The sequence below is a fragment of the Selenomonas sp. FC4001 genome, from assembly GCF_000701565.1.
Lineage (GTDB): Bacteria > Bacillota > Negativicutes > Selenomonadales > Selenomonadaceae > Selenomonas_A > Selenomonas_A ruminantium_B.
In genome coordinates this window covers 586,018-642,431 of the sequence record NZ_KL370793.1, presented here as the reverse complement: position 1 = coordinate 642,431, position 56,414 = coordinate 586,018, and the positions used below count along the sequence as shown (strand labels likewise).

The 56,414-nt window shown below is 50.0% G+C and carries 65 protein-coding genes (2 of these 65 only partly in view); 56 read left to right on the top strand and 9 right to left on the bottom strand.

Features of this window, described 5'->3' with window-relative positions:
* The 10 genes from T320_RS12705 to T320_RS12660 form a co-directional block, all read left to right on the top strand.
* Positions 1–1,089, top strand: the 3' portion of a protein-coding gene (locus T320_RS12705; RefSeq protein WP_037356416.1) for a protein-glutamate methylesterase/protein-glutamine glutaminase. The gene continues 144 nt to the left of window position 1, outside the view; the window shows 1,089 of its 1,233 coding nt (coding positions 145–1,233); the start codon falls outside the window, past its left edge; the stop codon is at positions 1,087–1,089.
* Between the two features lie 21 nt (positions 1,090–1,110).
* Positions 1,111–3,198: a chemotaxis protein CheA gene (locus T320_RS12700; RefSeq protein ID WP_037356413.1), complete on the top strand. Its 2,088-nt coding sequence runs from the start codon at positions 1,111–1,113 to the stop codon at positions 3,196–3,198.
* A gap of 13 nt (positions 3,199–3,211) precedes the next feature.
* The gene (locus tag T320_RS12695; RefSeq protein ID WP_026761332.1) at positions 3,212–3,673 is read left to right on the top strand and encodes a chemotaxis protein CheW; all 462 of its coding nucleotides are present in this window, start codon (positions 3,212–3,214) and stop codon (positions 3,671–3,673) included.
* A 21-nt stretch (positions 3,674–3,694) separates the two neighbouring features.
* The gene (locus T320_RS12690) at positions 3,695–4,309 is read left to right on the top strand and encodes a chemotaxis protein CheC (RefSeq protein WP_026761331.1); all 615 of its coding nucleotides are present in this window, start codon (positions 3,695–3,697) and stop codon (positions 4,307–4,309) included.
* 1 nt (position 4,310) lies between these two features.
* The gene (locus T320_RS12685) at positions 4,311–4,796 is read left to right on the top strand and encodes a chemotaxis protein CheD (RefSeq protein ID WP_026761330.1); all 486 of its coding nucleotides are present in this window, start codon (positions 4,311–4,313) and stop codon (positions 4,794–4,796) included.
* Positions 4,797–4,827: 31 nt separating this feature from the next.
* The gene (locus T320_RS12680) at positions 4,828–5,208 is read left to right on the top strand and encodes a hypothetical protein (protein ID WP_051608793.1); all 381 of its coding nucleotides are present in this window, start codon (positions 4,828–4,830) and stop codon (positions 5,206–5,208) included.
* A 62-nt stretch (positions 5,209–5,270) separates the two neighbouring features.
* The gene (locus tag T320_RS12675; RefSeq protein ID WP_026761329.1) at positions 5,271–6,038 is read left to right on the top strand and encodes a FliA/WhiG family RNA polymerase sigma factor; all 768 of its coding nucleotides are present in this window, start codon (positions 5,271–5,273) and stop codon (positions 6,036–6,038) included.
* Between the two features lie 22 nt (positions 6,039–6,060).
* Entirely contained in the window at positions 6,061–7,737 is a 1,677-nt protein-coding gene (locus T320_RS12670; RefSeq protein WP_037356410.1) for a DUF342 domain-containing protein, read from the top strand.
* 90 nt (positions 7,738–7,827) lie between these two features.
* Positions 7,828–8,145 (top strand): hypothetical protein, encoded by a 318-nt coding sequence (locus tag T320_RS12665; protein ID WP_231465903.1) that lies wholly within the window; start codon positions 7,828–7,830, stop codon positions 8,143–8,145.
* A gap of 51 nt (positions 8,146–8,196) precedes the next feature.
* Entirely contained in the window at positions 8,197–8,988 is a 792-nt protein-coding gene (locus T320_RS12660; protein WP_037356404.1) for a hypothetical protein, read from the top strand.
* Positions 8,989–9,043: 55 nt separating this feature from the next.
* Here T320_RS12660 and T320_RS12655 read toward each other — a convergent pair whose 3' ends face one another.
* Entirely contained in the window at positions 9,044–9,796 is a 753-nt protein-coding gene (locus tag T320_RS12655) for a DeoR/GlpR family DNA-binding transcription regulator (RefSeq protein WP_037356401.1), read from the bottom strand.
* A 131-nt stretch (positions 9,797–9,927) separates the two neighbouring features.
* The gene (gene rpsT / locus T320_RS12650) at positions 9,928–10,194 is read right to left on the bottom strand and encodes a 30S ribosomal protein S20 (RefSeq protein WP_026761325.1); all 267 of its coding nucleotides are present in this window, start codon (positions 10,192–10,194) and stop codon (positions 9,928–9,930) included.
* A gap of 163 nt (positions 10,195–10,357) precedes the next feature.
* Here rpsT and lepA point away from each other — a divergent pair, with 163 nt between their 5' ends.
* From lepA to T320_RS12585, 13 genes are all read left to right on the top strand, one after another.
* Entirely contained in the window at positions 10,358–12,154 is a 1,797-nt protein-coding gene (gene lepA / locus T320_RS12645; protein ID WP_037356685.1) for a translation elongation factor 4, read from the top strand.
* 17 nt (positions 12,155–12,171) lie between these two features.
* On the top strand, positions 12,172–13,311 hold the full coding sequence (gene hemW, locus T320_RS12640; RefSeq protein ID WP_037356396.1) for a radical SAM family heme chaperone HemW: 1,140 nt from the start codon (positions 12,172–12,174) through the stop codon (positions 13,309–13,311).
* A gap of 58 nt (positions 13,312–13,369) precedes the next feature.
* Positions 13,370–14,272 (top strand): polysaccharide deacetylase family protein, encoded by a 903-nt coding sequence (locus T320_RS12635; RefSeq protein ID WP_051608791.1) that lies wholly within the window; start codon positions 13,370–13,372, stop codon positions 14,270–14,272.
* 24 nt (positions 14,273–14,296) lie between these two features.
* Positions 14,297–15,262 carry a serine hydrolase gene (locus T320_RS12630; protein ID WP_081824835.1) on the top strand — a complete coding sequence of 322 codons (966 nt, stop codon included), beginning with the start codon at positions 14,297–14,299 and terminating at the stop codon, positions 15,260–15,262.
* Between the two features lie 155 nt (positions 15,263–15,417).
* A complete protein-coding gene (rpsF, locus tag T320_RS12625; RefSeq protein ID WP_037356390.1) occupies positions 15,418–15,705 on the top strand; it encodes a 30S ribosomal protein S6 in 288 nt (95 codons plus the stop codon).
* Positions 15,706–15,744: 39 nt separating this feature from the next.
* Positions 15,745–16,179: a single-stranded DNA-binding protein gene (locus T320_RS12620; RefSeq protein WP_037356387.1), complete on the top strand. Its 435-nt coding sequence runs from the start codon at positions 15,745–15,747 to the stop codon at positions 16,177–16,179.
* A 20-nt stretch (positions 16,180–16,199) separates the two neighbouring features.
* Complete coding sequence (gene rpsR / locus T320_RS12615) at positions 16,200–16,430, top strand: 30S ribosomal protein S18 (RefSeq protein ID WP_197019434.1); 231 nt, start codon at positions 16,200–16,202, stop codon at positions 16,428–16,430.
* 54 nt (positions 16,431–16,484) lie between these two features.
* Positions 16,485–17,837 (top strand): ClC family H(+)/Cl(-) exchange transporter, encoded by a 1,353-nt coding sequence (locus T320_RS12610; RefSeq protein ID WP_037356385.1) that lies wholly within the window; start codon positions 16,485–16,487, stop codon positions 17,835–17,837.
* A 120-nt stretch (positions 17,838–17,957) separates the two neighbouring features.
* Complete coding sequence (locus T320_RS12605) at positions 17,958–18,725, top strand: DeoR/GlpR family DNA-binding transcription regulator (RefSeq protein WP_026761317.1); 768 nt, start codon at positions 17,958–17,960, stop codon at positions 18,723–18,725.
* Positions 18,726–18,892: 167 nt separating this feature from the next.
* Positions 18,893–20,740 (top strand): LTA synthase family protein, encoded by a 1,848-nt coding sequence (locus T320_RS12600; protein ID WP_369793448.1) that lies wholly within the window; start codon positions 18,893–18,895, stop codon positions 20,738–20,740.
* A gap of 10 nt (positions 20,741–20,750) precedes the next feature.
* On the top strand, positions 20,751–21,446 hold the full coding sequence (locus tag T320_RS14885) for an HI0074 family nucleotidyltransferase substrate-binding subunit (protein ID WP_197019433.1): 696 nt from the start codon (positions 20,751–20,753) through the stop codon (positions 21,444–21,446).
* A 10-nt stretch (positions 21,447–21,456) separates the two neighbouring features.
* Entirely contained in the window at positions 21,457–22,155 is a 699-nt protein-coding gene (locus T320_RS12590) for a M48 family metallopeptidase (protein WP_037356379.1), read from the top strand.
* 32 nt (positions 22,156–22,187) lie between these two features.
* On the top strand, positions 22,188–22,967 hold the full coding sequence (locus tag T320_RS12585; RefSeq protein WP_037356376.1) for a Fic family protein: 780 nt from the start codon (positions 22,188–22,190) through the stop codon (positions 22,965–22,967).
* A gap of 42 nt (positions 22,968–23,009) precedes the next feature.
* On the opposite strand, the gene T320_RS12580 is transcribed toward T320_RS12585, so the two are convergent.
* On the bottom strand, positions 23,010–23,369 hold the full coding sequence (locus T320_RS12580) for a helix-turn-helix domain-containing protein (RefSeq protein ID WP_037356373.1): 360 nt from the start codon (positions 23,367–23,369) through the stop codon (positions 23,010–23,012).
* Positions 23,370–23,545: 176 nt separating this feature from the next.
* Here T320_RS12580 and T320_RS12575 point away from each other — a divergent pair, with 176 nt between their 5' ends.
* The 8 genes from T320_RS12575 (at position 23,546) to rpoN (ending at position 30,494) form a co-directional block, all read left to right on the top strand.
* A complete protein-coding gene (locus T320_RS12575) occupies positions 23,546–24,319 on the top strand; it encodes a 5-bromo-4-chloroindolyl phosphate hydrolysis family protein (RefSeq protein WP_037356370.1) in 774 nt (257 codons plus the stop codon).
* A gap of 353 nt (positions 24,320–24,672) precedes the next feature.
* Positions 24,673–25,506 (top strand): EcsC family protein, encoded by an 834-nt coding sequence (locus T320_RS12570; protein ID WP_197019432.1) that lies wholly within the window; start codon positions 24,673–24,675, stop codon positions 25,504–25,506.
* 41 nt (positions 25,507–25,547) lie between these two features.
* The gene (locus tag T320_RS12565) at positions 25,548–25,748 is read left to right on the top strand and encodes a hypothetical protein (RefSeq protein ID WP_037356367.1); all 201 of its coding nucleotides are present in this window, start codon (positions 25,548–25,550) and stop codon (positions 25,746–25,748) included.
* A gap of 343 nt (positions 25,749–26,091) precedes the next feature.
* Positions 26,092–26,379, top strand: a complete 288-nt coding sequence (locus T320_RS12560; RefSeq protein WP_037356364.1) for a nucleotidyltransferase family protein — start codon at positions 26,092–26,094, stop codon at positions 26,377–26,379.
* Positions 26,370–26,762 (top strand): HI0074 family nucleotidyltransferase substrate-binding subunit, encoded by a 393-nt coding sequence (locus tag T320_RS12555; RefSeq protein WP_231465902.1) that lies wholly within the window; start codon positions 26,370–26,372, stop codon positions 26,760–26,762. Before T320_RS12560 ends, T320_RS12555 begins: the two co-directional genes overlap by 10 nt.
* A gap of 44 nt (positions 26,763–26,806) precedes the next feature.
* Positions 26,807–27,706 (top strand): radical SAM protein, encoded by a 900-nt coding sequence (locus T320_RS12550; RefSeq protein WP_037356361.1) that lies wholly within the window; start codon positions 26,807–26,809, stop codon positions 27,704–27,706.
* A 96-nt stretch (positions 27,707–27,802) separates the two neighbouring features.
* On the top strand, positions 27,803–29,080 hold the full coding sequence (locus T320_RS12545; protein WP_037356358.1) for a hexokinase family protein: 1,278 nt from the start codon (positions 27,803–27,805) through the stop codon (positions 29,078–29,080).
* 40 nt (positions 29,081–29,120) lie between these two features.
* On the top strand, positions 29,121–30,494 hold the full coding sequence (gene rpoN, locus T320_RS12540; RefSeq protein WP_037356355.1) for an RNA polymerase factor sigma-54: 1,374 nt from the start codon (positions 29,121–29,123) through the stop codon (positions 30,492–30,494).
* Positions 30,495–30,577: 83 nt separating this feature from the next.
* Here rpoN and T320_RS14740 read toward each other — a convergent pair whose 3' ends face one another.
* Complete coding sequence (locus tag T320_RS14740) at positions 30,578–30,727, bottom strand: hypothetical protein (protein WP_155266756.1); 150 nt, start codon at positions 30,725–30,727, stop codon at positions 30,578–30,580.
* A gap of 226 nt (positions 30,728–30,953) precedes the next feature.
* Between T320_RS14740 and T320_RS12535 the strand changes: the two genes are divergently transcribed.
* The 3 genes from T320_RS12535 to T320_RS12525 all read left to right on the top strand — a co-directional run bounded on the left by T320_RS12535 (position 30,954) and on the right by T320_RS12525 (position 33,474).
* The gene (locus tag T320_RS12535) at positions 30,954–31,634 is read left to right on the top strand and encodes a response regulator transcription factor (protein ID WP_026761306.1); all 681 of its coding nucleotides are present in this window, start codon (positions 30,954–30,956) and stop codon (positions 31,632–31,634) included.
* Positions 31,631–32,950, top strand: a complete 1,320-nt coding sequence (locus T320_RS12530) for a sensor histidine kinase (RefSeq protein ID WP_037356352.1) — start codon at positions 31,631–31,633, stop codon at positions 32,948–32,950. Before T320_RS12535 ends, T320_RS12530 begins: the two co-directional genes overlap by 4 nt.
* An 83-nt stretch (positions 32,951–33,033) precedes the next feature.
* On the top strand, positions 33,034–33,474 hold the full coding sequence (locus T320_RS12525; RefSeq protein WP_026761304.1) for a hypothetical protein: 441 nt from the start codon (positions 33,034–33,036) through the stop codon (positions 33,472–33,474).
* 35 nt (positions 33,475–33,509) lie between these two features.
* Here the strand turns inward: T320_RS12525 and T320_RS12520 are convergent, their stop codons facing one another.
* Positions 33,510–34,673, bottom strand: a complete 1,164-nt coding sequence (locus T320_RS12520; protein ID WP_037356349.1) for an FprA family A-type flavoprotein — start codon at positions 34,671–34,673, stop codon at positions 33,510–33,512.
* A 175-nt stretch (positions 34,674–34,848) separates the two neighbouring features.
* On the opposite strand from T320_RS12520, the gene T320_RS12515 reads away from it, so the two are divergent.
* The 4 genes from T320_RS12515 to T320_RS12500 all read left to right on the top strand — a co-directional run bounded on the left by T320_RS12515 (position 34,849) and on the right by T320_RS12500 (position 39,828).
* Positions 34,849–36,063 carry an efflux RND transporter periplasmic adaptor subunit gene (locus T320_RS12515; protein WP_231465901.1) on the top strand — a complete coding sequence of 405 codons (1,215 nt, stop codon included), beginning with the start codon at positions 34,849–34,851 and terminating at the stop codon, positions 36,061–36,063.
* Entirely contained in the window at positions 36,060–39,149 is a 3,090-nt protein-coding gene (locus T320_RS12510) for an efflux RND transporter permease subunit (protein ID WP_037356343.1), read from the top strand. Before T320_RS12515 ends, T320_RS12510 begins: the two co-directional genes overlap by 4 nt.
* 63 nt (positions 39,150–39,212) lie before the next feature.
* The gene (locus T320_RS12505) at positions 39,213–39,473 is read left to right on the top strand and encodes a type II toxin-antitoxin system HicA family toxin (protein ID WP_037356340.1); all 261 of its coding nucleotides are present in this window, start codon (positions 39,213–39,215) and stop codon (positions 39,471–39,473) included.
* The gene (locus tag T320_RS12500; protein ID WP_037356337.1) at positions 39,451–39,828 is read left to right on the top strand and encodes a type II toxin-antitoxin system HicB family antitoxin; all 378 of its coding nucleotides are present in this window, start codon (positions 39,451–39,453) and stop codon (positions 39,826–39,828) included. The genes T320_RS12505 and T320_RS12500 overlap by 23 nt, the downstream gene beginning before the upstream one ends.
* Positions 39,829–39,904: 76 nt before the next feature.
* Here T320_RS12500 and T320_RS12495 read toward each other — a convergent pair whose 3' ends face one another.
* The 3 genes from T320_RS12495 to T320_RS15130 are packed head-to-tail and all read right to left on the bottom strand — an operon-like array spanning position 39,905 to position 41,445.
* Positions 39,905–40,831, bottom strand: coding sequence for a hypothetical protein (locus T320_RS12495; RefSeq protein ID WP_037356334.1), 927 nt, complete (start codon positions 40,829–40,831; stop codon positions 39,905–39,907).
* Positions 40,832–40,861: 30 nt separating this feature from the next.
* Positions 40,862–41,227, bottom strand: a complete 366-nt coding sequence (locus tag T320_RS12490) for a hypothetical protein (protein ID WP_037356331.1) — start codon at positions 41,225–41,227, stop codon at positions 40,862–40,864.
* A gap of 29 nt (positions 41,228–41,256) precedes the next feature.
* Complete coding sequence (locus T320_RS15130; protein ID WP_037356329.1) at positions 41,257–41,445, bottom strand: helix-turn-helix transcriptional regulator; 189 nt, start codon at positions 41,443–41,445, stop codon at positions 41,257–41,259.
* Positions 41,446–41,590: 145 nt separating this feature from the next.
* Between T320_RS15130 and T320_RS12480 the strand changes: the two genes are divergently transcribed.
* Positions 41,591–41,947 carry a helix-turn-helix domain-containing protein gene (locus T320_RS12480; RefSeq protein WP_037356326.1) on the top strand — a complete coding sequence of 119 codons (357 nt, stop codon included), beginning with the start codon at positions 41,591–41,593 and terminating at the stop codon, positions 41,945–41,947.
* A 68-nt stretch (positions 41,948–42,015) separates the two neighbouring features.
* On the opposite strand, the gene T320_RS14110 is transcribed toward T320_RS12480, so the two are convergent.
* On the bottom strand, positions 42,016–43,437 hold the full coding sequence (locus T320_RS14110; RefSeq protein ID WP_051608787.1) for a serine/threonine-protein kinase: 1,422 nt from the start codon (positions 43,435–43,437) through the stop codon (positions 42,016–42,018).
* Positions 43,438–43,496: 59 nt separating this feature from the next.
* Here T320_RS14110 and T320_RS12470 point away from each other — a divergent pair, with 59 nt between their 5' ends.
* The 17 genes from T320_RS12470 to plsX form a co-directional block, all read left to right on the top strand.
* On the top strand, positions 43,497–43,934 hold the full coding sequence (locus T320_RS12470) for a helix-turn-helix domain-containing protein (protein ID WP_037356323.1): 438 nt from the start codon (positions 43,497–43,499) through the stop codon (positions 43,932–43,934).
* A gap of 91 nt (positions 43,935–44,025) precedes the next feature.
* On the top strand, positions 44,026–44,751 hold the full coding sequence (gene pyrH, locus T320_RS12465; protein ID WP_026761300.1) for a UMP kinase: 726 nt from the start codon (positions 44,026–44,028) through the stop codon (positions 44,749–44,751).
* A complete protein-coding gene (gene frr, locus T320_RS12460) occupies positions 44,751–45,308 on the top strand; it encodes a ribosome recycling factor (protein WP_026761299.1) in 558 nt (185 codons plus the stop codon). Before pyrH ends, frr begins: the two co-directional genes overlap by 1 nt.
* A complete protein-coding gene (locus tag T320_RS12455; RefSeq protein WP_026761298.1) occupies positions 45,308–45,520 on the top strand; it encodes an aliphatic sulfonate ABC transporter in 213 nt (70 codons plus the stop codon). Before frr ends, T320_RS12455 begins: the two co-directional genes overlap by 1 nt.
* A 3-nt stretch (positions 45,521–45,523) precedes the next feature.
* The gene (locus T320_RS12450) at positions 45,524–45,694 is read left to right on the top strand and encodes a DUF362 domain-containing protein (RefSeq protein ID WP_037356319.1); all 171 of its coding nucleotides are present in this window, start codon (positions 45,524–45,526) and stop codon (positions 45,692–45,694) included.
* 83 nt (positions 45,695–45,777) lie between these two features.
* Entirely contained in the window at positions 45,778–46,593 is an 816-nt protein-coding gene (locus T320_RS12445) for an isoprenyl transferase (RefSeq protein ID WP_072024016.1), read from the top strand.
* 15 nt (positions 46,594–46,608) lie between these two features.
* A complete protein-coding gene (locus T320_RS12440) occupies positions 46,609–47,436 on the top strand; it encodes a phosphatidate cytidylyltransferase (protein ID WP_037356316.1) in 828 nt (275 codons plus the stop codon).
* 16 nt (positions 47,437–47,452) lie between these two features.
* Entirely contained in the window at positions 47,453–48,604 is a 1,152-nt protein-coding gene (locus T320_RS12435; RefSeq protein WP_037356313.1) for a 1-deoxy-D-xylulose-5-phosphate reductoisomerase, read from the top strand.
* A gap of 14 nt (positions 48,605–48,618) precedes the next feature.
* Positions 48,619–49,656 (top strand): RIP metalloprotease RseP, encoded by a 1,038-nt coding sequence (rseP, locus tag T320_RS12430; protein ID WP_037356310.1) that lies wholly within the window; start codon positions 48,619–48,621, stop codon positions 49,654–49,656.
* Between the two features lie 5 nt (positions 49,657–49,661).
* On the top strand, positions 49,662–50,744 hold the full coding sequence (gene ispG / locus T320_RS12425; RefSeq protein WP_037356307.1) for a flavodoxin-dependent (E)-4-hydroxy-3-methylbut-2-enyl-diphosphate synthase: 1,083 nt from the start codon (positions 49,662–49,664) through the stop codon (positions 50,742–50,744).
* Positions 50,731–52,452: a proline--tRNA ligase gene (locus T320_RS12420; protein WP_037356304.1), complete on the top strand. Its 1,722-nt coding sequence runs from the start codon at positions 50,731–50,733 to the stop codon at positions 52,450–52,452. The genes ispG and T320_RS12420 overlap by 14 nt, the downstream gene beginning before the upstream one ends.
* A 191-nt stretch (positions 52,453–52,643) precedes the next feature.
* Positions 52,644–53,867, top strand: a complete 1,224-nt coding sequence (locus tag T320_RS12415) for a dicarboxylate/amino acid:cation symporter (RefSeq protein ID WP_037356301.1) — start codon at positions 52,644–52,646, stop codon at positions 53,865–53,867.
* Between the two features lie 401 nt (positions 53,868–54,268).
* Positions 54,269–54,730, top strand: coding sequence for an RpiB/LacA/LacB family sugar-phosphate isomerase (locus T320_RS12410; RefSeq protein ID WP_037356298.1), 462 nt, complete (start codon positions 54,269–54,271; stop codon positions 54,728–54,730).
* Between the two features lie 55 nt (positions 54,731–54,785).
* Complete coding sequence (locus T320_RS12405) at positions 54,786–55,286, top strand: YceD family protein (protein ID WP_026761289.1); 501 nt, start codon at positions 54,786–54,788, stop codon at positions 55,284–55,286.
* Between the two features lie 33 nt (positions 55,287–55,319).
* On the top strand, positions 55,320–55,499 hold the full coding sequence (gene rpmF / locus T320_RS12400; RefSeq protein WP_026761288.1) for a 50S ribosomal protein L32: 180 nt from the start codon (positions 55,320–55,322) through the stop codon (positions 55,497–55,499).
* A gap of 168 nt (positions 55,500–55,667) precedes the next feature.
* Positions 55,668–56,228 (top strand): transcription factor FapR, encoded by a 561-nt coding sequence (gene fapR, locus T320_RS12395; RefSeq protein WP_026761287.1) that lies wholly within the window; start codon positions 55,668–55,670, stop codon positions 56,226–56,228.
* Between the two features lie 15 nt (positions 56,229–56,243).
* Positions 56,244–56,414, top strand: the 5' end (the start) of a protein-coding gene (gene plsX, locus T320_RS12390) for a phosphate acyltransferase PlsX (protein WP_037356295.1). It continues 849 nt past the right edge of the window; 171 of the gene's 1,020 nt are visible here — the first part of the coding sequence; the start codon lies at positions 56,244–56,246; the stop codon falls past the right edge of the window.

Below are 56,414 nucleotides of genomic sequence, written 5' to 3'. Positions count from 1 at the left end.
GATTTGGTGACCATGGATGTGAATATGCCGGTTATGGACGGACTCAACGCCTTGGCAGTTATCATGGAAAGGCAGCCTACCCCGGTGGTGATGCTGAGCAGCCTGACCCAGCAGGGAACGGAAGCTACTGTGAGGGCACTGAGTCTGGGAGCGGTGGATTTTATCAGCAAAGCTGGCGGCAGTATATCCAAGCTGGATACCATTGAAGATGAGCTCCTGGAAAAATGCCGCAATGCGGCTAAGGCCAGGGTGCGAAAAATGCCGTATGCACCGCAAAAGAAGCTGTCGCAGATGAACACACCGAGTCCATCGTCCGGGCCGCCGGTGATGAAGCGGGTGGAGTTGCCTGTACGGCAAGGCTTGAAACTTCCCGGCGCGGCATCCATAGCTTCGTCACAAAATTCAGGCAGCGGCTTCGGCATCAGACGTGCGAATCCCTTCCTGCAGGCCAGAGGCAAGCCTCAGCCACCGGCGTCCAGCAAGGTAACACCTGTGACGATGACCAGCGCAGGCAATGGCGCGAAGAAACTGGTGGCGATTGGGACATCAACTGGCGGGCCGCAGGCATTGCAGCAGGTGATAACCCGCCTGCCGGGAAACCTGCCCTGCGGTGTAGTCGTGGTACAGCATATGCCGGCAGGATTCACCAAGGCTTTGGCTGACCGATTGGATACCATATCGCAGGTGTCCGTGAAGGAAGCGGAAGACGGAGATGTAATCCAGCCGGGGCATGTATATATAGCTCCGGGCAGTCATCACCTGCGCGTGAAGGAGGAGGGCAGCAGCCGCAAGATTATCTTGGGGCAGGACCCCCCAGTGGGAAATCATCGCCCTGCAGTAAATGTCATGTACGATTCCGTCGCTGGCATTGGCAAAAATCTGGTGGCGGTAATCATGACCGGCATGGGCTGTGATGGCTGTGAGGGAATGAAGAAAATCAAGGCAGCAGGCGGCTACAGCATTGCTCAGGATGAGCCCACATGCGTAGTTTACGGTATGCCAAAAGCCGTAGTGGATGCAGGGCTGGCTGATGAAATCAAACCCGTGGAAAACATAGCCCAGGCTATTGTCGAGGCTGTAAAGAGATAAAAGGATATAGGGGGAATACAAATGGATACCAATCAGTATATGGATATGTTTTTGGATGAATCTCATGAGCATTTGCAGTCCTTGAACGAAGGCCTTTTAAGCTTGGAGGAAAATCCAGAAGAGATTTCGGTAGTAAATGATATTTTCCGTAACGCCCATACACTTAAGGGCATGTCGGCAACCATGGGATATAATAAGATTGCCGAACTTACCCACGAAATGGAAGACGTGCTGGACCTTATCCGCAAGGAACAGCTGAAACTGGATGAAGATATTATCGATACTCTGTTCAAATGTCTGGACTCTCTGGAGCAGATGATTGACAGTGTAGCAAATGGTGATTCGGAAGATGTGGTGGATGTCAGCGATTTGGTGGCAAAACTCAGCTCCATTTCCAAGGGCGAACCGGCTCCAGCCGCTGCACCGGCAGCACCTGCCGCTTCGGCACCTGCTGCAGAGGCTGCACCGGCACCAGCAGATGCTGGCATCGGCATTGAACTTACCGATACGGATAAAGATATGCTTCGTCAGGCCAAGTCCGGCGGCATGGTTGGCGTTCACATTCAGGTAACCCTGTCGGAAACCTGCCTGCTGAAGTCGGCCCGTTCCTACATGGTTATGAATGCTTTGGATGAGCTGGGTGATGTGATTAAATCCATCCCGCCTGCCGAGGATTTGGAACAGGAAAAATTTGAGCACAGCTTTGACATTCTGATGGTTACGGGAGCTGACAAGAAGGCTGTAGAAGATTCCCTGAGCACCATTTCAGAAATCGATAAGATTGTCGTGGAAGTGGTTGACCCCGATAAACCGGCTGCCGCAGCACCAGCCGCAGCGCCTGCACCGGCAGCGGCACCACCTGCTCCTGCACCGGCTGCCGCAGCACCGAAACCAGCTGCACCGAAGCCGGCCGCCAAGCCTGCAGCAAAACCAGCCGCAGCGGCGCAGAAGAAGGGCCATCAGAGCCAGTCGGTACGTGTAGATATCGACAAGCTGGATACGCTTATGAACCTTATGGGCGAGCTGGTTATCAATAAGGTCCGTCTGGAGCAGATTGGCCAGGCTCACCGCTTAAGCGAACTCACAGAAACGCTGGAGCAGATGGACCGAGTAACTACGGACCTGCAAAACATTGTAATGAAGGTCCGCATGGTGCCGGTAAGTGCGGTATTTAACCGTTTCCCCCGCATGGTGCGTGACGTATCCAAGGAACTGAATAAAGAGATAAACCTGACCATCGAAGGTGAGGAAACAGAACTTGACCGTACCGTTATCGATGAAATCGGCGATCCGATCATGCACCTGCTGCGTAACTCCCTCGACCATGGTGTTGAACATCCGGATGAACGTGAAGCTAAGGGCAAACCCCGTACTGGTGAAGTCGGACTTATCGCCCGCCATGAAGGCAATAACGTCGTCATCATGGTTACAGATGATGGTAAAGGTATCGACGCCAGCAAGATTCGCAAAAAGGCTGTTGAAAAGGGCATGATTTCGCAGGAAGATGCGGATAAGCTCGATGATGCCGATGCTGTTCGTCTGATTTTCCTGCCGGGCTTCTCTACGGCTGAGCAGATTACCGATATCTCCGGCCGCGGCGTAGGTATGGACGTTGTACGCAGCAAGATTGAATCCCTGTCCGGCCACGTTGACGTAGAAACCAAGATTGACGAAGGTTCGGTATTCAAGATTAAACTGCCGCTGACCCTGGCTATCATTCAGGCCATGCTGGTTAAGGTTCAGGAAGAAATTTATGCAATTCCGCTGGGCTCCATCGACAGCACCATCAACATTCAGCCCACGGACATCAAGACGGTACGCAACCGTGAAGTTATCGTTCTGCGCGGTGAGATTATTCCGATTATCCGCATGGAAGAAACCCTGCAGATACCTCATGTGAAGGATTCGGATGAGATTTTCGTCGTAGTTGTTCATGCTGGCGAAGCCAAAGCAGGTATCGTAGTGGACAACCTTATCGGACAGCAGGAAATCGTAATCAAGACCCTGGGCAACCTCTTCACCGGACTCAAGATGTTCTCCGGTGCTACGGTCCTCGGCGATGGCCGTGTGGCTTTGATTCTCGATGTGGCTACGATGATGCAGCAGTAAGGAGGCAGTAACCATGGCAAACGAAGAAACCAAACAGAATGATGAAGTGCAGGTCGTAGCCTTTAAGCTACGTGATGAAGAATATGGTGTCAGCATTCTGAATGTGCAGGAAATCCGCAACATGACGGATATCACTCGCGTTCCCTTTGCAGCGGACTTTATCAAAGGCGTTATCAACCTGCGTGGTTCGGTACTGCCGGTTATCGACCTGAAAAAGCGTCTGGGGCTGGCAGAAACTCCCTATACGGAAAATACCCGCATTGTAACGGTGACGATTGATGAACTGCATGTAGGTATGCTGGTGGATGCGGTGACGGAAGTGCTTACCATTGGCAGCAAGACAGTGGATACAAAGAAGGCTACCAATGACCGCAGCGGTTCCCGTTTCCTCAACGGTATCGGCAATGTGGATGGCAGACTTATCATCATGCTGAATCTGGAAGAGATTATTGGTGCAACTGGCGATGGGAAGTAAAGTAAAAATGAGGTGTCGACTATGACCGAAGAATTAAACCTTTCCGCCAATCAGCTGGATGCATTACGCGAGATTGGTAACGTTGGTGCCGGGAACTCGGCTACGGCCCTGTCCCAGGTCATCAACCGGAGAATTGATATGAATGTGCCCAAGGTGGCACTGGTGCCTTTGGAAATGGTGCCGGATTTGGTGGGCGGCCCCGATGCTGTAGTAGTGGGTATTTTCCTTCGTGTTTATGGCAAGGCTCCCAGTAACATCTTGTTCCTGCTTCCTCAGAAGTCGGCGTTTTATCTGGTGGATACGCTGATGGGCAAACCCCATGGGCAGACCAACAGTCTGGACTTCATGGATGAATCGGCCTTGATGGAAATCGGCAACATCCTGTCTGGTGCGTATCTCAATGCCTTCTTTACCTTTACGAAGATTACCATGCTGCCCTCTATCCCGGCTTTGGCTATGGATATGGCAGGCGCGCTTTTGAATGTGGTTCTGGCCCAGCTGGGCCAGATGGGTGACCAGGCTTTGGTTATTGAAACGGAATTCCTCTCAGAGGATGATGGCATCAATGGCCAGTTCTTCCTGGTTCCCGACCCGGGTTCGTTGGAGACGATTATAAAAGCTGTAGGAGTTGAGTGATATGGCAGATCTTATCCGAGTCGGTATGGCCGACTATAAAGTTGGTTCTGCTCCGTCAACAATCATCAGCTATGGTCTTGGGTCTTGCATCGGGATCTCCCTGTATGACCCGCAGACGAAAGTCGGCGGGCTCCTGCATATCATGCTTCCCGATAGTACGCAGGCTCGTCCTACGGACAATCCGGCAAAATTTGCGGATACAGGATTACCGCTGATGCTCAAGGATGTATTGGCTCTGGGCGCGGTGAAAACCCGCCTGGTGGCTAAAATCGCCGGCGGAGCGCAGATGTTCGCCTTCCAGAATGCTACCGATATCATGCGTGTCGGCAGCCGCAATGCGGAGGCAGCCAAGAAGATTCTAAAGGACCAGGGAATTAAAATCATTGCCGAAGATACTGGCGGAACTTATGGCCGCACGGTGTCCATCGACTTGAATACTGGTGTGTATAAGGTAAAGACTATCGATAAAGGCGAAAAAGAGATTTAATTATTAGACTAGATTTGCAGGTGAAAAGATTTTGGCTAAATTATATGTGGCAGTGGTTTTCGCTTTTATCGCCGCCGTGGTGATCGTGATTACGGGACTATCAAGCGATGCGCGGCTTATAACGGTGTTTTTTCGCAGCATAGTTGGTTTTGTTAGCGCCGGCTTGATTGTCTACATGGTGCTGAGAATTCTGGCTGCCAATGATATCATGGACTTTGACGATTTCATTGAGGCAAAGGACGAAGAGGCATTGGCAGAGGTAGAAGGAGCGGAACCTTCGGCGGCTGATGATGAGGCCGCCGAAGGGGAGCAGCCGGAGGCAGATGAAGCGGAACCAGCAGAAACAGGTGAACCCGCGCAGTTCGAGCCTTTGAGCAGTGAGGAACTGACGCGTATGGATTCGCCGCAATGAGTTCGTATTTTGCTAAATTTACCTAACTTGGAACTTAGATGTTGATGGGAGGAGGGCGTTCGGTGGAGTCTTTTGAATTTACAAATGATACGCCGGCTGTTGATGTCGCTTCCCTGTGGCAAGATTATCTGAAAAGTAAGAGTGTAGAGCTGCGCAACCAGCTGGCTGAATTCTATTTGCCTTTGGTCAGGCTGGTTGCCGGGCGGCTCGCCATCAGCCTGCCATCCCACGTGGATAGGGATGATTTGCTGTCGAGTGGTTTCTTTGGCCTGTTGGATGCCATTGACCGCTATGATATCGAGCGCAAGAACAAGTTTGAAACTTATGCAGGCATCCGCATTCGCGGGGCTATGCTGGATTATCTCAGAGCCAAGGACTGGCTGCCTGTGGCTATACGTCAGCGTATCCGGCGCTATGAGCAGGCGGTCTATGATTTGGAAAATCGTTTGGGCAGACCTGCTACGGATGAAGAATTGGCGGAGGAACTCTCGCTTTCGCTGAAGGAATTGCAGGCTCTGGAGGGGCAGATAAGTGTGGCTACGGTCATCCCTCTGGACGATTATTTGCGGGCAGATTCGCCGCTCACAGGTGAGCCGGGACCTTCTGACCGCATGGAGCGGGAGGAGCTCAGGCAGACTTTGGCAGCAGCCATTGAGCGCCTGCCAGAAAAAGAAAAAAAGGTAGTGGCGCTGTACTACTACGAAGAATTGACTTTGAAAGAAATCAGCTTAATCCTTAACCTATCGGAAGCCAGGATTTCCCAGCTGCATACGAAAGCGATTTTCCGTATGCGAGGATATTTGGCTCGGATGAAGGCAAGCTTAGTATAGAATAGCCTAAGGGGGACACATCATGGATGACCAGACTTTACGCCCAGCAGTCGGCGGTCCAGACGCAGGTTATCTGCTTGAATTCCTTCAGGATGGCGTTTTCGTGACGGTATATCCCAGTGATGGCACGGAGATGCTTTTTGAGCTTTCGGATGTGAGGCAGACTTTACAGGATAATGGTGTTATCGACTACGATGTTATCGAACTGTCCAAGATTATCCGTGAAGCTGCGGGTGAGCGCCGCAAGCTGGCAGACGAATTCGTGGAAGTGATGCCGGAGGAAGAAGAGGAGTTTAGCTCCCAGGAAAATGCACCGGAGACAGAAGCGGATACAGAAAACGAGGAATTGGCTGGTATCATAATTGACATCAGCCGGGATCAGATGATTGCTACAGTGCGTTACGATACCAGCAAAGGTACGAAACTGCCGCAAGTAGAGGATATTAAGGCTGCTTTGGAAGAAAAAGGGGTGGTCTACGGGATTAACGAAGAGACCATCAAAAACGGGGTGACCAGCCTGACCCCCTTTGTGGCAGCTGAGGGCAAACAGGTACAGCATGGGGAGAATGCCCGCATTGAGCGCAAGTTTGACCTGTCGCAGAAAAACAGGCCGAAGATTGATGAATTCAATCGAGCCGATTATAAGGACATGGGACTTTTTGTACTAGTCAAAAAGGGTGACCTGCTGGCGGTGCGAATTCCTCAGACGGAAGGCACGCCCGGAAAGAACATCTTTGGACTCGATGTGCCGGCCCGTACAGGGCGTCCGATTCCTATGCCACAGGGGAAGAATACCGAAGTCCGCAATGAAAATGAGCTCTATGCCATGATTGACGGGCAGATTGTGGATTCCACCCGCAAGATAGACATTGACCCCCATCTGGATATTCGTTCGAGCGTAGGTACCGGAACCGGCAATATTGACTTTACAGGGAGTGTTTCCATCAAGGGAAATGTGGAAGCTGGTTTTGTGGTCAAGGCTACGGGCGATATTGAGATTGGCGGCATGGTAAATGGCGCCGAAGTCTATGGACGCAATGTGATGATCAAGGGCGGTATCAACGGGCAGAACCGGGGCGTTGTCAAAGCCGTTGAGGATGTGCAGGCCCAGTTCGCAGAGAACGCCAATATCGAAGCCGGCCGGGACGTCAGCATCGTAGATGCTATCCTTCATTCCAACGTGCGGGCGGGCAACCGGGTGTACGTTGAGGAACGCCGAGGGATTATCACAGGCGGCAGTGTCGCTGCCGGGGAAGAAATTCGCTGCAAGATGGTAGGCAATGCTGCCGCTGTAGTGACGCGCATGGCCGTAGGTGTTGACCCCACGGTACAGCAGCGTTATATTGAAATTTGCCGGGAGTGCAAGGAAGACCGGGGCAGGCTTAAACAGATTACGCAAATGCTCAATACTCTGAGTAAGATTGATGTGAGCCGTCTGCCGCAGCAGCGCATAGACCAGATTAATGTCCTGACCCGCTCACAATTCCCACTAGCAGGGAAAATCAAGCGGGCCGAAAAGGAAATACAGAGTTTGGAAGAAGCTATGGGCCGCATGAAGGATGGCAAGATTCGCGTGGCGGATACGGTTTATCCCGGTGTCCGCATCACCATCAATTCGGTGATTATGAACGTGCAGAGCAGCATCCGGCGCTGTCTGCTCACGGTGAAAGACGAGCGTATTGATATCGGCACATACTAAGAAAAACAAGGAGGGCATCTTTTAGATGCCCTCAAGTTTGTATCAGCAAGCAGGAAAGAAGGGAATAGCATGGATGTCAGTCCCATGAGTATGCAGATGATAGTGCCACGGGCCACAGATGCCGGGCAGGTACAGCATAATCTCAATCAAGCCAATGCCCTGCAGGCGGATTATCAGGCGGTAGAGCAGAAGCGGGAGGACCAGCTGAAACAAAAGCAGGTGCGGGAAAAAGAAAATCTCGAAGATGGACGCATAAAGGATGACCCGGAACGCCAGCGCAATCGCGGCGGCAAGGGGGGAAAAGGACGCAGTGCCGGAGGAACGGCACCAGAAGAAATGGAAGAGCAGCCAGCGGTGAAGATGGCAACAGACCCATCACGGGGACAGCTATTAGACATTAGCCTGTAAATAGCGTATAATAAAATAGAAAATTTTTGAGGATGGTGTTATTTTTAGCCTATGGTTCCAGAAATATTAGGATTTCTCATTATCGCAGGGGCACTGTTGGTCCTGGTGGTGCGTTTTATCTCCCAGCGGCAGAAAGGCGTGGACACAGAAGAACTGCGTGAGTCAACAGAACAGCTCAAGGCGGAACTGACCCGCTCTGCCGATGCCGTTATCGCCCGTATGGGCAATCATATCCAGCATTTGGAGAACCTTCTGCGGCAGGCCGATGAGCGCAATGTACGGCTCGAAGCAGGCCTAAACGAATACAAGCGGCTGGCAGGCGAGATGGAAGAACGCTCTGCGGCACTGAATCGCGAGCTCACCGAAGCCCGCAAGACGATTGCTGAACTTGCGGCTTATCAGTCTGTTCCTTTGGTACCACATCAGCCGGTTGTGCCTGTGATGAACATGACCCAGAATATGCCTCAGCAGATGCAGGCGCAGGCTCCTTTACAGCGTGTGGACTCGCAGGATTTTGCTACGGTGCTGCAGAATTCTCTGGACCGGGAAGAAAGTGCGGAACCGGCAATCAATGCGCAGCAGGCCGCAGGTCTGGCTGAAGCGATGAACCGCCGTCCGGAGGATATGCCGGAACCCATTGTGCCGGAGGAAGAGCCGGAAGAAAAACAGCCGGAACCAGAAGAGCCACAGCGTAAGCCGGAAAAGGCGATTTCTCCCAATGCAGCTAAGGCTAAAGCCTTGCTGCGGAGCGGTTATTCCGTAGAGGAGACTGCCCGGGAAACGGGCATGGGCCGTGGGGCTATTGAACTTCTACAGGAAATGAATAAACGGGATTTGGAATAAAAATAAGGTTTGAAAGCCAAACGTGCTTTCAAACCTTATTTTTTGCTTATGCAGTTTATTTGCTGCCTACCGGATAAACGTGAATGCCCTGCTCGTGTAAGTTGCTCAAGGTATTGCTTGCGGCCAGGTCATCGGTAAAGAGGGCAGAGACATTCGCGTAAGGGAGCAGCATTACCGTACCGTGAACCTTGAATTTGGCGGACTCGGTGAGGATGATGGTCTGTTCTGCCCGTTCAGCCATAACGCGGGCGGCTTCGGCGCGCATCAAATCATTGGACATAAAGCCAAGATTATCCACACCGTCAATGCCCACGAAGAACTTGCTCACATAGAAATCCCGGACGCAGCTGCGAATCATAGGGCCAACCATAACCTGTGATTCCTTCTGATATTCGCCACCCAAAAGAATCACCCGCACATTGGGATATTTGCGGATGTAGTCGGCGATAAAGGCGGAGTTGGTGATGATGGTAACATCCCGGCGGTTAGCCGCGATTTCTTCTGCCAGCAGGGCGCAGCAGCTGCCGGATTCAATCATGATGGTTTCCCCGTTATGGACGCTCTCTGCTGCCCGGCGGGCAATGCGCAGTTTCACTTCGTAGTTAAAGGAAAGGTGGTTGCCGATATCATCACTGGTGGTAAGCCGGGCATAACCGTGTTCCCGGCGCAATAAGCCCTTTTTTTCCAGCAGATTCAAATCCTTGCGGATGGTGACCTCGGAAACGTCCAACGCCTTGGCCAAATCCGTCACCGCAATGCGGTTGTGCTGATTGACAAGGCTCAGTAACTTGCTATGGCGAACATGCATAAAATCATCCCCTGTATGTTTTCTACATAAAGTATATCATAATCTACAGGTATTTCAAATGAAAGAGAAAAAGAAGGGATAAACAAAAAAACCGCCCCGAAGGACGGTTCTTTTCTATCTCATTCTGAGAATTACTTAGCGAGTGCATTCACTTTGCGAGCCAGACGGGACTTTTTGCGAGCTGCGCAGTTCTTGTGGAACACGTGGTTAGCAGCAGCCATGTCGATAGTCTTGCAAGCAGCCGTGAGGAGGGATTTCGCTTCATCAACGTTTCCAGCCTCAACAGCGTCGAGAACACGACGGGAAGCAGTGCGTACACGGGACTTCTCAGCAGCGTTCTTCGCACGGCGCTTAGCGTCAGATTTTACACTAAGAATAGATGCTTTAATATTCGGCAAGTAGTTCACCCCCCTCAATTGATTCGTTACCTAGCTATTTTAGCACGCCCTTTTTCAAAATGCAATAGTTTTTTGGAAAAGGAAAGTATATTTATTGCAGGAGAGGGGGCAGATGGGGTATAATGTCATTTATATGGATAGAACTTTCGAAAGGAAAATGACAATGCAGAACAAGCATATTCGCAATTTCTCGATTATCGCACATATCGACCATGGCAAATCGACCATTGCGGACCGATTGATTGAATATACGGGAACGCTGACGCAGCGTGAGATGGAAGCCCAGGTCCTCGACAGCATGGACTTGGAGCGTGAGCGCGGCATTACGATTAAGGCGCAGACTGTGCGCCTCGACTACAAGGGCAAGGATGGGGAGATGTATCAGCTCAATCTCATCGACACCCCGGGCCATGTGGATTTTACCTATGAGGTTTCCCGCAGTCTGGCCGCCTGCGAAGGGGCTCTGCTCGTGGTAGATGCCGCACAGGGGGTTGAGGCACAGACGCTTGCGAACGTCTATATGGCGCTCGAAAATGATTTGGAAATCGTGCCGGTTATCAATAAGATTGACTTGCCCAGTGCCGACCCAGACCGAGTGAAAGAGGAAATTGAAAATACTATTGGTTTGGATGCCACGGATGCGGTGTTGGCTTCGGCCAAGACTGGTATCGGCATTGAAGAAATCCTCGATGCCATCGTGGAGCGCATTCCGGCACCGGAAGGGGATGAGGATGCGCCGCTGCAGGCGCTTATCTTTGACTCTTTCTTCGATTCCTACAAGGGCGTTATCGCCCATGTGCGCGTAAAGCAGGGCAAAATCAAGAAGGGCATGCGTCTCAAGATGATGGCTACGGGCAAGACTTTTGAAGTCACGGATGTGGGCTGCTTTAAGCCGCAGCCAGTGGATGTCGGCGAGCTCAATATGGGCGAAGTTGGCTTTGTGGCCGGTTCCTTAAAGGACGTTCGCGATGTGCGGGTCGGCGATACCATCACCTTTGCCGACAGGCCTGCGGCAGAGCCTCTGCCGGGTTATCGCGGTGTAACGCCGATGGTCTACTGCGGCCTGTATCCGGTGGAAAGCGCTGATTACGACAACCTCAAGGACGCTCTCGAAAAGATGCAGATTAATGATGCGGCCCTGGTCTTTGAGCCGGAAACTTCTGTGGCTTTGGGCTTTGGTTTCCGCTGCGGCTTCTTGGGCCTGCTGCATATGGATGTTATTCAGGAGCGCTTGGAGCGTGAGTATCACTTAAAACTTATCACGACGGCGCCTTCGGTTATCTACCATGTGTTTAAGACAGATGGTACTGTGCTCAATGTCAGCAATCCGGCAGAACTGCCGCCGCAGACGGAGATTGAGCATATCGAGGAACCGTTTGTTAAAGCGACCGTGATTGTGCCCAATGATTTTGTCGGCGCGGTTATGGAAATTTCGCAGGACAAGCGGGGCGTGTTCAAGAATATGGACTACCTCGATACCAACCGCGTCATGATTACTTATCATATTCCGCTTAACGAAATCATCTTTGACTACTTTGACCGCCTGAAATCGGCGACCAAGGGGTATGCGTCCTTGGATTACGAGCTGGCAGATTATCAGGAGTCGAAGCTCGTGAAGGTGGATATCCTCTTAAACGGCGACCCGGTGGATGCCCTTTCAACGATTGTGCATAAGGATAGAGCCCAGAGCCGTGGCCGTCAGCTGGCGTCCAAGCTCAAGGAAATCATTCCGCAGCAGATGTTTGAGATTCCCATTCAGGCGGCGATTGGCTCCAAGGTCATCGCGCGTGAAAACGTGCGGGCACGGCGCAAGGACGTTCTCGCTAAGTGCTATGGCGGTGATATTTCCCGTAAGCGCAAACTGCTCGAAAAACAGAAGGAAGGCAAGAAGCGCATGAAAGCCGTTGGTTCGGTGGAAGTGCCGCAGGAAGCCTTCATGGCGATTTTGAAGATTGACTAAAATAAGGAAGTAAGATTATGCAATGGGGAGTTTATATTCATATTCCCTTTTGCCGGCAAAAGTGCTTCTACTGTGATTTTCCCTCCTTTGCCGGGAAGGAAAATCGCATGGAGGCTTATGTGGAGGCCCTGTGTCAGCAAGTGAAGATACAGGGCCTTTCTTATCGGCAAAAATGGGGAATACCTGCCACCATCTATATCGGAGGCGGTACGCCTACGGCTCTGCCGCAAGCGCTTATGGAAAAAGTTCTGGCGGCAGTGACGGAAATTTTTGGGGCTGAGATTGGCGAATTTACCGTGGAATGCAATCCCGGCACGGTGGATGAAGATTATTTTAAGATTCTGCGGGCTGGCGGTGTCAACCGTTTGAGTTTTGGCGTGCAGAGTTTTGAGGACGAACTGCTCAAAAAAATCGGCAGGATTCATAGTGGTGCCGAGGCCTGTGAGGCTGTGAAGCTAGCACAGCAGGCAGGCTTTGTAAATATCAGCGTGGATTTGATGTACGGCCTGCCGGGACAGAATCTAACGGATTTGCAGGCGAGTGTGGCGCAGGCAGATGCGCTAGGGATTCAGCATATTTCCATCTACGGCTTGCAGGTGGAGGAGGGGACGGCCTTTGCCCGCATGGAGGAAATGGGCAAACTGAATCTGCCGGCAGAGGACGAGGCAGAGGCTATGTATGACTATATGACCAATCGTCTGCCACAGCTGGGCTATCAGCGCTACGAGGTGTCCAACTTTGCCAAGGCTGGCTTCGAGAGCCGTCATAATCGGAGTTATTGGCATGATGTGCCCTATCTGGGATTGGGGGCAGCGGCCCACTCCTATTTGGAGGGGAAACGCTATGCTGCCGTGACGGATATTGAGGCGTATACTGCCGGGATAAAAAAAGGACAGGAAATCTGGGAATTGGAGGAAGAACCGAGTTTAGAGCATGCCATGGAAGAATTTGCCTTTCTGGCGCTGCGTACAGCAGAGGGAATTTCCTGTAAGGCGTTTCGGGATAAATTCCAGCGGGAACTCGATGAAGTCTATGGTCAGGTCATGGCAGATTTGCGCGGCCAGGGGTTATTGCTGGTTGACCAGGCAGGCTGCCGCTTGACGGAAAAAGGCTTCAAATATGGGAATTTGGCCTTTGCTGAATTTATTTTGTCATAAAGATGTAGTATAATGAAGAAGCTGAGAATTTAGGAAGAATAGTGGGGGCGCGATTACGGTGAAACGTGATAAGTTTGCCAAGGTTATCGGTGTCTTGGCGGTTTTGGTTATATTAGGCGGCGTGGCGGGAGCAGCCTGGCACGCGAAGGTGCGGGCTACGGAACAGCCGCAGGAAGTGGAAGCTGAGCCGGGCGTGGAATCGGCGGCCTATACGCTGGCGAAGGGTGATTACAGTAATCTTACTTATGACAATATCGGTGTGGACCGGCCGGTTTATGACCGTTATACCTTGAAACAGCGGCTGGCCAAGGGACTGCCCACCATGCTGCCGGCACTGCCGCACTATACGGCAGAGAAGGTGGCCTACTTGACCTTTGATGATGGCCCGGATGATGTGAATACCCCGGCCATTTTAGATGTACTCAAGGCTAAGGGGGTTCATGCGACGTTCTATGTGCTGGGCGGCATGGTGGAAAAGAACCCTGCGGTGTTAAAGCGGATTTTTACCGAGGGACATGCCATTGGCAATCACAGTTACGACCACGATTATGAGCGCCTCTATGCCAATAAGGAAAGTTTTGTGGAGGAGATGGAGCAGACCGACGAGGCCGTCTTTAAGGTCATTGGCATGCGGCCTTTTATCATCCGTGCGCCGGGCGGCACGGTCGGCATGTTTGCGGATGATTATTATAAGCATCTGAATCTCCTGGGCTATGTGGAACACGACTGGAATGTGCTCACGGAAGATGCCACGCCGGAACATCCTTCGGCAGAGCAGCAGATTGATTATATCGACCGGCGGGCGGCTGGTCATCTCAAGGACAATATGGCGCTGGTGCTCATGCACTGCAACGGAGGCAAGGAAGAAACGGTGCGAGCGCTGCCGGGAATTATCGACAATCTCAAGGCCAAGGGCTACCGTTTTGGCGTGGTGACGCCCATTACGCCGCAGCCCTGGTAAATTCTATCATTCAAGGACTTGCTCATGAAAATGAAGATTAGCCGTTCTACGAAAATCAAGCGAATCGTTACATTTTTTTGCCTGGTAGTGATTTTGGAGGCCGGGGGCATGGCAACGGCCTTCCTCTGGCAGCACCATGACGGCCGGGAGGCTGCTGCTCTGGCGGCCGAAATGACGGGAAAAGAAAATATGCCCTTGGTTAGGGCAGACAGGGCAGTGGACGAAGACAAGCTCTTTGCCTATACAGCTCAGGTTATAGGTGCTAACAATAAGCAGCTTGCCGTGTATTTCCTGCGTCCGGGCCGGGAAGTGGAACCCTTTATCTACAATCAGCGCCGGATGTTTCCGGCCAGCATGATTAAACTCTTTGTGATGGCCAAGACCATGCAGGATGTTCATGATGGCAGATTGTCGCTGGAGGAACAGCTTACCATCCGCAAGCAGGATGTGGTGGGCGGCGCCGGGGTTACCACCTGGTACAATGCCGGTGAAAAGCGCACCATTGCCCAGTTGATTCAGCTGATGGTGGTGGAAAGTGATAACACCGCCACCAATATGCTGATTGATAAACTGGGCATGGCAAATATCAATCAGTACCTGCAGCAGTATGGCTATAAGGATACCCTGCTGGTGCACAAACTCATGGTCAATAAAAAGGCCAGCAACAAGAATCTTTCCTCGGTACGGGATATCGGTCATTTGTTGACGAATCTCTACTACCATCAGCTCGTTGGCGAAAAAGAAGATGCCTTTATGCTCGATATCCTGGAACAGCAGCGGGATAAGGAATGTTTCCCCGCGGTGGTATCCGGCTATGATATCGCCCATAAGACCGGCGAGGTCAATGGCGTCTATGCCGATGGCGGCATTTTCTATGGGCCGCAGGAAGATTTTATTCTGGTGGCGCTAAGCAACAGCAACGAAGGGCGCGTCGAGGTCATCCATAAGATGCAGAAACTGGCCAAGTTTTATGCAGGAACCATGCAATGACAAGGGGAGAAATCGTGGAAAATTTTTCTTGCAATGGTTTGCTAATAATGGTATAATCTTCTAGTCGTGAGACAAATAAGTTTTGAGTTGAAATAACATTTCAACCTCTGCTCCTGTGTGAGCAGGAGCCAAAGACCAGAGAGGGAGGTGATTTCGTGAGAAAGTACGAAGTCATTTTTATCGTGAAACCGATGGAAGAAGAAGCTACGAACGCTGTTATCAGCAAGTTCACTAAGCTCATCACCGAAAACGGCGGTACTATCGATAAAGAAGATCGTTGGGGCAAGAAGCGTCTTGCTTATGAGATCAAAGACTGCGCTGAGGGTTTCTATGAACTGCTCTACGTTACCTGCGAACCGTCCTGCGTTGCAGAATGCGACCGCGTAATGAAGATCAACGACAGCATCCTCAAGCACATGATCGTGAAAAACGACGAAGAGTAATTTAGAAGTACGCTAATTTGGCGTCAGGGAGGATGTACCATGAACAAGGCAATACTGATTGGCCGCCTGACCCGTGACCCGGAAGTGCGTTATACACAGTCCGGCACAGCAGTCTGCACCTTTACGCTGGCAGTGGATCGCCGCTTTGCACGTAAGGATGCTAACGATGGTCAGCCGACGGCGGATTTTATTCCCATTGTTGTTTGGAGCAAGCTGGCTGAAGTTTGCGGCAACAACTTGGTGAAGGGCCGCCGGATTTCTGTGGAAGGCCGCATTCAGGTTAGAAGCTATGATGCACAAGATGGCTCGAAGCGTTATGTGACGGAAATCGTAGCAAACGAAGTAGAATTCTTGGACTCCAAGGGTTCTGCTCCTCAGGCTGGCGGTTTCGGTGCACCGGCACCGGCAGCACCGCAATCTGCGCCTGTTGATGGTTTCGGCCCGTCCATCCCTGACGAAGAAATTCCGTTTTAAGTTAGGAGGGAATTACTTTGATGAGACGTGACAGAAGCAGAAGACCTCGTAGAAAGGTCTGCTCGTTCTGCGTAGACAAGGTCGAACATATCGACTATAAAGACGTGGCAAAACTCCGTCGCTTCATTACGGAGCGCGGCAAGATCCTGCCCCGCCGTATCTCCGGCAACTGCGCTAAGCATCAGCGCCAGGTGACTGTTGCCATTAAACGTGCTCGCAATATCGCATTGCTGCCGTTTACTGCTGAATAAGCAAAATGCAAGCCTTCTCTTCGGGGAAGGCTTTTTCATTTATAGGAGAGGTTTATGCAAAAACGATTCGAAGATATTTTGCAAGCCCTTACCGACCCTAAGCGACTGAAACTGCGGCTCTTTATCGAAGGCAATGTGATTGGCGTATTAACCGGGCTGACCATCGCCCTGTTCCGCTATCTGCTGGAAATCTCCGAGGCGAACCTGCCCCGGCTCTATCAGTTCCTGCAGGAAAATCCTACCTATATTCCCGGCTGGTTCATTGTGCTTATGACCATTGGTTGTATTCTCCATTGGCTGCTGCGGATGGACGGCATGATTTCCGGCTCCGGCATTCCGCAAATCAAGGGCGTGCTCATGGGGAAAATGGACATGCACTGGGCGCGGGTGCTGCTGCTCAAATTTACCGGAGCGGTGCTGGGCATTGGTGCGGGCCTGTCGCTGGGCAGGGAAGGCCCCAGCGTCCAACTCGGGGCCTGCTTGGGCCAGGGCGTAGGACGGCTTACCCACCGCAGCTATGAGGAAAATCACTACCTGCTTACGGCCGGGGCCGGAGCAGGTCTGGCAGCGGCCTTTAATGCACCGCTGGCAGGGGCGATTTTTTGTCTGGAGGAGCTGACGAAGAATTTTTCGCCGTATGTGCTGATGGGCTCGATTGCGGCAACGGTGACCGCAACAACCGTAACACAGTTCTTTTTTGGCATGGAGCCGGTGTTCCATATGGGTGAGATTCCCGTGGTGATGGCGGGCAATGTCTATGTGATGCTGATTTTGCTGGGCGTCTTTGTGGGCGTATTGGGGCTGGGATTTAACCGCATGCTCACCATTTCGCTGGACAGCTATGCCAAGTCGCCGCTGAAAGCCTGGCAAAAGCCATTGCTCCCGCTGTTGGCCGCTGGCGTAATCGGTTTTTTCCTGCCGCAGATTTTAGGGGGCGGCAGTCCCTTGGTGGATGCGCTCGTAAAACATGAATATGCGATTGGCTTTTTGCTGCTCCTTCTGACGGGAAAATTTTTCTTCACCATGCTTTGTTTTGGCTCCGGCGTGCCGGGCGGCATATTCCTGCCCATGCTCGTGCTCGGAGCTTTGGGCGGGGCCATCTTTGCGAAACTGGCCATTGCGGCTCAGCTGATGGATGCCCAGTGGGCTGTGACCTGCATTGTCTTTGGCATGGCGGCTTATTTTTCTGCCGTGGTCAAATCACCCGTTACAGGAGCCATTCTGATTATGGAAATGACCGGTTCCTATCAGCATCTGCTGTCATTGATGCTGGTGTCCATGACGGCCTTTCTGGTCGCCGAGTGGGCAGGCAGCGAACCGGTTTACGATATGCTGCTGAACCGCAGTTTAAGGCTGATGGACAGGGCTCGGAGCTATATTAAGGAAAGCCGGCATAATTTGTCGTAATTTGGGCTTGATAATTTGTCGCAAATCTAGTAAACTAATTGTACAACAATAATAACAAACAATACCTTACCTCTTCCCCAAGCGTATTGTAAGGAAAAAATTAATGGGAGTGAATTGCAGATGTTTTTGGAAGAACGTCAGGAAATTATCCTGAACATGCTTGCCCGTGATGGCAAGGTACGTGTCCGCGACCTCAGTGAAAAGTTTAAGGTAACCGAAGATTGTATCCGTAAGGATTTGGGTGCGCTGGAGAAAAAAGGCAAGCTCAAACGTACTTACGGTGGCGCTGTCCGCATTCGCGAGAACAGCCATATGCTCGAAGTCAGCAAGCACCGCAACACCGATGTGGAAGCGAAGCAGCGCATTGCACAGGCCGCTGTAAAGCTCATCCATGAGCGTGATATGGTGTTCCTCGATATCTCCACGAGTAATCTGGCTATTGCAGAACTCTTGGTCAAGATGGACCAGGATATCACGGTTGTGACCAACATGATTGACATTCTCGTGGTACTGGCTCGCAATCCGAAAATCCGCGTGGTCTTTGCCGGCGGTAAAATCAACAAGAGCCGCGATGGTTTCTGGGGTGGCATGACGCTGGACTTCATCTCCCGTCTGAAACCGGATATCGCTTTTGTCGGTGCCGTAGGCGTTGACGTCAAGGAAAACAGTGTTTCCACTTACGATATTGATGATGGCATCAACAAGGCCGCCATTATCCGCCACAGCAAGAAAGCCTATGTAGTAGCCGAAGCCCGCAAGCTCAGCACGGACGGCAACTACAACTATACGACCCTCGATACGCTCTCGGGTCTGATTACCGATACCCTGCCGGCACAGGATATTCAGGAGGCCGCTGATTCTTACGGCGTGGAAATCATTCTGCCATGAGTATAAATTTCCCTACACGTTTGAGTTGGGAAAATTTTCATAGGGTTATTGTAGAAGGACTGAAGGTATATGCTTTTTACCTGGCAGTCCTTTCCCTTTTCCGGCTCTTTTTTATTCTGTGGCTTAATGACTATTGGGGGCCGCAGACAAATAGTGCAGATATTGCCTTGGCTCTCTGGCGGGGCAGTCGTCTGAGTATGCAGACGGCAGGGGCGTTGACGCTCATTAGCTTTGTACCTGCCTTTACGGCACATTATCTCCTGCCCAAAATCGAGAAATATCTATGGCTGGGGATAAACGGCCTCTTGCTTATGGCGTTATCCATCCTTTATATGGCCAGCTTTCCCTATTACCGCATCTACCGTATGAATTTCAATCAGATGCTCTTTACGGGGATGAATGAGGACTGGGGCGCACTCTTCTGGACCATGGTTGACCAGTATGCACTGCCGGCCCGCTTTGCGGGGGCAATGCTTTTGGCCTTTGTTCTTTGGTATCTTCTGCGCAGGCTCCTTATCTGGCAAATGCCCTTACTGCCGATTGCCCATTGGCCGTTATGGGGAAAGCTGGTCATTCGTGCCGCCTTCCTTGCGCTCGTGTATGTAGCGGTGCTGCTGGGCATCTTCGGCGGTAGTCTGGGCTGGCAGACGGCTGTGGATTGGGAAAATGCGGGCGTAACCAAGGATGAGTTCTTAAATGAAGCAATCCTTGACAATCCACAGGCCATCTACCGTGCCTATAATCTCAACAGCCGTATGCTGGCCTGCAATGGGCTGGATTTTACCATGGAGGATATTCAGCAGCTGGCCGCCAATTTAAGCGGCAAGCCAGCGGATACGAATAATCTCGATGTTTACTTGCAAAGAAATGTGGTACAGGGAACGGAACAGCCGCCGCGCCATGTCTTTGTGATTCTCTCCGAAAGTCTGGCCAACTGGCCGCTGTTGGATAAGTATAAAGATATTCCGATTGCTGAAGATTTGCGCGGGCTGGTGGCGGCAGAGAATACGGATTACTGTCCGACATTCCTGCCAAATGGCGCCAGCACCGTATCGGCCGTGACCGGCTCGGTGGCAGGTGTAGCCGATGCAAACCTCTATCTGACCACTATGCCGGAGTCTTTTGCGGCACCATATCCCACAGCCAGTGCACCGCAGATGGCAAAACTCGGCTATGAAACAAACTTTTTCTATGCCGGGCCGGCTACCTGGGAGCGCATTGGTGCCTTTACACAGGCGCAGGGCTTTCAGCATTTCTACAGTCGCGGCGATTTCGGTGATGTGCCGGGCAGCGTTTGGGGCTGTGAGGATGAATGCCTTTATGACAACATCATGGAGCGTCTGACGGATGCGCCGAGCTTCAATATTATCCTCAATGCGTCGAATCATTCACCCTATGATGTGGATGTGGAGGCCAAGGGCTTTGACAAGGAAAAGGTGCGGGCGGCACTGCCTACGGCTTATCAGCAGGATGAAGAACTCCTGCGGGAACTCGGTCATTACTGGTATGCCCAGCGGGAACTGGTGAAATTCGTGCGGGAGGTCAAGGCAAAATATCCCGACAGCCTGTTTGTTATTGTCGGCGACCACGGCGACCGCTACAATATCGAAAAACAGCCGGATATGTATGCCCGCTATGGCATTCCTTTTATCGTGACGGGGAAAAATATCCATAAGGGCACGTTGCTGGCCGACAGTGCGGGCAGTCAAATTGATATATTCCCCACGCTGATGGAACTCACTGCGCCTAAAGGCACAAACTATATGGCATTGGGGCAGAGTCTGACAACGACAAGCACAAAAGGCGTAAACTACGGCTTCTGGATTACGCGGACAGCCATTGGCAAGGCCGATACTGTGCCATTGGTGCCGGAAGCCATTACGGGCGACGAAACACCCGTTATCGACGACCAGGCCATGCAGGATTATATCAACGCCATCCGAGCTATATCGTGGTGGCGGCCAAAATACGGGCCGATACTCGACCAAAAGATTTTGGATGAAAAGGGAAGATAAGGGGAACAGGATGAGTTATAATCTTGACAGGGAAATAATAATAGAGATTATTGCGATTGCAAAAGCACATAAAATAGAGAAATTGCTATTGTTTGGTTCCCGGGCGCGCGGCACTAATCATACACATAGCGATATAGATTTAGCTGTGGCGGGGGGCGATGTTATGGGCTTTTCTTTATCTGTGGAAGAACAGACGAATACCCTGTTGTCTTTTGATGTAGTCGATATGGATGAATCCATCTCAGCATCCCTGCAAAGTGAAATTGATCGTGATGGCATAGACTTATATGGTTTGGGAGTAGTCGAAATGAAAAAATATGAATCCTTTGCCAGTTGTTTAAGTGTGCTGGAACAGGCAGACAGGGAACTGGCGGCTAAAAACGAGATTTATCGTATGGGAATAATCGGCCAGTTCAATCTGACCTTTGAGCTGGCTTGGAAGTCTCTGAAGGAAACGCTGGAATTATATGGCGTGGCTGAAGCGGCCACGGGTTCTCCGCGAGAGATTTTTAAGGCAGCATATAAACTGGGCTGGCTTAAAGATGAAAAGGTCTGGCTGGATATGTTGAAAAAACGCAATGTGGCCATTCATGTATATGATGAAGAACGTGCATTAACGGTGATAGAAATGGTCTTTTCGACTTATCTGGCAGCTTTGCAGGATTTGCGCGAGGAATTAGGACAGCGGTTAGCCGCTGCAGAATGAGGTTTTATTGATGCAGATGCAGGTGGCAGAAATTGCCATTGAAGTACAAAAGAAGAAAATCAAGAATATGCACCTCTATGTCAAACCACCCTGTGGCAGGGTGGTTATTTCTGCGCCCTTGCGTGTGCCGAATAAAGCCATTGAACTCTTTGCCCGTACCAATCTTCCGTGGGTACGCAGGCAGATTAAGAAATTTCAGCAGCAGCCTCGCGCAGCCAAGCGGCAGTATGTGTCAGGCGAAACGTTTTATCTATGGGGAGCTCCTTATCGCCTTGTGGTTATCGAGTCACAAAAGCCCGCCTATCAAATCATGGGCGATAAAATTCTGCTGTACCTGCCGAAAAAGTCCAATGTGGACTGGCGGGAGAAGTTTATGCGGGAGGTCTATCGGGCGGAGCTGATTAAGAAAGCCGAAGTGCTGCTGCCCAAATGGGAGGCAATTACGGGGCTGAAGTCAAATGAATGGCGTACCAAGTATATGAAGACCCGCTGGGGCACCTGCAATATCGTGGCTAAAAGAATATGGCTCAACGTGCAGCTCGCGCAAAAGCCAACGATATGTTTGGAGTATGTGATTCTTCACGAGCTGACCCATCTGCTAGAGAAACATCATAATGTCAGATTCTATGGCTATGTGGCAAAGTATATGCCGGATTGGCAGAAAATCCGGGCACGGCTGAATAACTTGCGGCTGGATGAGGAAGAATAGCGAGGCGCAGTGAAGGTTGAGGAGTATCCAGGATGAATACAATTTACAATGAACTGAATAATGTTTTACAAGAATTTAATCGCTTGGGAATAGCGGAGCAATTTGATTTTCAAAAGCTTTATCTGTATTCGATAATTACCCATTCTACAGCTATCGAGGGCTCAACCGTAACAGAGATAGAAAATACCCTTATGTTTGACGAGGGGATAGTTCCTGGCGGTCATAATGTCACGGAACAGATGATGAATCTGGATTTGAAAAGGGCTTATGACTATGTGAATGGCCTGCTGGATAAGAACATTCCCATAACCGTGGATTTCCTAAAACAGTTGTCTGCATTGGTTATGCGCAATACCGGCAGCAGTTACACAACGGCGTTAGGCAGTTTTGATTCTTCGGCAGGGGATTTGCGTCTGGTTAATGTCAGTGCAGGCAGAGGCGGTAAGTCTTATCTTAACTATCAGAAAGTGCCTCAACGCTTGGAGGCCTTTTGTAAATGGTTGAATGCTGAACGGCAAAAGCCATTTATAGATGCCGCTGCAATTTATGCTTTGTCCTTTGAAGCGCATTATCGCCTTGTGTCCATTCATCCGTGGGGGGACGGCAATGGGCGTACCAGCCGTCTGCTCATGAATATGATACAGATGGAGAAGGGGCTGCTTCCTAGCATTTTGAAGAAGGAAAACAAGGCTAAGTACATTGAGGCGTTGGCTATGAGTCAGGATAGTGAGGACAGCACGGTGTTTGTGGAATTTATGATGAATTCCATGGTGGCGTTCATCAGAAAAAGTATAGAGGAGTTCAAACCATAAGAAAAAGCAGGACGGCTGCCTTGAGGGCACCTGTCCTGCTTTTTAGATTGTGGGATTTTCGGTGCTTGATTTTTGTTCTCGGTCATGGAGTGCATCAAGCATAATATCGGCCAAAAGTTTATTTTCTTGACTTAAGCCTAAGTATTTCTGTATTTGGTCGTAATCGTGAGCGGCAAGGTCAGTTAATTGATTTTCAAAAGAAGTTGCATCTTTGCCAAGGAGATAGTCAGTAGTTACGCCAAACAGTGCGGTCAGTTCGTCAAGTTTTCGCACTGGGCGGCTGGTGCCACGCTCGTATTTGTTATATGCAGCTCGTGTCATGCCAATACGCTCGGCAACCTCTCGCTGTGATAGTCCTTTTGCTTCGCGGAGAGCACGTAGGCGGTAAGCGGTGATATTCATGGGGAAGTCCACTCTTTCGTTTCAGAAATTCATCATTTCCATTATAAGTGACAGAAAAATAATAACAAAGGCGTTTATTTAATAATACAGAACTTGACTGTAACACTTAATACACCTATAATAAGAGAAAAGAAGAAATGGATAGGAACGGTGTACCAAGGATAGGAGGGAGTCCGATGCTCCTCGTTGTCAAACTGGTTATTATAGGTGTACTACTGTTGTTATTGGCAATTTGTAAAGTGTTGAGCGTGTTCTCACTTCAAGAAGTTGTAGGTGCGATTGCATTGGGCGCTATTGCCTATGCTTTGTTGTCAGGTGAAGAAAAAGACCAGGAAAAGAAAAAGATTACAATAGTATCTGATAAAAAGACAGAATATAATGACGTTTGTGAGAAAGCTGACGCAGACTACAGATTCTTACAAATGTCTTTGCAAGCAATTCAGGATAAGGAACTGCATTATTTGTTGCAATCTATGCAACAAATAGCGGAGAGGTTATTGGGGTATTTGGAAAAACATCCAGAACGTATCCCCGTGGCTTCTCGTTTTGTGAACTATTATCAAGACAGGACGGCTTCACTCGTGAGACAATATCTGTCTATGCGGGAAGCAGGCCTGCGGGCGGAATTGCAGCAGAGCTTATTGCAGGACATGAAAAATACATTCCGTGGTTTTCTGGCCGCTTATGAAAGCCAGTTGGGCAAGGTTATGGAAAGTGAATTGCTTGACATGGAAGCAGAGATGAAAGTAGCGCAGCAGGTTATGGATGAAGAAGGTATACGTGCCAAAGATACGGTCTATTTGCCCATAGAAGATGAAAAAGAAGAAAAGAAATCTAAAAAAGAGCAGGAAGATAACAACACTCCACTTAAATACGCCGGAATTGCATTGGCCGCGCTGATTGGAGCAGTAGGAATTTATAAGTTGACGGATAAGAAGAAGGAGGAATAAGTATGGCAACGAAACGTATCGAGTATATGTGCAGTCATTGTGGGAAGAAGGAAATACGCTTTGTTTCATTGGGGAAACCTTTACTGGGAAAGTGTCCACGTAAGCAGGGGAATAAGCCGCATACTTGGACTGTGAATCGTAGATTGGATAATTGATAGAGGAAATAAAAAGTTTGAGTAAGCTAAAAACACACCTTGGTATGGCATAATATGTGTTTTCGTAATAGCGGTGGAGGTGTTTAGTATGAAAAGCTGCTTGTTTGTTTTATTGATAGTGTTTCTTTTTTCACTAAAGGGATGTATATTGATGTAGTGGATGAATCATTTATATAATAAGATATGAGGATGATAAAAATGGAAATGGAAAAAATGACCACGTATGAGAAAAAACAGTTGTTGGAAATAAGAGATTATCAGAATGAAAAGCCAAGTGTGGTATCAGAAGGGCTAAGTCTAATAGGCAAACCACTGGAAGTTATAACTGGATTGTTGATACCGGAACAGGTAATACAGGCTGTGCTTAATGGAGCAAATGCAACGGCAGAATTTTTGGCAGATGAAGATGATATTATCAGAGACGGAAATATATCAAAAATAGAAGAATTACGAAATAAAAGTCTTGAATTATCTGATGAAATGGCAAATGAAGTGCATAATTGGGCAATAGCATTAGCTGTTGCGGAAGGTGGTGCTACTGGAATGTGGGGGGCGGCAGGAATAGCAGCAGATATACCAGCTATATTGACTTTAGCACTAAGAACTATACATAAAATAGGTCTATGCTACGGATACAAGGCTGAAACTACAGAGGATAAAGAGTTTGTTTTATCTGTGATGTCATTAGCTGGTGCAAACAGTATGAAGGAAAAAAATCAAATTCTACTACAATTAAAAATGCTCGAAGCAACATTACGAAAAAGCGCACTATGGATGATTGAAAGAAAAGCAGCAAAAGATATGGCAAAAAAAACGGTTAGCAATGAAGTGATAATAAAAATGATTAGAGATGTTTGTAAACAGTTGGGAATAAATTTTTCTAAGAGAAAAGCTATGCAAGTTATACCTATCTTTGGAGCAGGAGTAGGTGCTGCTATGAATGGTAGCTTTATAAGAGATGTGGGCTATGCGGCCAGACGACAATTCCAAGAACGTTGGTTGATAGATAATGGGAAATTGATTGTTGAATAGTTATGTAAATAATTTATTATATTAAAAAGGAGAGGGTACTCATGGGATTTTTTGCACAATTAGGAAAGGTGGCAAAGACTATTGGAGAGGCGTCACTTGCGCAAAACTATAGAAAAGATCCTCTTTATAGTAAATTTTCAAAATATGAAGACTATGAATTAAGAAGTATTTGTAAATTGGGGGATTATGGAGAAATGAAACTGGCAGAGTTTATTCTAAAAGAACGTGGATGTAAATTATGATAGAATTATTTGCTTGAATAATAGAGAATAAATTGTCAGCTAGATGATTATAAAACTCTGTTTGTAATGTAGAAATGATTTCTAAAATATTAACATCATGTTTGCTTTTTAGTAAATAATGAAAAACTTCGATATTTGCCATCTATCGTAGGATTGAATAAGTTATTTTGGGAATAGATTAGTTTCCTTTTAAGACATTCGTTGCAGCATTTTAGAAAATCGATTTAATAGTTAATGGGTAGCTTTACCACTGTAGCTTTTGAGTGGATAAGAAAAAAATAGCCAAAGAACTCTCCTTATGCTAGAATAAAGTTAAGGAGAGTTCTTTGCGTGGAGAATATCTATGAACATTTATATATACCGTATACGCCAGCTGGTTCTGTCTGTGCTGGCTGATGAAAAAGCAAATATATACCTTTTTGGCTCCTGGGCACGAGGTACTGCACGGCATGGTTCAGATGTGGATGTGGCGGTAGAATTTTTGGGTGTGCCTAATGAGCGGAAAATCGCTGACCTGCGGGAGCAACTAGAAGAATCGACCATTCCTTATCGTGTGGATATTGTAGATATGAGCAGAGCCGCAGAATCATTGCGCGAGGAAATCAGAAAGGATGGTATTCGATGGAACTGATGGACAGCAAGCGTTTTCAAGGGGCGGCTCGAGCTTTGGCACGTCTGCATGAAGCGGTAAGCAAGGATAATCTAAGCGAAATCGAGCGTGACGGATTGATTCAGCGGTTTGAATTTTGTTTTGAAATCATGTGGAAATGCGGCAAGGATTATCTGTATGACCGTGAAGGTTTGGATGCGGCCTCGCCGAAGAAGGTGATTCGCAGCCTTCGTGATGTTGGTATTTTTAGCGATGAGGAAACAGAGCAGGCATTAAAAATGGTAGACGACCGCAATCTGACGGCTCATACTTATGATGAGGATATGGCAAAAGAGTTGGCAGAGCGTATATATGCTTACGAAGCTTTATTACAAGCTTGGTATAGAAAAATGGTAAACGGTTAAACAAAATTTTCAAATGAGAATAGACTTAAAGGAAGATAACGCAAATGTTAGATATTACGAATTGTAATCTCTGCCCGCGCCGCTGTGGTGTCAACCGCACCCAGCGGGCGGGCTTTTGCGGTGCGGGGGAGAACGTGCGCATTGCGTTGGTTTCCCTGCATCAGTGGGAAGAACCCTGTCTTGTAGGAGAGCGAGGCGCAGGGACAGTTTTTTTCTCCTACTGCAATCTGCGCTGTGTATATTGCCAGAACCATGAAATCAGTCATGGCGGCAAAGGGCAGGAAGTTTCTGTGGAGCGGCTTGCAGAGATTTTTCTCGAACAGCAGGCGCGGGGGGCGGCTACGCTCGACCTCGTAACGCCTACGCACTATGTGCCGCAGATTATTGCGGCGCTGGATAGGGCTAAGGGGCAGGGCTTTCACCTGCCTGTCGTATATAATTCCAGCGGTTATGAAACGGTTGAAACGATTGAGGCCCTGCGGGACTATGTGGATATTTTTCTGCCGGATTTGAAATACATGAGTGCAGAGAGCGGCGGGGAGTATTCTGCGGCGGCAGATTATTTTTCCCATGCCAGTGCGGCTATCAAAAAGATGGTGGAAATAACGGGGCCAGTGCAGTTTGCAGATAATGGGCAAATGACGAGGGGCGTGCTGGTGCGTCATATGGTTCTGCCGGGACACCGCCATGAGAGCATGGACCTTATGAAATGGCTCTGGGAAAACTTTGGCCGGACGATTCAGGTGAGTCTGATGAATCAGTACACCCCAATGTATAAAGCCGCTGAGCATAAGAAAATCAATCGCCGTCTGACGACCTTTGAGTATGAGTCCGTGGTGAATTATGTGCTGGATTTGGGCATGGAAAATGTCTATGTGCAGGAGCGCCGCAGTGCTTCGGAGGAATATGTGCCAGATTTCAATGGGGCCGGTGTTTTGCAATAGGAAAACAGTTTCAGAATAAGTACTAGGAAAAAATGCGGGAAAACGCTATAATAAGAAATGTATTTCTATTAGAAAAATGTTAAAGGGGAATAGAAAATGGCTTTTAATCAGGAACATTTTGCACAGCTTATTGATGAATTCACGGTGAACAGCGAGCAGCTCAGGGAAATTGCCGCTGACTTCCGTTATGATTTGCGTTTAGGGCTCAAGAATCCGGACGAATCTTCTCTGCGTATGCTCAAGTCCTATCTGGGCCTGCCTTCCGGCAAGGAGACCGGCGAATATCTGGCACTAGACTTTGGCGGCACGAACCTGCGTGTTTTGCGGATTAAGCTCATGGGTGAAGGCAAGTTCGAAGTGCTCAAAAAGGTGGCTAAGCCGCTGAAGGTGGAAGGTGTATACGATTTCATCGGCGCAGATTCCACGGCTGAGGAAATGTTTGACTTCATCGCTGAACTCGTAGATGAAGCCATTGACGGCGACCATGAGAAAAAGTACCTCTTGGGTCACACATTCTCTTTCCCCTCGGAACAGACGAATCTTTACAATGCCAAACTCATCATCTGGACGAAGGAATTTGCTACGCCGGGTGTTGAAGGCAAGGTGGTCAATGACCTGCTGAAAGAAGCTCTGCACCGTCAGGGCATTGATAATGTTGAACCGACGGCTGTCATCAACGATACGGTAGCCGTTCTCCTGGCTGCAGCCTACAAACAGCCGGATATCTACATCGGTTCCATCTATGCTACGGGCCACAACACCTGCTACCTCGAACCATATGCCGAAAGCGGCGATGCGCCGATGATTCTCAATCTGGAATCCGGCGGCTTCATGAAGCTCGTGCCGAGCCGTCTGGATATCGAATATGATGAAGCATCCGAAAAGCCGGGCGAACAGCGTCTCGAAAAAATGGTTTCCGGCCGTTATATGGGCGAGCTCTTTGGCATGGCTATGGCTGAACTGTTGGAAGAAAAGGGCAAGAACTACGGCTTTACCAGCATTGATATGAGCAATATCATCAATGAAGCCGATAAGGTTGCCGAAATCATCAAGGCTAAGACGGGCCATGATATTGCGGCTGAAGATGTGGAAAAGGTGCAGAAACTGGCCAGCACGCTCGTTATCCGTTCTGCCCGTCTCGTGACGGCATCCTTTGTAGGCATCATTTGGCAGCAGGCTGGCAGCGGCAAGGCACAGAAACAGCACATTGCCATCGACGGCTCGGTTTACGAAAAGATGCCGCTGGCGAAAGAAAACATTATGCGCGCGCTGTCCGAACTTCTCGGTGAGGAAGCCGCAGTTATTGATACGGTACTGGAAAACGGCGGCAGCGGTCTGGGCGCAGCGATTGCCGCAGCCATGTCCCAGAAGTAAGACCATAGGTGCGCCTATTCATTGAAGGAGCGTTTTTCCCATGCATCAGGAACAATCATTAAATATGAACCTGTCGCAGCATCTGGCGATGACTATGAAGCTGCAGCAGGCTATTCAGATTCTGCAGCTGTCGGCGCAGGATTTGAAGGCTGAGATAGAAAAGGAATACTTGGAAAATCCCGCTCTGGAGATGGAATATGGCGATGGCGCCGATACACGGCAGATGGAGAATCTGCGGGCGGAGAATATTTCGGCTTTAGCCGAGTATCTTGAAGGAGATGGCAATACCTCCAATGGCGGCTTTAGTGACGCCAGTTCCCGCGAACACGTTTTTGAATCGGCTACGCCGGTCAGTACGACCTTGGAGCGGGAACTGTTGGAGCAGGCTGAATTTGCCTTTCAGGCGGAAGAAGATTTGGCCGTTGCGACCTTCATCATCGGCTCAATTGACGATTGGGGCTATTTGACCCTGCCCTTAAAGGAAATTGCCGCCACCATGCAGGTGACGGAGGAAAAGGCTGAGGCGGTACTTGCGGTTATTCAGACCTTTGAACCGTTGGGCGTTGGTGCTCGTGATTTAGCGGAGTGCTTGCGGATTCAGGCTAAGGCCTTGGGCATTTATGAGGGGCTGGTGGCTGCCGTTATCGACAAGCATTTGCCGGAGGTAGCTGATGCCCGCATTAAGGAGATTGCTGCGGCAGAAAACTGCAAGCCTGCGGATGTGCAGGTGGCGGTGGATATCGTTCGCAAGCTCGACCCCAAGCCCGGCAGCGCCTATGGCGGGGAGGCGGCCAGCTACATCACGCCCGATGTGGTGGTGACCAAGACCGCGAACGGCTATCAGGTGAATCTCAACGACACCTATATTCCGCAGCTCAAAATATCCTCTATCTACAAAAATGCCGAGGAATACGACAAGGACACGCAAAAGTACATCAACAAGCGGCTGAGTGCTGCATCCTGGCTCATTAACAGCATTGAACAGCGCCGCAGCACCATCAAAAAGGTGGTGGAAGAAATTGTGCGGGTGCAGCAGGACTTTTTGGAACAGGGCATGAAAAAACTTCATCCGCTGACCATGCAGGAGGTGGCCGATGCCATCGGTGTCCATGAGTCCACAGTCAGCCGCGCTGTGGCCAATAAGTATGCCGAACTGCCAGGCGGCATTATCGCCCTGCGCAAGTTCTTTACAGCGAATCTGGCCAAGAGCGGTGACGGCGAGGATTTTATTGCCAGCCAGGCCAAGGCCGTCATCAAGGAGCTTATCGAAGGAGAAAATCCGCAGAAGCCCTTGAGCGACCAAAAGCTCTGTGAACTGTTGAAAACAAGAAAGATGGATATTTCCCGCCGCACGGTCATGAAATACCGTGAGGCTTTGGGCTATCCATCTTCGGTGAAGCGTAAGCGCTATTAAAAAGTCGATAGAAAAAGAGGGGCTGACATGTCAAATTTTGACATGTCAGCCCCTTTTGCCGTACTTCGATATATGTTAGGAAATTAGTTTTCGCCTTTTTCAGCTTTGGAAAGTTTTGCGCAAGCAGCAGCAATGCGGTCGATAAAATCATACTCCATGGAAGTTGCTTCGAAAGCTTCAGCAAATTCACGGCTGCCCAGCTTCTGGTCAAGAATCTTTTCGCAATCACGCATGGTTTGTTTCACCTCCTGAAATTTATGGTACGTCTTAGTACCTGCTAACAGAAATACATTATAGCAGGTACTAAAAAAAATGCAAGAGGTTTTTATAAAAAATCTTATAGATAATTCTAATGATGGATAAATCATATTTATATATACAGAAAAAGACAGCTTTTCATTGGATTTTCAAGAAAAGATGCTTATAATAGAAATGAAAATAATTTTTGGAGGTGCGGTTATGCGGGTTTTATTGGCAGAAGACGACCGTCGCTTGGGCAAATTAGTGCAGTATATGCTGGAGCAGAATAAGATAAAAGCCGATTGGGTGACCAATGGCAGTGAAGTTTATGAGTACGCTATGTACACCGATTACGATATATTGATTCTTGATTGGATGATGCCGGGAGAAAATGGCATTGACGTCTGCAAGCGCCTGCGCAGTGATGGCTATGCCAAGGCCATCCTCATGCTCACGGCAAGAGATTCCGTGGAAGACAGAGTGTCGGGGCTGGATGCTGGAGCAGACGATTATCTGGTGAAGCCTTTTGAATTTGCTGAACTCATGGCGCGCCTGCGGGCTTTGGGCCGCCGCAGCACGCAGCAGATTCAGCAGGACAAGGTGGAAGTAGGCGACTTTACACTGAACCGTACCACGAAAGTGTTAAAGAAGAAAGACGAAATCATTCAGCTTTCGCCGCGTGAGTTCCAGATTTTTGATTTGCTGGTGCAGAATCTGGGCATTGTGGTGCCCCGCGACATTCTGCTGGACAGAATTTGGGGCATGGAGGCAGATGTAAGCTCCAACAATATCGACTCCTATATCAAGATTTTGCGGAAAAAACTCGATTTGGGAGACGGAGAAACTGCCATTAAGACCGTCCGGGGCATTGGCTATAAGCTGGAGGTCGGCGGGCAGTGAAGGAAAATCTTTTTGGCAAGAGCCGCAAGCGGCTGACCATGCTCTATTCGCTGGTCATGATTATCTTTCTGGCCATTTTGATTTTCGCCATGCATCAGTCCATGGACTGGTCGATTCGCTCCGAGCAGGCCAGGGAACTTTGGGATACGGCGGATAATGTGGCCGAAGCCCAGAAATATCTCAATCAGCATCCGGAACTGGTGATTGATGATACGCTGGCCTATAAGAACACCAATGACCGCTTGTTTTTCTATGTCTTTGACGAGGACGGCAGGCTCCTGAACTTTTCGCGGGCTTCTTTCCGCATTGAGCCTTTTATTTTGGATGTCATGTCCCAATGGAAAGCCCCGGAAGGGGATGTGGTGGTCGTGACCAAGCCCAAGGAAAACGGCCATAAGTCGGAAATCATGATGACGACCCAGAAAATCACCGACAGCAGCGGCAAGGTGCAGATGGTCTATGTGGGCAAGGATGTGACGGCCCTCTACAATGGTATGGAAAAGGCCACATCCATCATGGCAGGGTTGGGGCTGCTCGCGCTTATTATTGCAACCATGATGGGCCATATCCTCTCCGGCAAGGCCATGGTGCCGCTGAAATCTGCCTATGAAAAGCAGCGCCAGTTTGCCGCTGATGCCTCCCATGAGCTGCGCACGCCGCTCGCTGTAGTTATGGCTTCTGCAGAAATCCTGCAGAATGACCCGGAAATCAAATCGCCCTTCCTCAAGCAGGTGGTCGAAGATGTCCATGACGAAGTCAAGAAAATGACCAAGCTGGTCAGCGACCTGTTGGTGGTGGCGCGCAGCGATAACAAGGCCTTGAAGCTGAAACCGTCCAAATTTGATTTGGGGGCGGTGGCAGCGCAGACTGCCCGCATGATGCAGCCCCTGGCCGAGCAGAAGCATATCAATATTGTTGCGGACAACCTGCCCAAGACAGTGATTCACGCCGATGAGCAAAAAATCCGTCAGCTGGTGCTGATTCTGGTGGACAATGCCGTTAAGTACACCCCCGACGGCGGCAAAGTTACCGTGGATTTCCGCCCGGCGGAAAAGGGCAAGGTGACGCTGGCGGTGCAGGATACAGGGATTGGCATTGCAAAGGAAGACCAGGAAAAAATCTTTGACCGCTTCTATCGGGTGGACAAGGCCCGCTCCCGGGAAATGGGAGGCAACGGTCTGGGACTTGCCATCGCTCAGGAAATTGTGGAACTTCACCATGGCAGCATTGCCATTGACAGTGAACTGGGCAAGGGAACGACCTTCCTGGTGACGCTCAAGGCTAAGACCAAGGGAAGAAATCTGCACATGTTTTAATAATTCTGTGAATTTATGCAGGAAATAGGCAAATGATGACGAACTTAAATAAGTAATGAGGAAAAGTTTCCGGGGGGATGCGTATGAAACACTCGGGCCTGGATGAACGATTGGATGCAATTCTGGTGCGAGCAGCTATGCGGTTGGAAGAACGAATGCGGCTGGCCTATTTTCGGGGAAGTCTGATTAAGTATTTGGAACGGATTGGTTTGGCAAAGTATATTGACGATGAAAAACTCTTAAAGGGAAGCCTGCTGGATTTGCAGGATGATGCGGCGGTGGCCATGGCCTATCGCCTGCGCAAGGCCCGTACCCGCGGCTATCTGAAAGAGGCTCTGGATGAGATGAACATGTCGGAGCTTCTGCAGAAGGAAACCCATATTAAAACGGTAAAACCATCCTCCAAGCGGCAGCCGGAAATCAAAAAGGTACAGCTGCAGATGGTCAAGGGAGAAAACAAATCTTCGGCTTTATCGGAAGAAGAAAAGAAAAAGCTATTGAAAAATTTCAAGGTGATAAAGTAAAAAATCGCTGGCAGTTGTCTGTCAGCGATTTTCTATTAGAGGCTGCCAGCTATCTGCGTGGTGATGTCCTGCAGATGTTCTTCTGTAGGCACATTCAGCAGGCGGATTTTGTCGAGGATTATCTCGCAGCCCATGTTTTTTAGTTCTTCTTCAATCTGACCGATGCTTTGCCCACCCCATCCGTAGGAGCCGAAGGCCAAGGCTTTTTTGTCCTTGGGAGCAAGTCCTTTGAGGTAGCAGAGGAAGCCTGCCATGGTGGGCAGCATTTGATTGTTGATGGTGGGAGAGCCCACGGCCAGATATTTTGCCGTGAGGATATCCGTGACGATATCGGAAAGATGATTTTCCTTGAGGTCGTAGAAGCTCACGGGGATATTCTTTTGGGCAAAGCCTTCGGCAATGGCGCGGGCCATCTTCTCGGTGGAGTGCCACATGCTGTCAAAGACGATAACGGCGCGTTCCTCGTTCTCGTTCGTTGACCATTTCTGATAGCAGGCCATGATTTCCGGGATATAGGAGCGCCAAATAATGCCGTGGCCCGTGGCGATAAGGTTGATGTCGAGTCCCGCGAGGGCCTTGAGGGCGGTTTGGGCCTGTCTGCCGTAGAGCATGAGGATGTTGGCGTAGTATTTCTGACATTCAAAGAACAGAATTGACTTGTCAACTTCATCATCATAGCGCTGGCTGGAGGCCAGATGCTCGCCAAAGGCATCATTGGAGAAGAGAATTTTTTCCTCGGGGCAGTAGGTCACCATGCTGTCGGGCCAGTGAAGCATGGGCGTGGGCACGAACTGGAGGGTACGCTGGCCAATGCTCAGACTGTCCCCGGCCTTAACGCCTTGATAGGGCAAATCCCCGTAATGAGCTTTGAGGCCCTTTTCGCCATTGGGCAGGCTCGTGATGACTTTTGCCTTGGGGCAGTGTTCCATCATAAAGGGAATAGCTCCCGAATGGTCGGGCTCCACATGGCTGGATATGATATAATCAATCTTAGCCGGGTCAATAACGGATTTTATGCGGGCGAGGAGTTCCGGGGCGAAGCCTTCCTTCACCGTGTCAATGAGGGTAATCTTCTCGTCTAAGATGAGATAGGCGTTGTAGGTTGTGCCGCGCCCTGTCTGATAGCCGTGGAAACTGCGCATGGACCAGTCGATGGCTCCTACCCAGTAGATGTTTGGCCGGATTTCTATTGCTTGCATAATCGTCATTCCTTTCTGCAGTGGTTACGAAACCTATTTCGTTACTTCGGCGCAGGTAATGTTTTTCCTGCCTGCTAAAGGATTTTGACCGGGAAAAGCAGAATTTAATCAAGATAAACCAGTGAATATAAATTGAATGAAATGAGGAAGAATAATGCGCCATACATTTACGGCAATGAGCAGAAAGCAAAAAATAACAGCAGCAGGTGTCTGCCTGCTGCTATTGGCGGTAGCTTTCTATTTTTATATGGGCAGCGGCAAGCAAAAGGCCGATGGTGTGCGCCGGGAACTGCCAGAGGTGCAGGTGCAGGAGATTCAGCGGGCGGATATGCAGCGGCATATTGTGCTGTCCGGCCAGACTGTGGCCGATGCCAGCATTAACCTTGCGCCTAAGTACAATGGCCGCATTGCCGAAGTCTATGTGAATCTGGGTGACTGGGTGGAAGAAGGCCAGGTGCTCATGGTGCAGGACTTGGGGGATTTGGATATCTCCATTGCCCAGAACCGGGCGGCAGCAGGCGCGGCTCGGGCTGATGCGCGGGAGGCTGCTGCTGCTTACAATGCCAATATCATCAGCAAGCGCAATGCCTATGAGCTGGCCAAGGCCAAATACGAGCGCCAGCAGTATCTGTTCTCCATTGGGGCTATCTCGCAGGATACCTTGGACAGCAGGGAAGCAGAATTCAGTGCGGCCCGGGCGGCCTATGAGGTGCTGGCTAATCAGGTGTCTGGCGGCGAACCGGCGGCCGTGGAGTCCAAAGAGCTGACGGCCGTCAAGCAGGAGCGGGCTACGGAGGCTTTGCAGAAACAGCGGGAGGACATGATTCTGCGGGCACCCCGCAGCGGCGTGATTGCCTACCGCAATGCGGAAGTGGGAGCCTTGGCTGCGGCCAATTCCAAAGCCTTTACGCTAGTGGACACGGGGCATATCAATGTGGACTGCACAATCGGAGAAAATGATGCGGCCATCTTAAGCTCCGGCATGGCGGTGAATATCACCATCGATGCTTTGGGCAGGGACTTTGCGGGCAAGGTAATCTTTGTGAGTCCTGCCATGGAGGAGGACAGCAAGAGCTACAAGGTGCGCATATCTTTGGACAGCCCGGATGATTCCGTCAAGGCGGGGCTCTTTGCGCATACGGCAGTGGATATTTTGCAGCGGCGTCAGACCATCTTCGTGCCCCAGTCGGCCGTGCTTTCTCGCAATGGTATGCAGTACGTCTTTGTCCTGCTGGCCGATGGCACTGTGGAACAGCGGGCTGTAAAAATCGGGCTCCTCAATGACGAGAGCGAGGAGATTATCGAGGGCCTAGCCGTAGGTGAAAAAGTGGTGCTGAACAATCAGGATAAGCTGCAGTCCGGCATGAAAGTCAAGGTGGCAGAATCATGAATATCACCCGATTATCCATTAGCCGCCCGGTAGGCATATCCATGATTGTGGCCTTTTTCGTGGTGCTGGGGCTTTACAGTTACTACCGCATCGGCGTGGAACTGCTGCCTGCCCTCAACACGCCCTATGTGACGGTGACGGTGAAATATCCCGGCGCCAGTGCAGAATCCGTGGAGCAGGAAATCATCAAGCCGGTGGAAGATGCGGTATCCTCCGTGTCCAATGTGAAATCCATCACATCCGTTGCTAGTTATGAGCGGGGACGGGTCATGATGGAAATGAACTTTGATGCGGACGCAGACCTGGCGGCCATCGAAGCCACGAAAAAAGTCGAGGCCATCAAAAATAAACTTCCCGATGAGGCCGATGCTCCCGTAGTCATCAAGCGGGATATCAATGCCAAGCCTATCATGGAACTGGCGGTGATGAGCCAGCAGGGACTGGGCACTACCTATTCCATGACGGAGCACGTCTTTCAGGATGTGCTGCAGCAGGCGGGCGGCGTTTCGGAAATTGAACTGCATGGCGGCCGGGACAAGGAAGTGGCCGTGGAGGTGGACAGGGAAAAGCTCACCGCCTATAAGCTGACCCTGCCCAAGATTGCCAGCGCCATCAAGAATGAAAACCAGCTGCTGCCATCAGGCCCGGTGTATACGGATAGCTCCAAGGCCGATGTGCGGGTGGTCGCCGAGTACAAAAAGGCCAGCGATATTGAAAAAATCCGCATTGCTAACGGCAGTGGGGAACTGATACCTTTGACGGCGGTCGCCACGGTGAAGGAGCAGGATGCCCGGCAGGTGCGCTATGGACGCCTTAACGGGGAACCCGCGGTCAACGTGCTGATTTACAAGAACAGCGACGCCAATGTGGTGGAGACGGCCAATAACATTTTGACAGCCGTGAAGAAACTGCGCCAGGATTACCCGGATTATCAGTTCGTAGTGGTGTCCAATGATGCGGAATATGTGGAAACCTCCCTCCATGACACCTTGGGTACATTGGTGGAAGGTTTGATTACCACAGGTCTGGTTCTCTTCCTGTTCCTGCGCGGCTGGCGCTCCACCGCGGCGGTGATGATTGCCATTCCCACATCCCTGATTTCCACCTTCTTTGTCATGTATCTGGCGGGTTTCACCTTCAATATGATGTCTTTGATGGGCATGACCCTCTGCGTGGGCATCTTGGTGGACGACAGCATTGTGGTACTGGAAAACATCATCCGCTATCTGAAAAACGGTGCCGAACCGGAAGTTGCGGCCGAGCGGGGCCGTATGGAAATCGGCATGGCGGCTATTGCCATCACCCTCTGTGATGCGGCGGTCTTTATGCCCATTGCCTTTATGGAGGGCATGACGGGGCAATACTTCCGCCAGTTCGGATTGACCATTGTCTTTGCCGGGGCCTTTTCCCTGTTCGTTTCCTTTACTTTGACACCCATGTTGGCGGCTAAGTTCTTCCGCAAAGGCTATCATGTGGACAACCGTTTCCTTTGGCAGTTTATGGATAAGACAGAGGAACGGGCGGTGGCCCTTTATCGGCGGGCGCTTCATTGGAGTCTGGCCCACCAGAAGAAACTTCTGCTGACCATTTTGGCCGTTTTTGTCGGCGTTATAGCCATGGTTCCGTTGGGGATTGTGGGCATGGAGTATATGCCCCAGACGGATGAGTCCAGCTTCACCATCAATATTGAGTGTCCGGTGCGGGCATCCTCCGAGGAACCCAATAAGGTGGCCCAACTTTTGGAGGCTAAGCTGGCGGAGATTCCTGAGGTGAAATACTATATGACGCAGGCGGGCGGTGCGGCTAGTGCCTATGAAGGACGCATTAAGGTGGAACTGGTGGGCCGCCATGACCGCAGCCGCTCCGTTTGGGAGATTACCCAGGAGGTGCGCGAGTTTGCGCAGCAGATTAAGAGCGCCGATATCCGCGTGACAGAAACCCAGTCCAACGTGGCAGGTATCTCCGGTGGCGGAGGCGGCCGTGGTGGCGGCGGGGCCTTGCAGGTAGAACTGCGGGGCAACAACATGCAGGAGTTGAGCGCTGCCGCAGACAAAGTGGAAAAAATCCTGCGCAACGACATCAAAGGCATTGGTGGAGTGAACAGTTCCTATACGGAAGGTATGCCGGAACTGCAGCTTACCGTCAACCGGGATAAGCTCAAGGCCTTCAACGCCAGCATTGCCGATATCGATACAGCTTTTTCTTCCGCTATTTCCGGCCGTTCAGCGGGCTCGCTCAAAAATGACCCCTTAAACGGTGGGCAGGATACGAATATCAAGGTGCGCTTCAAAGGTTCCGATGGTTATCAGGCTTCGGATGTGGCCCGCGTGCCTGTCTGGTCTAATGGGAAACTGGCCTATCTGGGCGATTTGGCTGATATTAAAGATGGGCGAGGCCCCGTGAGCATCCGGCGGGTAGACAAACAGCGTTCCATTCGTCTGGGTGCGAATCTGCAGGGCAGGCCGGTGGGTGATGTAATCCGTGATGTGCGCAAGGCGCTCAAGCAGGCAGACTTGGGCGAGGGCATCACCTATAAATTCAAAGGACAGGCCAGTCGTATGAACGATACCTTCAGCGAGTTGTTAAGCGCCCTGTTGCTCGCACTGGTGCTTATCTATATGCTGCTGGCGGTGCTCTATGAATCCGTGCTGACACCGTTTATCCGCATGTTCTCCCTGCCATTGGGGCTCATTGGTTCCGTGCTTCTGTTGTTCTTGACCCATAACACGCTGAATCTCTACTCTATGATTGGCATATTGGTGATGGACGGCATTGTAGCCAAGAACGGCACCTTGTTGATTGACTATACGCTGACCTTGATGGATAGAGGCAAGACCGCACTCGAAGCCATTGTAGAGGCCGGCTGTGTTCGCTTGAAGCCCATCTGCATGACCACCATTACCATGATGGTGGGCATGATGCCTATGGCCCTGGCCATGAGTGATGGCGCCGAGACCCGCGTCTCCATGGCCTGGGTGATTATCGGCGGGCTTCTGACCTCCACGGTATTCACCCTGCTCGTGATTCCGATTATCTTCCTGTACTTCTATCAGGGCAAGGAATCGGGAAGGAATACGGGAAATTAGATTATTTTGACACCGTATATAACACCATGATATAATGGTATTAATAATAAAAGAGGTGTTATTGTGTCTAAATTCGACAAACTTTTGCAACGTATTAGGCAGCTAGACAAAGGGTTACGCTTCGATGAGGTCAAAAAGGTACTAGTGTCCTATGGATATACGCTGAGATTTCCTCATGGTGGCAGTAGCCATGCGACTTTTCGCAAAGAGGGTTATGATAGTATAACTATCCCTACGCATGAGCCAATTAAGCGCATTTATATTATGTTGGTAAAGGAAGCAATAGAAAGGATTGATATGGATGAAGTCGGAAAAGACGCTTGAATATTATCTATCTCTGCCTTATAGGCTGGAAATCATTCCTGATACATTAGAGGGTGGATATGGTGCACGCTACCCGGAGCTTCCAGGTTGTATTACCTGTGGAGAAACGATGGAAGATGTTGTTCGCAATGCTGAGGATGCTAAGCGGGAATGGTTGTTGGCGGCACTAGAAGATGGTGTGGAAATATTCGTACCTATGGATGAAAATGAGAATTCGTATTCTGGACAGTTCAAACTGCGGATTCCCAAGATACTCCATAAAACCCTTGCCGAACATGCTAAAAAAGAAGGTATTAGCATGAATCAGTATTGTATGTATCTTCTTTCCCGCAATGATGCGTTTCACACGGTATAATTTTTTGCGAAAGTAAAAATCAGCTAGGCGGGCCGGCTTTTGACTGGTCTCCTAGCTGATTTTGGGTTGGGGTGATTTATAATCCATTTATCATCCAATAGCGGTCAGATTGGTTATAGAAAGAATAGGGATCATCTCGTTTGAAGCCCTTGTTACCAGCAATTTCACAAATTACGACATTGTCTTTTGATTTATATCCTGCTCCATCAACGACATCACCAGTGAGATTTATTGTAAAGTTGTTTACATTTATTCCAGCATCTTTTACTGTTTGCACGAGTTTCATACATTGTCGTGAGGTGCTGATGATATTTCGTTCATGTTCGTCTTGTGTAGCATAATTGACAAGTTTATCTACGCCATGAATGTCATGCTCGAAATTAGCCTGTTCTGTGATGATTACATTGACGGAACCGTCACCTAAATTATAGTATTTGATTTTGCCGGCATTTTCCAATTTTGATAAGGCTTCACGCTTTTTATTGGCTTCGGCCTGTTCTTTGGCTGCTTTTTCCGCTGCAATTTTAGCCTGCTTGGCGTGTTCATCTTTTTCTTTTATAAAAGAATCGACATCCTGTAAGGCTTTTTCTCTGGCTTCGGATTCAGGCGTGTTAGTTTTGTATTCCTGAAATTTTGCATCATAGACAGCTTTTTCGTCACCGGATAGATTGGCAATGCGGTCTGATAATTTTTCTTCTTTAGCAGCTTTTTCTTGTGCCGCTTTTTCGGCTTTTTGCGCAGCTTCCTGTTCGATTTTAGCTTGCTTTTCAGCGGCAATTTTGGCTTTTTCTTCAGGCGTTGGCTCTGGGGTCGTAGCACACGCTAGTATAAATGAGACTATACATACTGTTCCGATAAAGCGCTTGACCTTACTGGTGCTTTGATATAGATGGTCATTAGTATAATTTACACCAGCTTTTTTACGTGCATTGGCTTTTTTTCGCCAATATATGATAAAAGCAATAAGGGTGAAGAACCATAAAAAAATGAAAAATCCATGCATGGTATCAACCTCCAGACGTGAAGAGGGCTTTTAATATTGTTCAATTTTTATTACTTTGCCGCCAGAAAATATAGCTTTTACCATCCACCAACTGGTGAAGGTAGCAAATCCACCAAAGGTGAAATCAAAACGGAGACGAATAAAATCTCCGTCCTTGATTTTGAAACTAAAGGGGCGGCTTTTTAAGAACGACCAGTTCATTTTTATGCGTATTTCATGGAGGCCAGAGGGGATTTCATATTTCTGTTTATCACCGTTACTGATACGTCCTATTTCTGTATCATCGAGATATACCTTGCAGGCGCATAGTGCACCTACCCAACGGCTGATGCGGTATACTTCGATGATAGCAGGTTCTGGCGTGGCGCTTACCTGAGCGTTGTAAGTGTTTTCCATGATAATTCCTCCTTGTGAATGAAAACATTTTAATGATTGGGTAACAGTTCCTCTAGGGAACAGTCCAATATCTTTGTTAATTTCCTCATCTTGTTCGTTCTGGGACTGTGCGCTCCAGTTTCCCACTTGGCAATGGTTGACCGGTCAACTCCAAGTTTGACGGCCAGTTCTTGTTGGCTTAGGTTTTGTGCTTTACGTAGTTCACGGATGCGGTTCATAACGCGTCCTCCTGTGAATTTAACTCACACTGTATATTATGAATTATACGACAATTTGGTTTTAAAGTCAATAAAATAGTGCGTAAAACTCACATCTTGTGTCGGCGTTCATTTCCTGTACAATTATATTGTAGGGAGTGGTTTTATGAATATCACTGGTCAGCGGCTTCGTCTGCTGCGCGAGGAACGAAAGTGGTCGCAGGAAGCGGTGGCTCAAAAACTGGGCATTTCGCGGACAGCGTACAATAAATATGAGAGCGGTGCTATTCAGCCGGTGCGCAAGATTAAGGAACTGGCTGCTATATTTGACGTGAGCGCTGATTATATTTTGGGCGGTGTAGATGATGTTGCGGCGGAGCCCGGTACTGTGCCTAAGGTTCACCGTCAAATGCGCAAGTATATGGATTTAAGTGACAATGGCCGCGAAATCGTGGATATCACTCTTGACGCGGTTTATGAGCGGGAAGAACGGCAAGGCACTTTGTCCGATGGTGAAATGTGAAGTTAATACATTCATTATAAAGAAGTCCCCACAGCATTTGGTTAGCTGTGGGGACAATTTTTATATTTTTATGGAGCAAAGTCTATGCTGATTTTGTGGCGACTGTTGCGTATTTCCTGTGGAGATGAGCTGGAAATGTCGAGACTTAGTTCGGCTACCGTACTGTTGACAGTTTGGTCGGGATTGCTGATGGGATAGGCAGACAGGGGAATGGTAATGTCGGTAGCAGCACCTGGGGCAAGGTCAGCGATGGAAAGAGTGGTTGTTTTCTTTTGGGTACCGCTTTGGTAGTGAAGAATGAGGTGGGCGTTTTGCCAAGGATGGATGCTTTTGTTAATGATATGTAGAGAAATGTTCTCTTCAGAATACATATGGAGGATGCCTTGGTTGTTCATATTGTCCTGCCAATATGCGCGGGGGATGCTAAGTCCTGTACATGCATTGTTGATGGGAATGTTAAATTTTTCGGTCCATCCGTCCAGTCGGCTGCCGTTATGAAAGTATTGTACCCGGATATGTTCATCATGGGAGACAGCAGGTGCGGCAGGTTCTGGTGGGGGCAGTGGTGATGAGGATGTAGTTGGAATGGTTTGTGGCTGGTTGGCGGCAGGTGTAACTTGGTTGTTTTGTATTGTGGCGGAGGTGTTTCCGATAGTTTCTGTTGGAGGTGTTGTTGTTGTATCTGTGGCGGCAGGTTCATCGTTGGTAATCGGTGCTTGAGGGGCAGGCTGATGTGTGTAAGCGTAGCCTGCAAGAATCAGAATGATAGTGAGCAGACCTGATAAAAGACTACGGTAGAGAATTCGTGGCTTTTGTAGTGCGTTGGAAAGTTCTATCATGTTCTGGTAGCGGTCAGCAGGGTCAAGGCGGGAACAGCGGTTAAGAATGGGGCGCAAGGTTCCCTGATAATCCGATGGCAAAAGCTCGCTGATGGTCACGCCTAAGGAATAAATATCACTACGCTGGTCAGTTTGTTGAAATCCAAATTGTTCTGGCGGTGCGTAGGTTTTCGTGCCTAAGAGTGTCGTGTCCGCGCCTTTTCCGTCTTTGAAGCGGCGGCAGGTGTCAAAGTCAATGAGTCGGGGCGTACCATCCTTTTCGATAAGGATATGTTCTGGCTTGATATCCCGATGGATGATGCCAAGGTCATGAAGTTTAGCTAGCCCGTGGGAGAGCGCTAGGAGAATTTTCCGGGCTTCGCGCTCTGTGAGGAAGTTCTGCATCTTTTTACGGTCAGCAAGGCTTTGACCGTGGATATATTCTTCTATGCATGTCGTGCCACTATTGTCGCTGGCGATATAATAAATCTGTGGAAGCAGTGAGATGTTTGCTGTTTTTAACTCTGATAAGGGAAGATTTGGTTGTTGGCTTTGCCTGTAGATGGCAAGCTTCCCTTGTTGGTCGGTTGTCAGCCATACCTCACCTCGCTCGGATTTTTTGAGCAGGCGGATTTTCTTGTATTGGTTTTCGATGAAGTCGGCGGCCCTCATGGAATCACCTTGCTTTCTTAACGGGCTTCGGCTATGATGGAGAAAATGGAGGGATGGGTATGGAGAAGAAGATTGTGGATACGGAAAAATTGGAGCATCAGCTGGGAAAAGCACGGGATGTGCAAGATTTTTGGCGGGATAATGAACTTAACCTGCGGGAGATGACGCTGGCTGAATTTTTGCAGGAGCTGCTCACGGCCAAGGGGCTGAAAAAGGGGGAGGTCGTAAAGCGAAGCGGATTGGATAAAGGTTATGCTTATCATTTATTCGGCGGGCAAAAGCAGAATCCCTCCCGGGATAAGGTGCTGGCTCTGGCACTAGCCATGAAGCTCACTACCAAGGAGACCCAGCATTTGCTTCATTACGCCGGAGCAGGGGCGCTATATGTCCGTGACCATTGGGATAGTGTGCTTTGGTATGCGTTGGAACATCAGATGGGGGTAGTGGATACGAACTTGCTTTTGACAGAACTTAATTTGCGGGCATTGGAACTTTGATAAATGCTTTGTGTTCTAGTCCATTTTCATGTATAATATACTAAGTGTGAGTAAGAATCAGGTGCATAGCCTAGTATGGAGGGTATTAGTTTTGGAAACAGCGAAATATAAACGTGTTGTCTTGAAGCTTTCGGGTGAATCTCTGGCTGGTGAACAGGGCTTTGGCATTAACCCGCCTATCGTGGAAGATATCGCCAAGCAGATTAAGACTATCCGTGAGCGTGGCGTAGATGTGGCTGTAGTTGTGGGCGGCGGCAATATTTGGCGCGGCCTTGCTGGTTCTGCCAAGGGCATGGACCGTGCTCAGGCAGATTACATGGGCATGATGGCTACGGTAATGAACGCACTTGCTCTGCAGGATGCTCTGGAAAAGATGGACGTGGATACCCGGGTGCAAACCGCTATCGAAATGCGCCAGGTCGCTGAACCCTATATCCGCCGTAAGGCTATCCGTCATATGGAAAAGGGCCGTGTGGTTATCTTTGGCGCTGGTACGGGCAACCCCTACTTCTCCACGGATACCACGGCAGCTCTGCGTGCCGCTGAAATCGAGGCCGATGTAATTCTCATGGCCAAGAAGGGCACTGACGGCATCTATGATTCCGACCCCAACAAGAACCCCGATGCCAAGAAGTTTGATGAACTGACTTATCTGGAAATCATCAGCAAGGGGCTGCAGGTTATGGATACCACTGCCACCAGCCTTTGCATGGACAACAAGATTCCTCTCGTTGTCTTCAACATTGATGACCATGAAAATATCGTGCGTGCGGCTCTGGGTGAAGAGATTGGCACCACTGTAGGAGGTAACAAATAATGGTAAAAGAAATTCTTAGCTCCCACGAAGAGCGTATGCAGAAATCCATCGAAGCCCTGAAACGCGAATTTGCTTCCCTGCGGGCTGGCCGTGCGAATCCGTCCCTGCTCGACAAGGTAATGGTGGATTACTATGGCACGCCGACGCCGGTAAACCAGATTGCCAAGGTTGCTGTTCCGGAACCGCGCATGATTATGATTCAGCCCTATGAAAAGACCATGCTCCACGAAGTGGAAGTGGCTATTATGAAGTCTGATTTGGGCCTGTCCCCGAACTCCGACGGCACGGCTATCCGTCTGGCTATTCCGGCTCTGACGCAGGAACGCCGTCAGGAACTGGTAAAGACCGTCAACAAGAAGGCTGAAGAAGCGAAAGTAGCTATCCGCAACATTCGCCGTGACGGCAATGATGCCATCAAGAAGCTCGAAAAGGGCAAGGAAATCACCGAGGACGAGTCCAAGAAGGCACAGGAATCCATGCAGAAACTGGCCGATAAGTACGTTAAAGTGGTAGACACCACCCGCGCCGGCAAGGAAAAGGAAGTAATGGAAGTCTGATGGCTTTAGATGTGATGGCCCTTCCCTGGGAGACTGCTGAACAGCAGCTTCGGGAGGCAAATATCTCCTATGAAACAGAGATAACCCGCTCCACCCGGAATTTTTTTCCGGTGGACGAGGATAGACTTTATGTTGTGCGCCAGCGTCAGCAGGCAGACGGCAAGCTGCTCTTGACACTGGCTGCAAAACAACTGCCTGTAAAGGAGGTGTAATACATGGCTTACAAAATTGGTGAGGATTGCATTTCTTGCGGTTCCTGCGCTGCTACTTGCCCGGTAGAGGCAATCAGCGAGGGTGCAGAACACTATGAAATCGACCCGGATAAGTGCGTAGAGTGCGGCGCTTGCGCTGCTGGCTGCCCGGTATCTGCTATCGAGGCTCCCTGACGCGACTTTGCAAGCCCCTCTGGTGCTTTAGGCAGAGGGGCTTGTTTTGCATTATGTCATTACTTCCTAGTGAGGGATTATATATGTTGAAGAAAATATTGGGAAAAGCGGTTACCACACTGGCTGGACGTGATGATTTTGCGATTCCCAAGCATGATTCACCGCTGTTTGCAGGTTTGGATTGGGAGAAGCTCCCCAAACATGTGGCGGTGATTATGGACGGCAATGGCCGTTGGGCGAAAGGCCAGGGGCTCATGCGTACGGCGGGCCACAAGGCTGGCGTCAAGACGCTCAAGAACATCCTCAAGACAGCCAGTGGTCTGGAACTGGATGCACTCACGGTGTATGCTTTTTCCACGGAAAACTGGAAGCGTCCGGAAGTGGAAGTGGACTTCCTGATGAACCTGTTCTCGGAGTATCTGAACAAGGAATTGCAGGAGATGCACGAAAACAATGTGCAGATTCACTTCATTGGCCGTCTGGATGGTCTGTCGGACTCCCTGCAGAAGCAGATGCGTGAGGCAGTGGAACTGACGAAAAATAACACCGGCGTGAAGTTCAATATTGCGGCCAACTATGGCGGGCAGGATGAACTGGTGCGGGCAATGCAGAAAATTGCTGCCCGGGTACAGGCTGGTGAACTGGCTCCGGCAGATATTAATGAAGCGTTGGTGGAGGAGAATCTGGATACCTATGGCAATCTGCCGGTGGATTTGGTTATCCGCACCAGTGGCGATATGCGTCTGTCCAATTTCCTTTTATGGCAGGCCGCTTATGCTGAGTTCTATTTTACCGATGTGAACTGGCCGGAGTTTTCCCCGGAGTGCTTTGTGGATGCTCTGCGGGATTTTGCCAGCCGTGACCGCCGCTTTGGCGGTCTGAATGAGGACAAGAAATAATAGGAGCGTTGCTTTTTGTTACTGAGAATAATAACTGGAATAGTGGGCATTGCCGCTGCTGCCTTTGTGATTCAGACGGGCGGAGAGGTCTTTGCCGGATTTACGTTGCTGCTGATGTTTTTGGCCTGGTTTGAATATGCCCGGGCTTTTGCGGAGCGGGGCATGGGCATTGCCCTGTTTACGGGCTTTATCGCCCTGGGACTCATGTGGTATGCGGCCTGGCAAAGACCGGAATTTCTGGCGCTTGCCTGCCCGCTTATCATCATGGTGATGCTGCTTGAAAGTGTGCTGCTGCGCGGCGGCACCAGTATCTTGGATGCGCTGGCATCTGGGGCGGGGCTTATCTATATCGGTTTCCCGTTTGCCTGCCTGCTGCTTTTGCGCAACCTTATGCCGGAGACGGTTTTCACCACGGAAATCGGCACGTTCACCTTTGGCAATGCCTTTGTGTGGATTATGTTTATCGGCACGTGGGCCAGTGATACTTTTGCTTACTTTACGGGCACGGCCATTGGCCGTCATAAGCTCTGCCCGTCCATCAGTCCGAACAAGACCATTGAGGGCTTTATGGGTTCTTTGGTGGGAACCACGGCTGTAGTGGCCGGTTTGGGTTATTTCCTGAATTTGCCTTTGGAAGAGATGGCGGTATTAGGCCTTTTGATTGCTATCCTGGCCACTTTGGGGGATTTGGTGGAATCCGTGGCCAAGCGTTACGTGGGCATCAAGGATTCCGGCAATATCATTCCCGGCCATGGCGGTGTCTGGGACAGATTTGACAGCGTGCTCTTTACGGCACCGCTGGTTTACTATTTTGTCCAGTTTGTAAATCTAATGGGCAAATAAGTAAGGAGATTGGATGATGAAAAACATTGCAGTATTGGGCTCCACGGGCTCTATTGGCACCCAGACTTTGGATGTGGTGCGCCGTAACCCGGAGCTTTTCCATATCAGCGTACTCGCGGCCAATTCCAGCGATGAACTCTTTGAACAGCAGATTCGCGAGTTTGAGCCGGAACTGGCGGTATTGGCTGATGTTGATGCCTATAACCGGTTAAAGAGCCGTTACAGCGGTAAGACGAAGCTGGCTGGCGGCCGTCAGGCGTTCATTGATGCCGCAGCCTTTGATGGCGTGGACACGGTGGTTACGTCTATGATGGGTTTTGCAGGCCTGGAACCGACCATGAAGGCGCTCGATGCGAAGAAAAATATCGCACTGGCCAATAAGGAAACTTTGGTCGTAGCCGGGGAAATTGTCACCCGCAGAGCCCGCGAGCAGGGCGTAAAGATTCTGCCGGTGGACAGCGAACATTGTGCGTTCTTCCAATGTCTGCAGGGCGAGAAGATGGACTCCATCGAAAAGCTTCTGCTGACCTGCTCCGGCGGTCCCTTCCGTGGCAAGAAGCGGGAGGATTTGCTGGATGCTACGAAGGCGCAGGTGCTGGCGCATCCCACCTGGAATATGGGACAGAAAATCACTGTGGATTCGGCCAGCCTCGTGAACAAGGGGCTCGAAGTTATCGAAGCAAAGTGGCTCTATGATGTAAGCTATGACCAGATTCAGGTCGTCGTGCATCCGCAGAGTATTGTGCATTCCATGGTGCAGTTCCGTGACGGTGCGGTGATTGCCCAGCTTGGTTCCACGGATATGAAGCTGCCCATTCAGTATGCTTTGACTTATCCGGACCGGGTACAGTCGAGCTTTGACCGCTTGGACTTCTGGCAGATGAAGGATTTGACCTTCAGTAAGCCTGATACGGACACCTTCAAGGGCCTCAAATTTGCCTATGAAGCCGGCGCCATGGGCGGCAGTATGCCATGCATCTTCAATGCTGCCAACGAGATTGCGGTTGGAGCATTTTTGAAAGACGAAATCAAGTTCCTGGATATTTACGATATTATCGAAGAGACGATGCTGAAGCGGGAATGTATTATGGAACCCACTTTGGAGGAACTCTTTGAGGAAGACCGTTGGGCGCGGGAGTTTGCTACTGAAGTCCTGCGGAAGAAATAAAGGACGGTGACACTATGGTATTAACCATTGCAGCAGCTATCTTTGTTTTTGGCTTGCTGGTGCTGGTACATGAGTTGGGGCATTTCATCACCGCAAAACTTACGGGAATGCGGGTGGATGAATTTGCCATTGGCTTTGGACCGAAGCTGATTAGCTTCACCAGAGGAGAAACGGTATACAGCCTGCGGGCTATCCCTCTGGGGGGCTTTAATGATATTGCGGGCATGGACCCCAGCAACAATGAAGCAGGGAGCCGCGGCTATTGCGAAAAGCCTGTGCTTTCCCGCATGATTGTTATCCTGGCAGGTTCCGTGATGAACTTCATCCTGCCCATTGTGATTTTCTTCGGGATATTTTTCTTCGTGGGGGTCAGCACGCCTAATCCTGAGCCGGTTCTGGGCACGGTATTGGCCGATAAGGCCGCTGCGCAGGCGGGGCTGCAGGCTGGTGACCGGATTATCAGCCTCGATGGCAAGGCCATTGGCTCCTGGACCGAGTTCGTGGATAATATCAAGGATAATGAAGGTACTCCCATCAAGGTGACTGCACAGCGTGGGGAAGAAACCTTTGAAACCACCATGACGCCGGTGTATGATACGCAGGCGAAGAAGGCCATGGTGGGGGTTATGAGTTCGGTGGATACCCAGCATCCGGGAATCATTGATTCCATGGGACTGGCTCTGCAGAAAACGGCCATGATTGTGGCTATGATGCTGGAAGCTCTGGCCCAGATTATTCTGAAGCTCTCTGGCTCGGAACTGGCTGGACCCATTGGCGTGGCGCAGATGGCAGGAGAAGTGGCCCAGATGGGCTTTGTGCCGCTTTTGAACTTTGCGGCGTTCCTGAGCCTGAACCTTGGTATCGTGAATCTGTTCCCGATTCCGGCGCTTGACGGCGGCCACTTTGTGACGCTGTGTGTCGAGGCCGTGCGGGGCAAACCCATGAGCCCCAAGGCTTTGGAATACACCCAGAAGGTGGGCATTGTGCTGCTCATCCTGCTCATGGTTTTGGCCACCAAAAACGACATAGTACGCGTCTTTACAGGAGGCTAAGATAAATGTTTGAACGCAAGATTACCCGGCAGATTCATATCGGCAATGTCGCCATTGGCGGCGGCGCGCCGATTTCCGTGCAGTCCATGTGCAATACCAAGACCACGGATACGAAAGCCACGGTTGCGCAGATAAAAGCTCTGCAGAATGCGGGCTGCGATATCGTGCGGGTGGCAGTGCCGGATATGGAAGCTGCTCAGAATCTCGGCAATATCATCAAGGAAATCAACATTCCTCTGGTGGCCGATATTCATTTTGACTACAAGCTGGCTCTGGAAGCCATCAAGCAGGGCATTTCCGCCCTGCGCCTGAATCCCGGTAATATCGGCGGGGAAGAAAAGGTGCGGGCTGTGGTCAAGGCCGCAAAAGAAGCCCATATTCCCATCCGTATCGGCGTAAATGCGGGTTCGCTGGATAAAAAGATTCTCGCTAAATACGGTGAAGTTACGCCGGAGGCTTTGGTGGAATCGGCCATGCAGCATGTGAAGATTTTGGAGGATTTGGATTTCCATGACCTCAAGATTTCCCTCAAGGCCCATGATGTGCCCTTGACGCTGGCGGCTTACCGTCTGATGAGCAAAACGGTGGATTATCCCCTGCACTTGGGCATTACCGAAGCAGGCACGGTGAACACAGGCATCATCAAGTCCGCTGTGGGCATTGGCGCTTTGCTTTCAGAAGGCATTGGCGATACCTTCCGCATTTCGCTGACCGGCGACCCGGTGGTGGAAGTAAAAGTAGCTAATGAAATCTTAAAGTCTTTGGGGCTTAAAGAATACGGGCCGACTCTCGTTGCTTGTCCAACCTGCGGCCGCACGAGTATCGACCTGCCGGCCATTGCTGCCCAGGTCGAAAAGAAACTCGAAGGGATTCAAGACCCCATTGATGTAGCGGTTATGGGCTGCGTGGTCAATGGCCCGGGCGAAGCCCGCGGTGCGGATGTAGGTATTGCCGGCGGTAATGGTGAAGGCCTGATTTTCCGCAAGGGTGAAATCATCCGCAAAGTGCCGGAAGATAAATTAGTAGAAGAACTCTTCAAAGAAATAGATGCCATATTGGAGGAACGAAAGAACAATGCGAGCAAGTAATTTATATGCACCTACGCTGCGCAATACGCCGGCAGAAGCCGAGATTGCCAGCCATCAGCTTATGTACCGTGCCGGTATGATCCGTAAGGTGGCCGGTGGTATGTATACCTACCTGCCTTTGGGTTGGCGCGTCATCCGTAAGATTGAAGAAATCATTCGCGAGGAAATGGATGCCGCTGGCGGCCAGGAAATCGGCATGCCGATTCTGCAGCCGTCCGAGCTTTGGGAAGAAAGCGGCCGTTGGGCAGCTTATGGCGATGAAATGATGCGCATTAAAGACCGTCATGGCCGTAACTTCTGCCTTGGCCCGACGCATGAGGAAATGATTACGGATTTGGTGCGCGATGAAGTCAGCTCCTACAAGCAGCTGCCGTTGATGCTCTATCAGATTCAGGATAAGTTCCGTGATGAGCGCCGTCCGCGCTTCGGCCTCATGCGTAGCCGCGAATTCATCATGAAGGATTTGTATTCCTTCGATAAGGATATTGAGGGCATGAACGTGTCCTATCAGAAGATGTACGATGCCTATACGAACATTTACACCCGCATGGGCCTCGAATTCCGTCCGGTAGAGGCCGATAACGGTGCTATCGGTGGCGGCCACTCCCACGAGTTCACGGTGCTGGCTGAAGCCGGTGAATCCAACATTGCATACTGCACGAAGTGTGACTACGCGGCCAGCGATGAAAAAGCTGCACTCAGCCCCATCGAGGCTCCGGCAGAAGAAGAATTGCCGCTGGAAAAGGTGGCTACGCCGGGTACCAATACGATTGAAAGCCTCGTAGAGTTCTTGAACGTGCCCATCGAAAAGACCATCAAGGCTGTTGCTTACCGGTCCGATAACGGCAAGCTTGTGTTGGCCTTTGTCCGTGGCGACCATGATGTGAATGAAGTCAAGGTCATCAATCAGGTAGAAGGTGCGCTGGAACTCACCATGGCCGAAGATGAAGCTATCAAGAATGCTGGCGGCTGCCCGGGCTTTATGAGTGCGATTGGCATTCAGCCTAGCGAAGACGTAATTGTGCTCGTTGACCCGACGGTGATGAATATGCACAATGCCGTAGCCGGTGCCAATGAAGTGGATGCGCACTACAAGAACGTCAACCCGACGCGCGACTTCAACGCCGAAGGGATTATCGTCACCGACCTGCGCATGGTCAAGGAAGGCGACGCCTGCCCGCACTGCGGTGCTCCCATGAAGATGACCCGCGGCATTGAAGCTGGTCAGGTGTTCACGCTGGGCACGAAATACAGTCAGGCTATGGGCGCCATGTTCCTCGATGAGCAGGGTAAGCAGCAGCCGCTCTACATGGGTTGCTATGGTATCGGTGTAGGCCGTACGATGGCTGCTGCCATCGAGCAGAACAACGATGAAAACGGCATCATCTGGCCGCGTGCCATTGCGCCGTTCGAAGTCGTTGTCGTAGCCGTCAACGCCAAGAAGGACGACCAGCTGGCTTATTCCGAAGAAATCTATAAGGAATGCAAGGCCGCAGGCTTCGATACCCTGCTCGATGACCGCAAGGAACGTGCCGGTGTCAAGTTCAAAGACTGCGACCTCATCGGCTATCCTCTGCGCGTAGTCGTCGGCCCCAAGGCTGTGGAAGAAAATCAGATTGAAATCAAGGTGCGCAAGACGGGCGAAATGTTCACCGTCAGCCGCGAAGAATATCTCGATAAAGTAAAAGAAATACTGGCAACTCTGTAAATAGAAAGAAATACACTCCTGACATGTCAATTCCGAATTGACATGTCAGTTTTTTTTATTGGAAAAGATTGTTGTGAACAAGTATACATGTACACATAACTGTAAATGCTAGACTATTGTTACAATATTCCGTATAATAAAGACAGATGGAAGCGCATTTATTAAGGTTTTATTGTAAAGGGAGTGATAGTATGAATCTTTCCATCAAAATTTTTATCGCTCTGGTTCTCTCCGTAGTGGTTGGCCTGATTGCAGGCGAACCGGCTCTGCCGTTTATCAACTGGTGGATTGCTCCGATTGGTACCATGTTCATCAATCTGATTAAGATGATGATTGTGCCGGTGGTGTTCTTCTCGCTGGTGGTTGGTATGACCAGTCTGGGGGATACTAAGAAATTGGGCCGCATTGGTGCCAAGACCGTAGTATTGTATCTGGTAACGACGGCAGTGGCTATTTTGATTGGTTTCGGTATAGCTGGTATTGTCAGCCCGGGGACAGGACTTTCACTCACCAGTGATGCTGCAGTGAAAGTGAAGGAAGCTCCCAGCCTTATGCAGGTGTTGGTGGCAATGATTCCGGCGAACCCCATTGATGCCATGGCGAAAGCTCAGATTTTGCCGGTTATCGTCTTCTCCTTGTTTGTAGGCATTGGCATTGTCCATGTGGGCGGCGAACGGGCACAGCTTCTTATGAAGTTCTTTGATGCTGCCGCCGAAGTTTCCTACAAGATTATCGGCATCGTGATGCAGTTTGCGCCGATTGGTGTATTTGCTTTGCTGTTGCCGGTAGTAGCGAAAAATGGCCCGGCAGTTCTCCTGCCGCTGATGTCTGTTATCGGTTGTGTAGCCATTGGCTGCGTGATTCATGCTGTAGTGGTTTATTCCTCGCTGGCCCGTATTTGGGGCGGTCACACGCCGTTGGAGTTCTTCCGGGGCATGAGTGAAGCCATGATGATTGCCTTCACGACCTGTTCCAGTGCGGCAGCTCTGCCGGTTAACATGAAGAACTGTCAGGAAAAACTGGGGGTATCTCGTGAAGTATCCTCCTTCGTACTGCCTTTGGGCGCTACGATTAATATGGATGGTACGGCTCTTTACATGGGCGTATGTTCGCTCTTTATCGCGAATGTGTTCGGCATTGATTTGACCATGGGCCAGATGCTCATGATTATCCTGACGGGTACATTGGCTTCCATCGGTACCGCAGGTGTTCCGGGCGCTGGTCTTATCATGCTGGCCATGGTGCTGCAGACAGCAGGACTGCCGCTTGAAGGGCTGGCACTGGTAGCTGGTATTGACCGCGTGCTCGATATGTTCCGTACCTGCCTGAATATCACGGGTGATGGTGCAGTGACCATCGTGATGGATCAGGAAGAAAAGAAATATGACAGCAATGTGGCTGGGGCAGAGGCATAAATTACCACAGCTTTAGGTTTTGGCTAACATCGCTGCTCTAAGACGCCCGGTGGCTGATAATACTTTCCTCTGCTTAGGCAGGCTTGCCTAACGCGACGGAAAGCATCATCAGCCACCGGGCTTATTGCGTACATTACATACATATGCTAAGCCTCCACGGCTTATGTGTGATATTAATGTTCAGTTGTATCGGAAGTTCGAGTCTGTGGTGGAACTGAGGCGGGCGGGGGAGGCGGTTGCTTTCGGCAGCGTTAGACAAGCTTGTATAAGCAGACGAAAGTAATTGCCTCCCCCGCTCGCCGCCTTGTGCCACGAACTTAACCTTTGAAAATATTGACAAACAATTTCCCTCTCGCTACAATCATAGTATCGTTAATGGATTGTAACGGGAGGTTTTTCTAATGAAAATTGCAATGGCCAATGACCATGCCGGCACGCGGCTTAAAGAGGAAATCAAGAAGTATCTGGAAAGCGAAGGCCATGAGGTCAAGGATTTTGGTACTTATGATGAAGAATCCTGCGACCTGTCGGATTTTGTCCTGCCGGCAGCAACGGCTGTGGCCAAGGGCGAATGTGAGCGCGGTATTTTTGTGGACGGCGTAGGCTATGGCAGTGCCATGATTGCCAACAAACTGCGCGGCATCTTTGCTGTGGTCTGTCAGGACCCGTTCTGTGCAGCTCTGGCTCGTCAGCATAATGATTCCAACGTACTTTGCCTTGGCGGCAAGATTATCGGTGGCGCTATTGCCATGGAAACGGTAAAGACCTGGATGCATACGGACCCGCTGACGGCTGAAAAATATGTGCGCCGCGTAGAAAAGGTTAAGCAGATTGATGCAGAGCATACGGTAGACGTCAAGTAAAATGCGTTGACAAACGGGGTAGCAACTGTTAAAATAGTTCGAGGTTGATGCTGAAATGATGAATATTAATATTGCTGAATTACAAACTGATTTAGGCAGGGAGCTGCCCTTTTCTTTTGCGGTGACAGCAGCTGAATTGGATGCCCTAAGTGATGATTACAAGTTCGAAGACCCCATAAAGGTCACAGGGACTGTAGTTTATACAGGCATGCGTTGGCGCGTCAGCGGCAAGATTGAAGTGGTCAAGACTTTCGTTTGCAATCGATGCCTTACAGACTGCCGCGAAGAACAGGTACATGAATTTTCCGAGGACTTCACCCGTGATGAAGGCGAGGACGATTCGGTAAATGTCTTTAGCGGGGATTTGCTGGACATTGAGGATATGGTACGGGATACCCTGCTGGCGGCCCAGTCCCTCAGTAATATATGCAAGCCCGATTGCAAGGGGCTTTGCCCGAAGTGCGGGCATAACTTAAATGAAGGCGATTGCGGTTGTGACCGCTTTGTGCCAGACCCGCGCATGGCAGCATTACAGCAATTATTGAAGAAAGACTAAGCATAAAGCTAGTTTCAAGGAGGTGTATCCGAAATGGCAGTTCCAAAGAGAAAAATGTCCAAGGCTCGCCGCGACCAGCGCCGTGCTAATTGGAAGCTGGAGGCTCCGGGCTACGTTGCTTGCCCCCAGTGCCACGAACCGAAGATGCCCCATCATGTATGCCCTGAATGCGGCTACTATGACGGCAAAGAGGTTGTTGCTGCAGCTGAATAAGCAAAAATATATAAGCAGGACGGCATAGTCCTGCTTATTTCTTTTGTCGGATAAGGACTTCTGGAAATAAATGACATTTGCCCCTTGCATTTTTAGTATGTACAACGTATAATAGGCAATGTTATGAGATTGTAATAGCAGGTACTAATTTCGGAAGGAGGTGTACGAATGGCAAGAGTGAAGAAGAAAATCCGTCAGGAACAGCTGATTGAGAAGGTCAAGAACAAGCCCTTCCTCACCGATGAGGAACTGGCCAAGCAGCTGGACGTCAGCGTTCAGACCATCCGCCTCGACCGTCTGGAACTGGGAATTCCTGAATTACGCGGACGTATCAGGAAAATGGCGGAAAATGCGCAGAACAAGGTAAAGGCTATCCAGAGCAATGAAGTGGTGGGGGAGCTTATCGACCTGGAACTTGGTCATTCGGGCATTTCCCTGTTGAAAATCACGGAGGACATGGTCTTTGGCAAGACCCAGATTGCCAAGGGACACTTCATGTTCTCCCAGGCAGATTCATTGGCCATGGCTATTGTGGATGCGCCAATGGCGGTTACAGGTGTGGCCAATGTGAAGTACAAGGTACCTGTTCATGTGGGCGAAAAGCTGATTGCCAAGGCGGAAATCGTCAAGGTACGCGGCAATAAATATTTTATATGGGTCAAGACCCATAATGAGACCCAAGAAGTTTTCCGAGCGAAATTCATCGTGGTTTCGTGGGGAGAAAAGTAAGGGGGAAATAGATTCGTGAAAATTGCAGTTGATGCAATGGGCGGGGACTTTGCCCCGGAACAAATCGTTTTTGGTGCCGTACGGGCAGCGAAAAAATACGGTTGTGAAATCGTACTGGTTGGTGATGAGGAAAAAATCCGCGAGGTATTGAAGCGGGAAACGGGCTGGGAAAAGCTCGGCATTACG

Coding starts and splice junctions, on each gene's coding strand:
- ispG (WP_037356307.1), top strand. CDS start 49,662: ATGTTTGAACGCAAGATTACCCGGCAGATTCATATCGGCAATGTCGCC.
- T320_RS12525 (WP_026761304.1), top strand. CDS start 33,034: ATGAAACACTCGGGCCTGGATGAACGATTGGATGCAATTCTGGTGCGA.
- T320_RS12450 (WP_037356319.1), top strand. CDS start 45,524: ATGGCTTACAAAATTGGTGAGGATTGCATTTCTTGCGGTTCCTGCGCT.
- T320_RS14885 (WP_197019433.1), top strand. CDS start 20,751: ATGAGTTATAATCTTGACAGGGAAATAATAATAGAGATTATTGCGATT.
- T320_RS14110 (WP_051608787.1), bottom strand. CDS start 43,437: ATGAGGGCCGCCGACTTCATCGAAAACCAATACAAGAAAATCCGCCTG.
- T320_RS12695 (WP_026761332.1), top strand. CDS start 3,212: ATGGCAAACGAAGAAACCAAACAGAATGATGAAGTGCAGGTCGTAGCC.
- T320_RS12655 (WP_037356401.1), bottom strand. CDS start 9,796: ATGCATGTTCGCCATAGCAAGTTACTGAGCCTTGTCAATCAGCACAAC.
- T320_RS12555 (WP_231465902.1), top strand. CDS start 26,370: ATGGAACTGATGGACAGCAAGCGTTTTCAAGGGGCGGCTCGAGCTTTG.
- fapR (WP_026761287.1), top strand. CDS start 55,668: ATGGCAAGAGTGAAGAAGAAAATCCGTCAGGAACAGCTGATTGAGAAG.
- T320_RS15130 (WP_037356329.1), bottom strand. CDS start 41,445: ATGAACCGCATCCGTGAACTACGTAAAGCACAAAACCTAAGCCAACAA.
- T320_RS12665 (WP_231465903.1), top strand. CDS start 7,828: ATGCAGATGATAGTGCCACGGGCCACAGATGCCGGGCAGGTACAGCAT.
- T320_RS12550 (WP_037356361.1), top strand. CDS start 26,807: ATGTTAGATATTACGAATTGTAATCTCTGCCCGCGCCGCTGTGGTGTC.
- T320_RS12580 (WP_037356373.1), bottom strand. CDS start 23,369: ATGAATATCACCGCTTACCGCCTACGTGCTCTCCGCGAAGCAAAAGGA.
- T320_RS12585 (WP_037356376.1), top strand. CDS start 22,188: ATGAATACAATTTACAATGAACTGAATAATGTTTTACAAGAATTTAAT.
- T320_RS12445 (WP_072024016.1), top strand. CDS start 45,778: ATGTTGAAGAAAATATTGGGAAAAGCGGTTACCACACTGGCTGGACGT.
- rseP (WP_037356310.1), top strand. CDS start 48,619: ATGGTATTAACCATTGCAGCAGCTATCTTTGTTTTTGGCTTGCTGGTG.
- T320_RS12415 (WP_037356301.1), top strand. CDS start 52,644: ATGAATCTTTCCATCAAAATTTTTATCGCTCTGGTTCTCTCCGTAGTG.
- rpmF (WP_026761288.1), top strand. CDS start 55,320: ATGGCAGTTCCAAAGAGAAAAATGTCCAAGGCTCGCCGCGACCAGCGC.
- lepA (WP_037356685.1), top strand. CDS start 10,358: ATGCAGAACAAGCATATTCGCAATTTCTCGATTATCGCACATATCGAC.
- T320_RS12610 (WP_037356385.1), top strand. CDS start 16,485: ATGCAAAAACGATTCGAAGATATTTTGCAAGCCCTTACCGACCCTAAG.
- T320_RS12455 (WP_026761298.1), top strand. CDS start 45,308: ATGGCTTTAGATGTGATGGCCCTTCCCTGGGAGACTGCTGAACAGCAG.
- T320_RS12565 (WP_037356367.1), top strand. CDS start 25,548: ATGGGATTTTTTGCACAATTAGGAAAGGTGGCAAAGACTATTGGAGAG.
- T320_RS12700 (WP_037356413.1), top strand. CDS start 1,111: ATGGATACCAATCAGTATATGGATATGTTTTTGGATGAATCTCATGAG.
- T320_RS12520 (WP_037356349.1), bottom strand. CDS start 34,673: ATGCAAGCAATAGAAATCCGGCCAAACATCTACTGGGTAGGAGCCATC.
- T320_RS12435 (WP_037356313.1), top strand. CDS start 47,453: ATGAAAAACATTGCAGTATTGGGCTCCACGGGCTCTATTGGCACCCAG.
- T320_RS12630 (WP_081824835.1), top strand. CDS start 14,297: ATGAAAATGAAGATTAGCCGTTCTACGAAAATCAAGCGAATCGTTACA.
- hemW (WP_037356396.1), top strand. CDS start 12,172: ATGCAATGGGGAGTTTATATTCATATTCCCTTTTGCCGGCAAAAGTGC.
- T320_RS12690 (WP_026761331.1), top strand. CDS start 3,695: ATGACCGAAGAATTAAACCTTTCCGCCAATCAGCTGGATGCATTACGC.
- T320_RS12480 (WP_037356326.1), top strand. CDS start 41,591: ATGAATATCACTGGTCAGCGGCTTCGTCTGCTGCGCGAGGAACGAAAG.
- T320_RS12535 (WP_026761306.1), top strand. CDS start 30,954: ATGCGGGTTTTATTGGCAGAAGACGACCGTCGCTTGGGCAAATTAGTG.
- rpoN (WP_037356355.1), top strand. CDS start 29,121: ATGCATCAGGAACAATCATTAAATATGAACCTGTCGCAGCATCTGGCG.
- T320_RS12575 (WP_037356370.1), top strand. CDS start 23,546: ATGCTCCTCGTTGTCAAACTGGTTATTATAGGTGTACTACTGTTGTTA.
- T320_RS12490 (WP_037356331.1), bottom strand. CDS start 41,227: ATGGAAAACACTTACAACGCTCAGGTAAGCGCCACGCCAGAACCTGCT.
- T320_RS12410 (WP_037356298.1), top strand. CDS start 54,269: ATGAAAATTGCAATGGCCAATGACCATGCCGGCACGCGGCTTAAAGAG.
- T320_RS12590 (WP_037356379.1), top strand. CDS start 21,457: ATGCAGATGCAGGTGGCAGAAATTGCCATTGAAGTACAAAAGAAGAAA.
- T320_RS12685 (WP_026761330.1), top strand. CDS start 4,311: ATGGCAGATCTTATCCGAGTCGGTATGGCCGACTATAAAGTTGGTTCT.
- T320_RS12605 (WP_026761317.1), top strand. CDS start 17,958: ATGTTTTTGGAAGAACGTCAGGAAATTATCCTGAACATGCTTGCCCGT.
- rpsR (WP_197019434.1), top strand. CDS start 16,200: ATGAGACGTGACAGAAGCAGAAGACCTCGTAGAAAGGTCTGCTCGTTC.
- T320_RS12570 (WP_197019432.1), top strand. CDS start 24,673: ATGGAAATGGAAAAAATGACCACGTATGAGAAAAAACAGTTGTTGGAA.
- T320_RS12660 (WP_037356404.1), top strand. CDS start 8,197: ATGGTTCCAGAAATATTAGGATTTCTCATTATCGCAGGGGCACTGTTG.
- T320_RS12545 (WP_037356358.1), top strand. CDS start 27,803: ATGGCTTTTAATCAGGAACATTTTGCACAGCTTATTGATGAATTCACG.
- T320_RS12500 (WP_037356337.1), top strand. CDS start 39,451: ATGAAGTCGGAAAAGACGCTTGAATATTATCTATCTCTGCCTTATAGG.
- T320_RS12405 (WP_026761289.1), top strand. CDS start 54,786: ATGATGAATATTAATATTGCTGAATTACAAACTGATTTAGGCAGGGAG.
- frr (WP_026761299.1), top strand. CDS start 44,751: ATGGTAAAAGAAATTCTTAGCTCCCACGAAGAGCGTATGCAGAAATCC.
- T320_RS12470 (WP_037356323.1), top strand. CDS start 43,497: ATGGAGAAGAAGATTGTGGATACGGAAAAATTGGAGCATCAGCTGGGA.
- T320_RS12510 (WP_037356343.1), top strand. CDS start 36,060: ATGAATATCACCCGATTATCCATTAGCCGCCCGGTAGGCATATCCATG.
- T320_RS12620 (WP_037356387.1), top strand. CDS start 15,745: ATGAACAAGGCAATACTGATTGGCCGCCTGACCCGTGACCCGGAAGTG.
- T320_RS12560 (WP_037356364.1), top strand. CDS start 26,092: ATGAACATTTATATATACCGTATACGCCAGCTGGTTCTGTCTGTGCTG.
- T320_RS12420 (WP_037356304.1), top strand. CDS start 50,731: ATGCGAGCAAGTAATTTATATGCACCTACGCTGCGCAATACGCCGGCA.
- T320_RS12515 (WP_231465901.1), top strand. CDS start 34,849: ATGAGCAGAAAGCAAAAAATAACAGCAGCAGGTGTCTGCCTGCTGCTA.
- T320_RS14740 (WP_155266756.1), bottom strand. CDS start 30,727: ATGCGTGATTGCGAAAAGATTCTTGACCAGAAGCTGGGCAGCCGTGAA.
- T320_RS12495 (WP_037356334.1), bottom strand. CDS start 40,831: ATGCATGGATTTTTCATTTTTTTATGGTTCTTCACCCTTATTGCTTTT.
- T320_RS12670 (WP_037356410.1), top strand. CDS start 6,061: ATGGATGACCAGACTTTACGCCCAGCAGTCGGCGGTCCAGACGCAGGT.